The sequence below is a fragment of the Megasphaera indica genome, from assembly GCF_046614755.1.
Taxonomy (GTDB): Bacteria; Bacillota; Negativicutes; order Veillonellales; family Megasphaeraceae; genus Megasphaera; species Megasphaera intestinihominis.
The window spans coordinates 1-57,671 of record NZ_JBKKJR010000016.1; the positions used below are offsets into that span (position 1 = coordinate 1).

47 protein-coding genes and 1 rRNA gene are annotated in these 57,671 nt (G+C 55.8%); 34 read left to right on the top strand and 14 right to left on the bottom strand.

What is annotated here, in order from left to right; translation table 11 throughout:
- A 5S ribosomal RNA gene (rrf, locus tag ACFCTO_RS08560) occupies positions 1-102 on the top strand; the annotation flags it as partial.
- A 402-nt stretch (positions 103-504) separates the two neighbouring features.
- Here the strand turns inward: rrf and ACFCTO_RS08565 are convergent.
- Together ACFCTO_RS08565 and ACFCTO_RS08570 are read right to left on the bottom strand one after the other, a co-directional pair.
- Positions 505-900, bottom strand: coding sequence for a hypothetical protein (locus ACFCTO_RS08565; RefSeq protein WP_499876732.1), 396 nt, complete (start codon positions 898-900; stop codon positions 505-507).
- Between the two features lie 56 nt (positions 901-956).
- A complete protein-coding gene (locus ACFCTO_RS08570; protein ID WP_072983190.1) occupies positions 957-1,841 on the bottom strand; it encodes a DMT family transporter in 885 nt (294 codons plus the stop codon).
- A gap of 110 nt (positions 1,842-1,951) precedes the next feature.
- On the opposite strand from ACFCTO_RS08570, the gene ACFCTO_RS08575 reads away from it, so the two are divergent.
- A complete protein-coding gene (locus ACFCTO_RS08575) occupies positions 1,952-2,842 on the top strand; it encodes a LysR family transcriptional regulator (protein WP_492001196.1) in 891 nt (296 codons plus the stop codon).
- Here ACFCTO_RS08575 and ACFCTO_RS08580 read toward each other — a convergent pair.
- The 6 genes from ACFCTO_RS08580 to ACFCTO_RS08605 all read right to left on the bottom strand — a co-directional run bounded on the left by ACFCTO_RS08580 (position 2,808) and on the right by ACFCTO_RS08605 (position 10,037).
- A complete protein-coding gene (locus tag ACFCTO_RS08580; RefSeq protein ID WP_444320970.1) occupies positions 2,808-4,178 on the bottom strand; it encodes a uracil-xanthine permease family protein in 1,371 nt (456 codons plus the stop codon). The genes ACFCTO_RS08575 and ACFCTO_RS08580 overlap by 35 nt on opposite strands.
- Positions 4,179-4,193: 15 nt before the next feature.
- Positions 4,194-5,144: a carbamate kinase gene (gene arcC, locus ACFCTO_RS08585; RefSeq protein WP_499876733.1), complete on the bottom strand. Its 951-nt coding sequence runs from the start codon at positions 5,142-5,144 to the stop codon at positions 4,194-4,196.
- Between the two features lie 109 nt (positions 5,145-5,253).
- A complete protein-coding gene (gene ygeW / locus ACFCTO_RS08590) occupies positions 5,254-6,447 on the bottom strand; it encodes a knotted carbamoyltransferase YgeW (protein WP_492001194.1) in 1,194 nt (397 codons plus the stop codon).
- Positions 6,448-6,481: 34 nt separating this feature from the next.
- Entirely contained in the window at positions 6,482-7,801 is a 1,320-nt protein-coding gene (locus tag ACFCTO_RS08595; RefSeq protein WP_492001193.1) for a YgeY family selenium metabolism-linked hydrolase, read from the bottom strand.
- 30 nt (positions 7,802-7,831) lie between these two features.
- Positions 7,832-9,040 carry a diaminopropionate ammonia-lyase gene (gene dpaL, locus ACFCTO_RS08600; RefSeq protein ID WP_492001192.1) on the bottom strand — a complete coding sequence of 403 codons (1,209 nt, stop codon included), beginning with the start codon at positions 9,038-9,040 and terminating at the stop codon, positions 7,832-7,834.
- A 358-nt stretch (positions 9,041-9,398) separates the two neighbouring features.
- Positions 9,399-10,037 (bottom strand): helix-turn-helix transcriptional regulator, encoded by a 639-nt coding sequence (locus tag ACFCTO_RS08605; RefSeq protein ID WP_499876734.1) that lies wholly within the window; start codon positions 10,035-10,037, stop codon positions 9,399-9,401.
- Positions 10,038-10,347: 310 nt separating this feature from the next.
- Here ACFCTO_RS08605 and ssnA point away from each other — a divergent pair, with 310 nt between their 5' ends.
- From ssnA to ACFCTO_RS08635, 6 genes are all read left to right on the top strand, one after another.
- Entirely contained in the window at positions 10,348-11,685 is a 1,338-nt protein-coding gene (gene ssnA, locus ACFCTO_RS08610) for a putative aminohydrolase SsnA (protein WP_492000754.1), read from the top strand.
- A gap of 13 nt (positions 11,686-11,698) precedes the next feature.
- Positions 11,699-14,209 carry a putative selenate reductase subunit YgfK gene (gene ygfK, locus ACFCTO_RS08615; RefSeq protein ID WP_499876735.1) on the top strand — a complete coding sequence of 837 codons (2,511 nt, stop codon included), beginning with the start codon at positions 11,699-11,701 and terminating at the stop codon, positions 14,207-14,209.
- A gap of 17 nt (positions 14,210-14,226) precedes the next feature.
- Entirely contained in the window at positions 14,227-15,606 is a 1,380-nt protein-coding gene (hydA, locus tag ACFCTO_RS08620) for a dihydropyrimidinase (protein ID WP_481325470.1), read from the top strand.
- A gap of 24 nt (positions 15,607-15,630) precedes the next feature.
- On the top strand, positions 15,631-18,324 hold the full coding sequence (xdh, locus tag ACFCTO_RS08625; RefSeq protein WP_499876736.1) for a selenium-dependent xanthine dehydrogenase: 2,694 nt from the start codon (positions 15,631-15,633) through the stop codon (positions 18,322-18,324).
- Positions 18,325-18,475: 151 nt separating this feature from the next.
- On the top strand, positions 18,476-19,324 hold the full coding sequence (gene yqeB / locus ACFCTO_RS08630) for a selenium-dependent molybdenum cofactor biosynthesis protein YqeB (protein ID WP_292299990.1): 849 nt from the start codon (positions 18,476-18,478) through the stop codon (positions 19,322-19,324).
- Between the two features lie 2 nt (positions 19,325-19,326).
- The gene (locus tag ACFCTO_RS08635) at positions 19,327-20,037 is read left to right on the top strand and encodes a formate dehydrogenase accessory sulfurtransferase FdhD (protein ID WP_499876747.1); all 711 of its coding nucleotides are present in this window, start codon (positions 19,327-19,329) and stop codon (positions 20,035-20,037) included.
- 202 nt (positions 20,038-20,239) lie between these two features.
- On the opposite strand, the gene ACFCTO_RS08640 is transcribed toward ACFCTO_RS08635, so the two are convergent.
- From ACFCTO_RS08640 to ACFCTO_RS08655, 4 genes are all read right to left on the bottom strand, one after another.
- Positions 20,240-21,451 (bottom strand): molybdopterin molybdotransferase MoeA, encoded by a 1,212-nt coding sequence (locus ACFCTO_RS08640; protein WP_292299992.1) that lies wholly within the window; start codon positions 21,449-21,451, stop codon positions 20,240-20,242.
- Positions 21,452-21,453: 2 nt separating this feature from the next.
- The gene (locus ACFCTO_RS08645; protein WP_204904834.1) at positions 21,454-22,014 is read right to left on the bottom strand and encodes a 4Fe-4S dicluster domain-containing protein; all 561 of its coding nucleotides are present in this window, start codon (positions 22,012-22,014) and stop codon (positions 21,454-21,456) included.
- A gap of 3 nt (positions 22,015-22,017) precedes the next feature.
- Positions 22,018-24,210 carry a formate dehydrogenase subunit alpha gene (gene fdhF / locus ACFCTO_RS08650; RefSeq protein WP_499876737.1) on the bottom strand — a complete coding sequence of 731 codons (2,193 nt, stop codon included), beginning with the start codon at positions 24,208-24,210 and terminating at the stop codon, positions 22,018-22,020.
- A 120-nt stretch (positions 24,211-24,330) separates the two neighbouring features.
- Positions 24,331-25,359, bottom strand: coding sequence for a molybdopterin-guanine dinucleotide biosynthesis protein MobB (locus ACFCTO_RS08655; protein ID WP_492000750.1), 1,029 nt, complete (start codon positions 25,357-25,359; stop codon positions 24,331-24,333).
- 173 nt (positions 25,360-25,532) lie between these two features.
- Here ACFCTO_RS08655 and ACFCTO_RS08660 point away from each other — a divergent pair, with 173 nt between their 5' ends.
- The 16 genes from ACFCTO_RS08660 to pyk all read left to right on the top strand — a co-directional run bounded on the left by ACFCTO_RS08660 (position 25,533) and on the right by pyk (position 42,349).
- Positions 25,533-25,910, top strand: a complete 378-nt coding sequence (locus ACFCTO_RS08660) for a winged helix-turn-helix domain-containing protein (protein ID WP_302485385.1) — start codon at positions 25,533-25,535, stop codon at positions 25,908-25,910.
- 6 nt (positions 25,911-25,916) lie between these two features.
- Positions 25,917-26,936: a molybdopterin-binding protein gene (locus ACFCTO_RS08665; RefSeq protein WP_418519618.1), complete on the top strand. Its 1,020-nt coding sequence runs from the start codon at positions 25,917-25,919 to the stop codon at positions 26,934-26,936.
- A 9-nt stretch (positions 26,937-26,945) separates the two neighbouring features.
- On the top strand, positions 26,946-27,443 hold the full coding sequence (moaC, locus tag ACFCTO_RS08670) for a cyclic pyranopterin monophosphate synthase MoaC (protein ID WP_302485383.1): 498 nt from the start codon (positions 26,946-26,948) through the stop codon (positions 27,441-27,443).
- Positions 27,433-28,410, top strand: coding sequence for a GTP 3',8-cyclase MoaA (gene moaA / locus ACFCTO_RS08675; protein WP_492000749.1), 978 nt, complete (start codon positions 27,433-27,435; stop codon positions 28,408-28,410). The genes moaC and moaA overlap by 11 nt, the downstream gene beginning before the upstream one ends.
- 3 nt (positions 28,411-28,413) lie before the next feature.
- The gene (locus ACFCTO_RS08680; RefSeq protein WP_499876738.1) at positions 28,414-29,349 is read left to right on the top strand and encodes a molybdopterin-binding protein; all 936 of its coding nucleotides are present in this window, start codon (positions 28,414-28,416) and stop codon (positions 29,347-29,349) included.
- Between the two features lie 39 nt (positions 29,350-29,388).
- Positions 29,389-30,234, top strand: coding sequence for a molybdate ABC transporter substrate-binding protein (modA, locus tag ACFCTO_RS08685; RefSeq protein WP_499876748.1), 846 nt, complete (start codon positions 29,389-29,391; stop codon positions 30,232-30,234).
- Between the two features lie 12 nt (positions 30,235-30,246).
- Positions 30,247-30,918, top strand: coding sequence for a molybdate ABC transporter permease subunit (gene modB / locus ACFCTO_RS08690; protein ID WP_020311293.1), 672 nt, complete (start codon positions 30,247-30,249; stop codon positions 30,916-30,918).
- A complete protein-coding gene (locus tag ACFCTO_RS08695) occupies positions 30,915-31,955 on the top strand; it encodes a sulfate/molybdate ABC transporter ATP-binding protein (RefSeq protein WP_303149621.1) in 1,041 nt (346 codons plus the stop codon). Before modB ends, ACFCTO_RS08695 begins: the two co-directional genes overlap by 4 nt.
- A 4-nt stretch (positions 31,956-31,959) precedes the next feature.
- The gene (locus ACFCTO_RS08700; protein ID WP_499876739.1) at positions 31,960-33,015 is read left to right on the top strand and encodes an XdhC family protein; all 1,056 of its coding nucleotides are present in this window, start codon (positions 31,960-31,962) and stop codon (positions 33,013-33,015) included.
- On the top strand, positions 33,012-33,671 hold the full coding sequence (gene yqeC / locus ACFCTO_RS08705) for a selenium cofactor biosynthesis protein YqeC (protein ID WP_499876740.1): 660 nt from the start codon (positions 33,012-33,014) through the stop codon (positions 33,669-33,671). Before ACFCTO_RS08700 ends, yqeC begins: the two co-directional genes overlap by 4 nt.
- The gene (locus ACFCTO_RS08710; RefSeq protein ID WP_499876741.1) at positions 33,668-34,285 is read left to right on the top strand and encodes a nucleotidyltransferase family protein; all 618 of its coding nucleotides are present in this window, start codon (positions 33,668-33,670) and stop codon (positions 34,283-34,285) included. The genes yqeC and ACFCTO_RS08710 overlap by 4 nt, the downstream gene beginning before the upstream one ends.
- Positions 34,286-34,492: 207 nt before the next feature.
- On the top strand, positions 34,493-35,971 hold the full coding sequence (locus ACFCTO_RS08715) for an amino acid permease (protein WP_481325479.1): 1,479 nt from the start codon (positions 34,493-34,495) through the stop codon (positions 35,969-35,971).
- A 543-nt stretch (positions 35,972-36,514) separates the two neighbouring features.
- Complete coding sequence (locus ACFCTO_RS08720; RefSeq protein ID WP_499876742.1) at positions 36,515-36,841, top strand: transposase; 327 nt, start codon at positions 36,515-36,517, stop codon at positions 36,839-36,841.
- A gap of 819 nt (positions 36,842-37,660) precedes the next feature.
- On the top strand, positions 37,661-38,344 hold the full coding sequence (gene queC, locus ACFCTO_RS08725) for a 7-cyano-7-deazaguanine synthase QueC (RefSeq protein ID WP_499876743.1): 684 nt from the start codon (positions 37,661-37,663) through the stop codon (positions 38,342-38,344).
- A gap of 28 nt (positions 38,345-38,372) precedes the next feature.
- Positions 38,373-40,358 carry a M13 family metallopeptidase gene (locus tag ACFCTO_RS08730; protein WP_499876744.1) on the top strand — a complete coding sequence of 662 codons (1,986 nt, stop codon included), beginning with the start codon at positions 38,373-38,375 and terminating at the stop codon, positions 40,356-40,358.
- 242 nt (positions 40,359-40,600) lie between these two features.
- Positions 40,601-42,349, top strand: coding sequence for a pyruvate kinase (gene pyk, locus ACFCTO_RS08735; protein ID WP_294025499.1), 1,749 nt, complete (start codon positions 40,601-40,603; stop codon positions 42,347-42,349).
- A gap of 114 nt (positions 42,350-42,463) precedes the next feature.
- Here pyk and ACFCTO_RS08740 read toward each other — a convergent pair whose 3' ends face one another.
- Entirely contained in the window at positions 42,464-43,567 is a 1,104-nt protein-coding gene (locus ACFCTO_RS08740; RefSeq protein WP_499876745.1) for a M20/M25/M40 family metallo-hydrolase, read from the bottom strand.
- A gap of 1,350 nt (positions 43,568-44,917) precedes the next feature.
- On the opposite strand from ACFCTO_RS08740, the gene hcp reads away from it, so the two are divergent.
- The 5 genes from hcp to ACFCTO_RS08765 all read left to right on the top strand — a co-directional run bounded on the left by hcp (position 44,918) and on the right by ACFCTO_RS08765 (position 50,314).
- Complete coding sequence (gene hcp / locus ACFCTO_RS08745) at positions 44,918-46,489, top strand: hydroxylamine reductase (RefSeq protein ID WP_499876746.1); 1,572 nt, start codon at positions 44,918-44,920, stop codon at positions 46,487-46,489.
- Positions 46,490-46,941: 452 nt separating this feature from the next.
- On the top strand, positions 46,942-47,424 hold the full coding sequence (locus ACFCTO_RS08750; protein ID WP_020311621.1) for a peptidylprolyl isomerase: 483 nt from the start codon (positions 46,942-46,944) through the stop codon (positions 47,422-47,424).
- Positions 47,425-47,431: 7 nt separating this feature from the next.
- A complete protein-coding gene (locus ACFCTO_RS08755; RefSeq protein ID WP_020311622.1) occupies positions 47,432-47,701 on the top strand; it encodes a GIY-YIG nuclease family protein in 270 nt (89 codons plus the stop codon).
- Positions 47,702-47,706: 5 nt separating this feature from the next.
- Positions 47,707-48,909, top strand: a complete 1,203-nt coding sequence (locus tag ACFCTO_RS08760; protein WP_292300693.1) for a M48 family metallopeptidase — start codon at positions 47,707-47,709, stop codon at positions 48,907-48,909.
- Positions 48,902-50,314: an SGNH/GDSL hydrolase family protein gene (locus ACFCTO_RS08765; protein WP_301877531.1), complete on the top strand. Its 1,413-nt coding sequence runs from the start codon at positions 48,902-48,904 to the stop codon at positions 50,312-50,314. Before ACFCTO_RS08760 ends, ACFCTO_RS08765 begins: the two co-directional genes overlap by 8 nt.
- Before the next feature lie 215 nt (positions 50,315-50,529).
- Here ACFCTO_RS08765 and deoR read toward each other — a convergent pair whose 3' ends face one another.
- Positions 50,530-51,471 carry a DNA-binding transcriptional repressor DeoR gene (gene deoR / locus ACFCTO_RS08770; RefSeq protein ID WP_302485371.1) on the bottom strand — a complete coding sequence of 314 codons (942 nt, stop codon included), beginning with the start codon at positions 51,469-51,471 and terminating at the stop codon, positions 50,530-50,532.
- Between the two features lie 331 nt (positions 51,472-51,802).
- Between deoR and glpK the strand changes: the two genes are divergently transcribed.
- The 5 genes from glpK to ACFCTO_RS08795 all read left to right on the top strand — a co-directional run bounded on the left by glpK (position 51,803) and on the right by ACFCTO_RS08795 (position 57,415).
- On the top strand, positions 51,803-53,308 hold the full coding sequence (glpK, locus tag ACFCTO_RS08775; RefSeq protein ID WP_292300962.1) for a glycerol kinase GlpK: 1,506 nt from the start codon (positions 51,803-51,805) through the stop codon (positions 53,306-53,308).
- 18 nt (positions 53,309-53,326) lie between these two features.
- Positions 53,327-54,058, top strand: a complete 732-nt coding sequence (locus tag ACFCTO_RS08780) for an MIP/aquaporin family protein (protein WP_292300959.1) — start codon at positions 53,327-53,329, stop codon at positions 54,056-54,058.
- Positions 54,059-54,313: 255 nt separating this feature from the next.
- On the top strand, positions 54,314-55,774 hold the full coding sequence (locus ACFCTO_RS08785; protein WP_292262466.1) for an NAD(P)/FAD-dependent oxidoreductase: 1,461 nt from the start codon (positions 54,314-54,316) through the stop codon (positions 55,772-55,774).
- Positions 55,774-57,042, top strand: a complete 1,269-nt coding sequence (locus ACFCTO_RS08790) for an NAD(P)/FAD-dependent oxidoreductase (RefSeq protein ID WP_292262464.1) — start codon at positions 55,774-55,776, stop codon at positions 57,040-57,042. The genes ACFCTO_RS08785 and ACFCTO_RS08790 overlap by 1 nt, the downstream gene beginning before the upstream one ends.
- A gap of 1 nt (position 57,043) precedes the next feature.
- The gene (locus ACFCTO_RS08795; RefSeq protein WP_020311410.1) at positions 57,044-57,415 is read left to right on the top strand and encodes a DUF1667 domain-containing protein; all 372 of its coding nucleotides are present in this window, start codon (positions 57,044-57,046) and stop codon (positions 57,413-57,415) included.
- The last annotated feature ends 256 nt before the right edge of the window (positions 57,416-57,671 follow it).

Below are 57,671 nucleotides of genomic sequence, written 5' to 3' on the forward strand. Positions count from 1 at the left end.
TGCGGGGATCCACCTGTTCCCATGCCGAACACAGCAGTTAAGCCCGCAAACGCCGAAAGTACTTGGGGGGAGGCCCCCTGGGAGGATAGGAAGCCGCTGATTAAGAAAAAAAGCACTAGCTTAGGCTAGTGCTTTTTTTGTTGTTCGTTGTTAGTGGCTCGTGGCTCGTTTTTGCGACCTTATGGCCGCAGCGTAGGGGCCGACTTGTTAAGGCGGCCCGCTGCGAATAAATGGTGATATACATAACAGGTCCATGAGGCATGGTTTTGCGAACTGCGGCCTGCGGCCTGCGAATGGCGTTTTCTCCGAACAGCATTTCGCGGGATTCTCACAACGGGACGCCTAGCCACAGCTGTCCGTTTTGGCAGCCGTCCTGCGCCTCCTGCTGGTCGGCACCTGACGGGCCAAAAAGGCTTAGAGGATGTCCCCTACGAATGCGGCCCGGTGGACCGTCTGCTAACTGCGACCGGCGGCCTGCGAATAATGTTTTCTTTAAACGCCGTTCTACAGCAATTCGTATTTTTGGTTTTTTTGATAGCTTATCATGAATACCCGGCCCTTTTCGTCGAACATGATGGTCAGGTAATAGTCCGGGTAGACGACGTCGGACAGGAGGTATTCGTTACCGATGGCCTTGAGTTCATACATGAATTTGAAGGCTGGACGCAGCTTTTTCAGGGCGTCGCTTTTTTTGTCGCCAATCTGCAGGCCGTAGAAAGAATGAGGGACTTTGTCATCAGCACTGATGATGAGGTCTTTTTTTCCTTGGCGACTGTAATACAGGTCCTGCCATACCGTTGCTGGCTTGGCTTGTTGTACGCCTTCTTCCTGGCCCAGTGCCAGGCCGGGAAGCCACAATAGGCCTAAGAGTCCGGCTGCGATAAGACGATTTTTTTTCATAAAGACACCTCCGCATTCAGCATAGGCCGGGCGGAGGTGTTTTGTCAAGGCAGGTGTCATCCATTTTGACAGCTATGCGTTTTGCAGCGATATTTTTCGGGAAGCTGGACGATGATGATGCCCAGGAGGATACAGATGGCTCCGGCTAATTGGACGGGCGTAAAGGTTTCGCCCAGAAAAATGACGCCCAGGACGGCGGCGATGAGCGGGTTCAGTGCTGTAAACAGGCCGGCTTTTTCGGCGCTGGTATACTTTTGGGCGACGGGCTGGAAGGTGAAGCCAAAGACGGAACAGATGAAGACCAGGGCCAGGATGGCACCCCACGTCGTCGTATCGGCAGGAACGGCCGGGCTTTCAAATAAGACCATGCCTACTGTACTGTACACGGCGAGGAATCCCATTTGCAAGATCCCCAGCAGCAATGGGTCGTACTGCCGGGCCAGGCGGGCGGTCAGGCAGATCCAAATGGCGTAGAAGACGGAACCGGTCAGGCAGATGATTTCTCCCGGTGCCAGATGGAAGACGGCGCCTTGCAGGGTAAGACAGGCGATGCCGATAAGGAGCAGGCTCGTAGCCGTCAGGACTTGCTTTCCCGGCCAATGGTGGCTGACGACGGCCATTAGGATCAGGACCCAGACGGCGGATGTATTTTCCAGGAAGGCCGCTGTCGACGAGGGAATTGTCGTCAGGCTGATGAGTTCACAGGCCATGCAGGCGAAGAGGAAGGTCCCTAAGAGGCCGGCAGCCTTCCATAGCTGGCGCGTCAACAGCGGGAGGCGGCGGTGAAAGAGCAGCAGCAGGATAAGTGTCGTCAGGGCGAAGCGGATTGCCAGTAATTCTAAAGGCGGTATCCCGTTCAGTCCGATTTTCGACAGGAGATAGGAAATGCTGCGCGAAGCGATGACGATAATGAGCAGTATTTCTGCATTTCTTTGTTTCATGAAAAAGTCCCTCCTTACTTTTTTCTTGCTTTTATGATACGATAAAAGTAGTATGGAGAGAATAGCAAAATAATATATATAGTTTTGATAAAAAGGCAAAGGTGATAGACATGAATACGGAAAAATGCAGGCTCTTGCTGCAAGTCATCCAGGCGGGCAGTTTTTCTTCAGCTGCCGAACGATTGGGATATACCCCGTCTGGCGTCATGCGGTCCATTGCATCGCTGGAAAAAGAAATCGGCTTTCCCCTGCTGGGGCGGACGGCACAAGGCATTTATCTGACCCGTGAAGGGCAGGCAGTGCTCCCTTATCTGCGCCGCCTCATCCGCGATGAAGATGCTTTGTTGCAGTACAGTGCCCAGATCCGGGGATTGACGGCCGGGGATATTTACATTGGCTCTTATTTCAGTGTAGCCGCCAACTGGCTGCCGCAGATCATACAGGCTTTCCAGCAGGCCTATCCGGCAGTCCACGTCCACATCGAGGAATGCGCCAATAAAGTGATGTGCGATGGATTGGAAGAAGGGCGCTTCGATTGTTGTATCACGACGTGGCGCCCTTTTTCCGGAGACTGGATCCCCTTATGTGAAGATGAAATGGTCATGTGGCTTCCGGAAAATCATCCCTTGGCACGAGCCGAGGTATACCCGTTGAAGCAGTTGTGTCATGAATCTTTTATTGAACCACTGCCGCAGCAGGATACGGATGTCGTCCGGATCCTCAAGGAAGAACATATTTCTTATGAAACGCGATATACAGCCATCGATAACTATACGACCTATCGCATGGTCGAAGCCGGCCTGGGCGTCAGTATGAACAATCGCCTCATGACGGCACAGTGGCAGGGCCGCGTGGCTATCCTTCCCATGGATCCGCCCCATACGATTACCATTGGCATTGCCATTCCCAGCCGGGATGGGGCATCACCGGCAGTCAAGAAATTCATCCATTACGTGCAACAGGGAATCAGTCAGATCCTTGAGCCGAAGGATTCTCACTAGGCCTTCCATGGCGTTTGGGCAGGATGAGGTTCAGGCTGATGGCGATGATCGAAGCGATGACGACAGGGGCTTTGCCGAAAATCGTCGTCACCCAGGCCGGGAAGAGATAGAGCGATTCAGGCGCAGCCGACAGGCCCATACCCATGGCGACGGCCAGGCCGATGATGGACATGTTGCGCGGTGTCGCTCCATCGGATAGAGCCAGGCGGATACCGGTCATGGCGATGGAGGCGAAAACAGAAACGGTAGCTCCGCCGAGGACGGCGTAGGGAATGGTCGTCAAGAGGCCGGAAAATTTAGGCACGATACCGGCGATGAGGATGATAATGGCCGCCAGGGCCAGCGTAGCCCGGTTGATGACTTTCGTCGTCGTGACGATGCCGACATTCTGGCCGAAGGTCGACGTCGGCAGGAAGCCAAAGAAGGCGCCGAGGATATTCGTCGCCCCCAGTCCCAGAAGGGCGCCGTGCAGTTCATCTGATGTCGGGGGCCTGTTCATGGCGCCCGATGTCGTCGCCGAGAAGTCGCCAATGGCTTGGACGGAGTTGATGATGAAGAGCACGGAAATGGCGATACAGGCGGGAATGTCGAATTCCAGGCCGAAGTGCAGGACTTGGGGGACCTGGAGATAACCGGCATTAGCGACGTTGTCGAATTGAACCATACCCATGGTCAGTGCCAGGATATAACCGGCCAGGATGCCGACGAGAATGGAAGCCAGGCGCAGCAGGCCTTTACCAAAGTTTGTGAAAAATATCACAACAACCAGTGTGAACAAGGCGACGACCCAGTTCTTCCAGCTGCCGTAGGTCGGGCTGCCGACGCCGCCGGCCATATAGTTGATAGCAATGGGATAGAGAGACAGGCCAATGGTAAAGACGACGGTCCCGGCTACGAGAGGCGGGAAAAAATGGCGGATACGGCGGATAGCCAGGCCAACTAAGATAGCGCAGCTTCCGCCAAATATCTGGGCCCCTAAAATGGCGGCTACGCCGTATTCGCTGGCCAGGGACTGCATGGTTGGCACATAGGCAAAGCTGACGCCAAAGATGACTGGCAGACCGGCTCCGAAATGAAGCCCTGTCCGGCGGCCGATAGGATAGAGCTGCAAGCAGGTACCGATAGCCGCGGCAATCAGGGAGGCCTGGATGAGCAGGACCCGGTCGGGCTGGGGCAGGCCGGCGGCCCCAGCGACGATGATAGCTGGCGTGACGCAGCCGACAATCATGGCGACGACGTGCTGCAGGGCCAGGGGCAGGGCTTCAAAGAAATGAGGGATGCCATCCATGGAAAAGAGCGAGGCGCTCCGGCTGTTTGAAATAGGCAGTTTTTCCACAATGATGCGCCTCCTTTAGGCCCGGTAAATGCGGGTCCCCGTCTTTCCGAGGATGCCTTCTTTGGCTTTTTGGAGCAGTGTGATCAAGGCTGTCCGGCCGGGACGGGATTCGGCGAATTTGACGGCGGCCTGGACTTTGGGCAGCATCGAACCAGGGGCAAATTCATTTTGAGCCATATATTGCCGGGCTTGGTCTGTAGTCATTTCCGACAGCCACTGTTCGTCCGCCTGGCCAAAATGGATGGCGACTTTTTCCACGGCTGTCAGGATGATGAGGTAGTCGGCATGGAGGTCTTCGGCCAGGCGTTCGCTGGCGAAATCCTTGTCGATGACGGTGCTGGCCCCTTTGAGGTGGTTGCCATGGCGCATGACGGGGATGCCGCCGCCACCGCAGGCGATGACCAGCTGGCCGGAATCGACGAGGGTCTGGATGGCGCCGATTTCAATGATTTCCTGGGGCAGCGGCGAGGCGACGACGCGGCGCCAGCCCCGGCCGGCATCTTCCTTGACGATGTAGCCGTATTCTTTGGCAGCGTATTCCGCCTGTTCCCTGGTCATGAAATGGCCGATGGGCTTCGACGGGTTCTTGAATGCCGGGTCTTCCGGGTCGACGCGGACCTGAGTGACCATGGTGGCGACGGGGATGTCGAAGATGTCGCGGTTGTACATTTCTTCGCGCAGGGCATTCTGCAGGTCATAGCCGATGTAAGCCTGGCTCATGGCGACACAGACCGACAGCGGCGTGTTGGGCTGGTTCGGGTCTTCCCGGCTCAGGGCGGCCATGGCGTGGTTGATCATGCCGACCTGCGGGCCGTTGCCGTGGGCGACGATGACTTCACAGCCTTCCTGGATGAGGTCGACGATGGCTTTGGCTGTCGTCTTGACGGCCAGCATCTGTTCGTGCAGTGTATTTCCCAGGGCGTTGCCGCCGAGGGCGATGACGATACGTTTCTTTTTCTCGGTCATGATAAATCTCCTTTTATGTGTGCAAAAGTTTTATAAATAATGAGTAAAACGCATGACAGGGGGATGAAAAAGGCACCGGTCCGGAGGACCGGCACTTTTGGCGGTCAAATTATTTCATTTTGCGCAGAATGCCGCGTTCTTCTAAGGCTTTCAGGGTCTGAGCCGGATCCTGGCATTTGGCCAGCATGATCATGGCGGCGATGACATAGGGTTTGTAGCTGGCTTCTTTATAGAGGGAATCGCGATAGCGGTCAAAGACAGAGGCTTCGACTTCGCCGTCTTCACAGCTGACGCCGTTGATGTCGGCCGGCAGGCAGTGGAGATACATAGCTTTGCCGTCTTTCGTGGTCTTCATCAATTCTTCTGTACAGCACCAGTCTTTATGTTGCGCGTTCTGGGCTAAGAGTTCCTGTTCCAGGGCGTCGATACCGGCCTGGTCGCCAGCGGCATAGAGGTTGGTCCGCTTTTTCATGGCTGCAAAGGGAGCCCAGCTCTTGGGATAGACGATGTCGGCGTCTTTGAAGGCGTCGGCCATGTCATGGGTGATGCGGAAGGAACTGCCCGATTTTTCAGCGTTCTTTTTGGCGACGTCGACGACATCCGGCATGACTTCATAGCCTTCGGGATGAGCCAGAACGACGTCCATGCCCAGACGGGTCATGAGGCCGATGACGCCCTGCGGGACCGAGAGGGGTTTGCCATAGGACGGGGAGTAAGCCCAGGTCATGGCGATTTTTTTGCCCTTCAGGTTTTCCAGGCCGCCCATTTCGTGGATGATGTGGGCCGCGTCGGCCATACACTGAGTCGGATGGTCGATGTCGCACTGGAGGTTGACCAGCGTCGGTTTCTGTTCGAGGATGCCGTCTTTATAGCCCTGCGTGACGGAATCGACGACTTCTTTCTGGTAGGCATGACCTTTGCCGATGTACATGTCGTCGCGGATGCCGATGACGTCGGCCATGAAGGAGATCATGTTGGCCGTTTCCCGGACCGTTTCGCCGTGGGCAATCTGGCTCTTCTTTTCGTCCAGGTCCTGGACCTGCAGGCCTAAGAGATTGCAGGCCGAGGCGAAGGAAAAACGGGTCCGCGTCGAATTATCGCGGAAGATGGAAATGCCTAAGCCGCTTTCAAAAATCTTTGTGGAAATATTGTGTTCCCGCATGAAGCGGAGGGCGTCGGCCAGGACCCAGATGGCTTCCAGTTCGTCATCGGTCTTGTCCCAGGTGAGGAAAAAGTCGTTTTCATACATGTCTTTGAAATTGAGGGCATTTAATTTATCGATGTAGTCCTGTAAGGTTTTCATAGGGCAGTCTCCTTTTAATCGTTATGGGATGTGATTATTTATCGGTGTATACAGAAGGTAATGCGGCATAGACGGCGGCACAGGTGACGAGGTCCTGTTTCCATGTCTTTTCGTTCGGTGCATGGGCCTGGGCTTCTGCGCCGGGGCCAAAGCCGATGACGGGGATGCCGTTGCGGCCCATGATGGAAACGCCATTAGTCGAGAAGGTCCATTTATCCGTCAGGGGGCGGGCTTTACGCATGGCTTCCGTTTCGGCAGTGCCGATGCGGCTGTCGCCGAAGAGGGAGGTATAGGCTTCTTCCAGGGCTTTGGTGACTTTGTGGTCTTTCGGGATGACCCATGTCGGGAAGTAACATTCGATGGGATAGGTCAGGCCGGTGTAGCTCGGGCGGGCGTATTCATACATGCTGACTTTGACATCGTCGCCGTACTTCTGGACGCTCGGCAGAGCCCGGATTTCATCGAGGCAGCTCTGCCACGTTTCGCCGGCCGTCATGCGGCGGTCCAGGGAGACGGCACAGGAATCGGCGACGGCGCAGCGGCTCGGCGAGGTATAGAAAATCTGGGAGCACGTGACTGTACCGCGGCCGAGGAAGTTGGCTTCTTCCCATTCGGGATTGTATTTCTTGTCGAGCATCTTGACCAGGCCTTTGATTTCCGTCGTGTCGGCTGCGTCATTTTCGTTGAGGGCCCGCACGTCCTGGAGGATATCGGCCATCTTGTAAATGGCGTTATCACCGCGTTCGGGCGCGCTGCCGTGGCAGGATACACCCTGGACGTCGATGCGGATTTCCATACGGCCGCGCTGGCCGCGGTAGATGCCGCCGTCTGTCGGTTCCGTAGAGACGACGAATTCCGGACGGACTTTGTCTTCGTTGATGATGTACTGCCAGCAGAGGCCGTCGCAGTCTTCTTCCTGGACCGTACCGGTGACCAGGACGGTGTACTTGTCGGACAGGAGGCCCAGGTCCTTCATGATGCGGGCGCCGTAGACGGCAGGAACGATGCCGCCAAGCTGATCCGACGTGCCGCGGCCGCCGATTTCCGTTTCCGATTCAAAGCCTTCGTAGGGATCGAAATCCCAGTTGGCCTTGTTGCCGATGCCGACGGTGTCGATGTGGGCGTCGAAGCCGATGAGGGTCTTGCCGGTGCCCATGTAGCCCAGGACGTTGCCCATGGGGTCGATTTCCACTTTATCGAAATCGAGTTTGCGCATTTCTTCGGCAATGCGGTCGATATGTTCCTTTTCGCCGCAGCTTTCACCGGGGAATTTAACGATGTCCCGCAGGAAACGGGTCATATCCTGTTCATAGCCTTTGGCGGCTTCTTTGATTTTTTCGTACGGTACTGTCATGAAAATCACTCCTATATCTTATATAATGTTTTACTTATTCAAACCGCGCCAGACGATATTCTTATAGCGTTCCGGGTCCGTGTCGCCTTCTGTCGAGAAGACCAGGACCTGTGAATGGTCGTCGAGGCCGAGTTCAGCGCGCAGGTCTTTACATTCGTCGGATAACATGATCGTAGCCAGGGTGCCGAAGGGGACGGCACCGGATTCACCGGATACGATGGGCGCATCTCCTTTAAGGGGCGCTGCCAGCATACGCATACCGCGGACCGTGATGGGGTCATCGGCTGCGATGAAGGTCGTCACATGGTTCTTGAGGATGTCCCAGGAAATGGTGTTCGGTTCGCCGCAGGCCAGGCCGGCCATGATGGTATCCAGGTCACCGCCGACCATGCGGGGCTTGCCGTCACCGGCTGCGGCACCTTTATACAGACAGGCTGCGGCCGATGCTTCGACGACGATGAATTTCGGCGGATTGTCTTTATAGAGGTTGGCGAAGTAACCGACGACGGCACCGGCCAGGGAACCGACACCGGCCTGGACGAAGATGTGCGTCGGCCGTTCGACGCTCTGGGCCTTCAGCTGTTCGCCAGCTTCCATGGCCATCGTGCCGTAGCCCTGCATGATCCACGACGGGATTTCTTCATAGCCGTCCCAGGCCGTGTCCTGGACCATGACGCCGTGCGGCGTAGCGGCGGCTTCTTTGGCTGCCTGGCGGACGCAATCGTCGTAATTGAGGTCGAGGATGTCGACGTCGGCGCCGAGTTTCTTGATGTTTTCCAGCCGCGTCTGGGTCGTGCCTTTCGGCATGTGGACGACGGCTTTCTGGCCCAGCTTCTGGGCGGCCCAGGCGACGCCGCGGCCGTGGTTGCCATCGGTTGCCGTGAAGAAGGTTGCCTGGCCGAATTCCTGGCGGAGCTCATCTGACGTCAGGACGTCATAAGGCATGTCCGATACATCGCGGTGCGTTTCCTTGGCGATGTACTTGGCCATGGAATAGGAACCGCCCAGGACTTTGAAGGCATTGAGGCCGAAGCGGTACGATTCATCTTTGACGAAAATCGAACCGACGCCCAGGTAGCGGGCCATCTGTGTGAGCCGGGTCAGCGGCGTTTCCCTGTATTGCGGGAAACTCTGGTGGAATGTCCGGGCCTTGGCGACTTCGCTGAGGGACATGATCGGCAAATTTTTATCATCTGATTTGGGCAGATGGTTCATAGCCCATTTCATATCTTTCTTCATATCCGTACCTCCTAAAGATAAACTGAAAAAATATTTTAGCAAATCTAAAAGTTTTTTGTATACCTAGAGTATAACATGACCTTACAGATTTGCAATAGAAAAGAGCTAAAAATTTGTTAGGTATCTACACTTTTTTTGCAATGACAGAAAGAGAACTGTTACATTTGGGCATAGAAAAAGGGCTTGTCGCATGTGCAACAAGTCCTTTTTTGAGTATTAAGTTTGCAGTTTGTAGTTTTTAGTGAAGGCTTTTAAATTTAAAGCCAGCTTCTACAAACTACAAACTCCGTACTATAAACGATAAAGAGAAAGGAATCTTGCATGATGATAGAAGCCTTCGTGCGACAGCCCTTTAATCTCACTCTTCTCCGCTGTCGATGTAGCTGTACAGGGTGTATTTGGAGATGCCGAAGTGTTTGGAGATTTTGTCACCGGCCTTGGTGATCAGCAGGGCCCCGCGGTCGTTGAGGAATTTGATGGCTTTGATCTTGTCTTCCCGTGTCATGAGGGGGACAGGTTTGCCGACCTGTCGCGTCGATTCGTCGATGAGTTCATCTAGGAGGTCCGTGACGTTCTGCGGGATGCGGCTGACATTATCTTCCTTGGACGTGACCGAGATGAGCGGCTTGATGGCATTTTCGACCATCATCAGTTCGGTAATGTCATAGTTGATGGAGAAGATGCCGATGACTTTTTGCTGTTCATTGCGGATGTAAATGGTCGTCGACTTGAGGATGCGGCCGTCTTTGGTCTTGGTCAGGTAACTCGTATGGTCCTGGAGCTTGTCGGGATCGCTGCGCAGGGCGTCGAGGACGGCCATGGACGGGCCATCGCCGACTTTGCGGTTGGTGACGTGGCCATTTTCGATGGCGACGATGGAATTTTCCTTGTAATTATCGCTCAAGTCGTGGATGACGATTTCACAGTTCGGGCCGAATTGGTCTGCCAGGCCTTTGGCTAAGTGACGCAAGAAGTTGAGGACGACGTCGTCTAACATAGGGGGCACCTCTTTCTCATATCAAAAACAGATTATTAGCTTATCTGCTAAAAATTTTTTAGGTACTGTTACTATAGCATATTTTCGGGATAAATCAACGCCCTTGGTGAAAAAAGGTATGTCGAAAAAACATCTTTCCATTACAGGCTATAACAAAAAGATAATAAAAAATTTTTAGACTAAAAAAAAATTGACAGGTAAGGCGGAACGGGTTACTATTAAGATAGATACGAGAATGACATAAATAACATACATTAACTGCAAGAAACCTTATGATTTATGATTTGTATAGCATAGAGGAGGTATACTTATGTTAATCGTCGGAAATGGTCACGTCGTTACCCGCGACGCGAAGAATCAATATTTCCCTGATGGCGCCGTAGCCATAGACGGCACGACAATCTGCAGCGTCGGCCAGACAGCTGAAATCCGCAAGGCTTTTCCCGATGCGGACTTCATCGATGCTAAAGGCGGTGTCATCATGCCGGCTTTCATCAACGTTCACGAGCATATTTACAGCGCCATGGCCAGGGGTATGAATATCGACGGCTATGCGCCCAAGGGCTTCCTGGACATCCTCGACGGCCTGTGGTGGAACATCGACCGTCACTTGACCAATGACCTGATCTATATGAGCGCCATGGAAACGTATGTCGAATGTATCAAGAACGGCGTGACGACGGTTTTCGACCATCACGCCAGCTTTGGTGAAATCAAGGACAGCCTCTTTGCCATCGGTCAGGCGGCGCAGGAACTGGGCGTCCGCTCGTGCCTGTGCTACGAAGTCTCCGACCGCGACGGCCAGGAAAAAGCCCGCCAGGCAGTCCTGGAGAATGAAGCCTGGATCCGCCACGCTCAGGCCGACACGACGGACATGATTGCCGGCATGATGGGTATGCATGCCCAATTTACCATCAGCGATGAAACGATGGCCCTGGCTGCCGAACATAAACCGGACGGCGTGGGCTATCACATCCACGTCGCCGAAGGCATCGAAGACTTGCAGGATTGCCTGAAGAAACACGGTAAACGCATTATCGACCGCCTTTATGACTGGAATATCTTAGGGTCCAAGACCCTGCTTGGCCACTGCATCCACGTCAATCCCCACGAAATGGACCTCATCAAGGCGACAGATACCATGGTCGTCCACAATCCGGAATCGAACATGGGCAATGCCTGTGGCTGCCCGCCGACGATGGACATGGTCCACCGCGGCATCCTGACCGGCTTGGGGACCGATGGCTATACGCACGATATGATTGAGTCCTATAAAGTCGCCAATATCCTGCACAAACACCATCTCTGTGACGCTACAGCCGCCTGGGCTGAAGTACCGCAGATGCTGTTCTATAATAACGCAGCCATGGCCAACCGCTATTTCAGGAAGCCCTTAGGCGTACTGGCAGAAGGGGCTGCAGCCGACGTCATCGTCATGGATTACATTGCCCCGACGCCGATGAATGAAGAAAACATCAACAGTCACATCTTATTCGGCATGAGCGGCCACGATGTCGTCACGACCATTGCCAATGGCAAAGTCCTCATGGAAAACCGCCGGCTCACCGGTGTCGATGAAGAAGCCCTGATGGCTAAGATCCGCGAAGGCGCAGCGACCCTGGCCGGACGCATTAATGGATATTTATAAGGAGGAATCTATCATGAGTGATCGCATGACATCCATTCCCTTTGGAAAATTGATGAACTGGGTCCTGACCGAAGCGCCGTCAGGGACGATCTTTGGCGTCCACCATCGCCTACAGGCCGACCCGAATCGGACATATACTATCTTTGACAGACCGCTGGAAATGCCCTTTGGCCCGGCTGCCGGTCCCCATACCCAGCTGGCCCAGAATATCGCTGCCGGCTATGCGGCGGGAGCGCGCTTCTTTGAACTGAAGACGGTCCAGAAAATCGACGGCGAAGACCTGCCCGTTCCCAAACCCTGCATCAAGGCCAACGATGAATGTTACAATGTCGAATGGTCGACGGAACTGACCGTCCCTAAGGCCCTGGAAGAATACGTCAAGGCCTGGTTCCTGGTCCACGTCATGGCCGTCGAATACGGCTTAGGAAGTCCGGACGGGATGCAGTTCAACATGTCCGTCGGCTACGACCTGGCAGGGATACAGACGGCAAAAATCGATTCGTTCATCGAAAATCTGAAAGACGCATCCCATACGGCTATCTTTGCCGAGTGCAAAGCCTGGCTCCTGGCCCATCTGGACCGGTTCCAGAAACTCCGTCGGGAAGACGTCGAAGCCATTCCGGCAGAAATCTGCAACTCTGTCACGGTCTCGACCATGCACGGTTGTCCGCCCGATGAAATCGAACGGATTGCCCGCTATTTACTGAAAGAAAAACACCTCAATACCTTCGTCAAATGCAACCCGACCTTACTGGGCTATGACTTCGTCCGGAAATGCATGGATGACCTGGGCTATGGCCATATGGTCTTCGATGACAGCCATTTCAAGGCGGATTTACAGTACCGTGATGCCGTACCCATGCTCAAGGGGCTGCAGGAAGCGGGTAAAGAGGAAGGCCTGTTGTTCGGCGTCAAACTGACCAATACCTTCCCCGTCGACATTACGCGCCATGAATTGCCGGGGACGGAAATGTATATGTCCGGCAAGCCCCTCTTTTTCCTGTCCATGAATGTGGCCAAGAAGCTGAGTGAAGCCTTTGACGGCAGCCTGCGTATTTCTTACAGCGGCGGTGCCGATGCCCACAACATCAAGAATATCGTCCGGGCCGGCATCTGGCCGGTCACGGTGGCGACGACGCTGCTCAAGCCCGGTGGCTATGAACGCTTTGCCCAGCTGGCACAGTGTTTTGAAGGTCAGCGTGGACAGGCGTTTACTCGTGTAAACGTCAAGGCCCTGGATGACTTGCTGGCTAAGGCTCAGGATGATGCCCACTATGCCCGTCTGGACCCGAAGGCCCAGCAGCGCAAGAACGACCAGGCACTGCCCTTGATGGACTGCTTCATGGCACCGTGCAGCCAGACTTGCCCCATCCATCAGGATATCCCGGCCTATATGGACCTCGTCGCCGCCGGGAAATATGACCAGGCCCTGCAGATTATTCTGGAAAAGAATCCCCTGCCCTTTACGACGGGGACCGTCTGCTACCATACCTGTATGAACAGCTGTACGCGCAATTTCTGCGATGCCCCTGTTGAAATCCGGCGCAATAAGCTGATAGCTGCTGAAAAAGGCTATGCCAGCGTCATGACGACTTTGCAGGCTGCGCCGTCCAATGGGAGAAAAGCGGCTGTCATCGGCGCCGGTCCGGCCGGACTGTCGGCGGCTTATTTCCTGGCCCGCGGCGGCCTGGATGTGACCGTCTTCGATAAGAACGACGAACCTGGCGGCCTGGTGCGGACCTTCTTGTGTGAAAAGAAAGGACAGATTTCACCAGAAGCCATCGACAAGGATGTAGCCCTCATCGAAAAGATGGGTGTCCATCTCGTCGTCGGCAGGGCCATCGCCTCGCTCGACGAATTGCAGGGCTATGACATCATCCTGGCGGCCTGCGGCGTCAAAGGGAAAATCGGTGACACCCTGGCCGGCGCCATCGAAGGCCTGACCGTCATCGGCGATGGCCATTACGGCAAGACGACATCCGTCGTCGAATGTATTGTCGACGGCAAGCGGGCGGCGGAAGGCATTTTAGGCCAGATGGCCAGTGTCGATACCCTGATTCCAGCTGATATAAACGACGTTTACTTGAAGCGGGGTATCCTGGAAGCAGCACCGGAAACAGGCTGTGACGGCCGCTGCCTCCATTGTGACAGCGTCTGCGAAGTCTGTACGGAAGTCTGCCCCAATCGGGCCAATGCAGCCATCCAGGTACCGGGCCATATGCAGGCTCAGATCCTGCATATCGACTACATGTGTAACGAATGTGGCAACTGCCGGACCTTCTGTCCCTGGGGCGGTGCGCCGTATGTAGATAAATTTACACTCTTCGCTAATGAAGACGATTTAGACCACAGCGATAATTCGGGCTTTGCCGTCCTCGACAAGGCCAGCGGCTTCTGTAAAGTCCGCCTGGATGGAGAAATCCGGACGACGACTTTAGGGACGGCTGATGAAGCAATCCCGGAAGACCTGCGGACCTTCATGGAAACGGTCTGCCGCGATTACGATTACCTGCTGATTGAATAGAGAAAGAAGGGAAAGCCATGGATTACGTCATCAAAAACGGGACGGTCTGCCTGGAAGGGGAGCATTTCCGGGCCGACGTTACTGTCCGGGAGGGAAAAATCCAGGCCCTAGGAAAGGCTGTCCACGATGGTCATGAAACGGTCATCGACGCCGACGGCCTCTATGTCTGCCCTGGCGGCATCGATGCCCACACCCATATGGACCTGCAGCAGTCGCCGCAGTACTGCGCGTGCGATGACTTTTACAGCGGTGGCGTGGCAGCGGCCTGCGGCGGCACGACGACCATCCTGGACCATATGGCCTTTGGCCCGGCCGGCTGTTCCCTGCGCTATCCCTTTGAACGGTACCGGAAACTGGCCGTGCCCTGCCCGGTCGACTACAGCTTCCATGGCGTCATCCAGCACGTCGACGACCAGGTCCTGCAGGAATTGGGCCAGCTCATCGACGAAGGTTTTCCCAGTTTCAAAGCCTATACGACGTATGGCTATCCCGTCGGCGAGAAGGAACTGATGCAGCTCCTGCCGGTCATCAAGAAGCATGGCGGCCTGCTTACGGTCCATGCCGAAAGCGACGGCATTACCAAGGCCCTGCGGGACGCCCTGGGACCGCAGGACCTGCAGCCCATCGGCCAGGCGAAGACGCGGCCCAACGTGGCCGAAGCCGCAGCCGTGAACCGTGTCCTGGCGGCAGCCCGGGCTTGTGGCGATGCGCCGGCCTATATCGTCCACACGTCGGCCCATGAGAGCCTGGATCAGCTGCGCCTGGCCCGGCGCCAAGGCCAGCATCATATTTACAGTGAAACGTGTCCGCAATACTTATTGCTGACAGAAGAGAAGTTCCGTCACGGCGGCCCTATGGAAGGCATTAAATACATGTTGGCGCCGCCGCTGCGGAAAGCCGAAGACAACCAGGCCCTGTGGCAGGCCCTGGCTGACGGGACGGTCCAGACCGTAGCGACGGACCACTGCCCCTTTACGATAGCTGAAAAACAGGAGAATGTCAGCGATTTTCGGAACTGTCCCGGCGGCGTATCCGGCGTCGAAGAACGGATGCCCCTGCTGTTCAGTGAAGGTGTCCTGAAAGGCCGGCTGACCCTGGAGCGCTTCGTCCAGGTGACCAGTGCCAATGTGGCCAAAATCTTTGGCCTCTATCCGCGCAAAGGGACGCTGCTGCCCGGCAGCGATGCCGACATCATCCTCATCGACCCGCAGGGCAAACGGACCTTTGCCAGGGAGAACCTGCACACGACCTGCGGCTATTCGCCCTATGAAGGCATGACGGTCCAGGCGACGATCCGCCTGACCATGCTCCGCGGCGAAATCATCGCCAAAGACAACCAATTCTGTGGAAAACGCGGCTATGGAACCTTGTTGTATCGATTCCGCGATAAAAGATAATCTTGATTATAGGAAGGTGGCATTATGAGTGAATTATGTAAACTATGGGTAAACGGCCGTGAAATAGAAGACGATGGAGAACGCAAGCTCATCGACGTCCTGCGCAATGACCTGCGCCTGAAATCCGTCAAGGATGGCTGCAGTGAAGGGGCCTGCGGAACCTGTACGGTCGTCATCGACGGCAAGGCGACCAAGACATGTGTCCAAAAGGTCAGCCGCATGGCCGGTAAACACGTGTTGACCGTCGAAGGGCTGTCCAAGCGGGAAAAAGACGTCTTCGTCTACGCCTTTGGCGAAGCCGGCGCCGTCCAGTGCGGCTTCTGCATCCCCGGCATGGTCATGTGCGGCAAGGCCCTCATCGACGCCAACCCGGCGCCGTCGCGGCTGGAAATCGCCGCGGCCATCCGCAATAATATCTGCCGTTGTACGGGTTATAAGAAAATCATCGACGCCATCGCTATGGCAGCGGATTTGCTGCGCACGGACCAGCCTCTTCCCGTCCGCGGCGGCTACCGCGGCGTCGGCGATCCCTGCCAGCGCGTCAACGTCAAGGCCAAAGTCCTGGGCGTTGGCAGATATACAGATGATTTGGACGCCGTCGACCTGCCCGGCATGTGTTACGGCAGTGCCATCCGCAGCGCTTATCCGCGGGCTGTCGTCAAGGCTATCCATACGGAAAAGGCCAAGGCCCTGCCCGGTGTCGTCTGCGTCCTGACGGCAGACGATATCCCCGGTTCCGTCAAAGTCGGCCATTTGAAGACCGATTGGGATACGCTCATCCCCGTCGGCTCGACGACGCACTTCCTGGGCGACGCCATCGCCCTGGTGGCTGCGGAAACGCCGGAAATCCTGGAACAGGCTAAGAAGCTCGTCGATATCGAATATGAAGAACTGCCGCCCCTGACCTGTGCAGCCGACGCCCTGAAAGAAGGGGCGCCACTGGTACACCCGTCGGCTGGTACGAACGTCCTGGCCCATGAACACCTGGTCCGCGGCGACGCCGATGCCGTCATTGCCGCCTCGAAGTATAAGGTGACGCACCACTTTGAAACGCCATGGACGGAACACGCCTTCCTGGAACCGGAATGTGCCGTCGCCATGCCCTTTGATGACGGCGTCTTCGTTTATTCGTCGGACCAGGGCATTTATGATACGCGCCGGGAAACGGCACTCATGCTGGGCCTGCCGGAAGAAAAAGTCATCGTCGAGAACTGCTTCGTCGGCGGCGGCTTTGGCGGCCGGGAAGACGTGACGGTCCAGCATTTGGCTGCCCTCGTCGCTTATGTATGTAAACGGATATGTAAAGTGAAGTTGACACGCCAGGAAAGCATCCTCATCCATCCCAAGCGCCATCAGTTCAGCATGGACATGACGACGGCCTGCGATGAAACTGGGAAACTGACGGCTATGAAGCTCGTCGCCGTCACCGACAACGGGGCCTATGCCTCCCTGGGCGGACCCGTTCTCCAGCGCGCCTGTACCCATGCGGCAGGGCCTTATAACTACCAGACCATCGACATCGACGGGACAGCCGTTTACACTAACAATCCACCAGCCGGAGCCTTCCGCGGATTTGGCGTCACTCAGACCATTTTTGCCACGGAATTAAACTTAAATAAACTGGCTGAACTGGTCGGCATCGACCCGTGGGAAATCCGATATCGCAATGCCATCCGGCCTGGTGACATCCTGCCCAATGGCCAGATTGCCGACCCGTCGACGGGCTTGGCCGAAACGCTGGATGCCGTCAAAGAGGCGTACTATCACAGCGGGCCTTATGTCGGCATCGCCTGTGCCCTGAAGAACTCCGGCGTCGGCGTCGGCCTGCCCGACTATGGCCGCTGCCGTCTGGTCGTCAAAGACGACAGGGTACACATTTACTCGTCGGCATCCTGCATCGGCCAGGGCGTCGGCACGGTCCTGGTCCAGATGGTATCCCAGGCAGCGGGCCTCCCCATTGAAGATATTAAATGGCACATGCCCAATACGGCGACCTCACCCGATGCCGGTACGACGTCGGGTTCGCGGCAGACGACGTTGACCGGGGAAGCCGCCCGGCGGGCCGCCGTCCAGCTGCGGCGCAACCTCTTTGCCGCCAAGGGCCTGCCTTATGAAGAAACGAGCCATGCCAGCAACTACCTGGAAGGCGTAACGGTAGAAAAAGAATCGCCCGCTACGGCCGCCGTCCGCTTCAACCGCAGCGACTTAGATGTCCTCAACGGTCGGGAATACATCGGCGAATACCTGGGCAAGACCGACAAGATGGGCGCTGACGTCCCCCATCCCGTATCGCATGTCGCCTATGGCTATGCCACTCACGTCTGCATCCTTAACGACGACGGTACTATCCGCAAAATGGTCGCCGCCCACGACGTCGGCCGCGTCGTCAACCGCAAGAGCCTGGAAGGCCAGATCGAAGGCGGCACCGTCATGGGCTGCGGTTATGCTCTGACGGAACAATATCCGTTGGACCACTGTAAACCGACGGCCAAATTCGGGACCCTGGGCCTGTTCCGGGCCGATAAAGCCCCTGACGTCGAAGCGATTCCCATAGAAAAAGAAGGCGTCGACGTAGCCTATGGAGCCATCGGCGTCGGCGAAATCACATCCATCCCGACGGCACCTGCCGTAGCCGGAGCCTACTATAAATGGAACGGCCAGTTCCAGACAACATTGCCCTTAGAAGGGACGCCGTATAGCCGGAAGAAAAAGAAATAAAAGTTTGTAGTACAGAGTTTGTAGTTTGTAGAAGAGGGCCTTAAATTTAAAGCCGTCTGCTAGCCACTAACAACTAAAGAGTGCTTGACGTCTTGCGACAAGCACTCTTATAATAGGGATGTTTGATGTTTCGATGTGGAAAGGTGGTCTTATGAGAGAGAAACTGGTCATTATCCGCGGGGGTGGGGACCTGGCGACGGGCGTGGCCCAGTCTTTGTATGAGGCTGGGTTCCGCCTGCTGCTGCTGGAAGTGGAGAAGCCGTCGGCTATCCGGCGTCAGGTGGCCCTCTGTGAAGCCGTCTACGATGGGACGGCTGCCGTCGAGAACCTGACTTGCTGCCGCTGTCAGTCTTTGGCCGAGGTCCGGAAGGCCTGGGAAGGCGAGGCCATTCCCTTGCTGGTGGACCCGGAAGGGGTGTCGATTGCGGCGCTGAAGCCCTGGGCCGTCGTCGATGCCATCCTGGCCAAGAAGAACTTGGGGACGAATCGGCGTATGGCGCGTCATACCGTGGCCTTGGGACCGGGATTTACGGCCGGTGTCGATGTCGATGCCGTCATTGAAACCAAGCGGGGCCACCAGCTGGGGCGTATCATTTGGCAGGGCACGGCCATTGCCAATACGGGGATTCCCGGATTGATTGCCGGCTACGGCAGGGAGCGCGTCATCCACAGTCAGCAGGCCGGGTTCGTATACGGATTGGTCCACATCGGCGATAAAGTAAAAAAAGGACAGCCCATGGCTGTCCTGACAGAAGAGCCCATCCCTTCTGGAATGGCTGTGACGGAATGTATGGGGACGCCGATTCTGGCGTCGCTGACGGGATTCGTCCGGGGACTGATCCGTGACGGCTATCAGGTGCCGCAAGGCTTCAAGATAGCCGACATCGACCCGCGGGATGATGAACGGGAGAATTGCTTTACGATTTCCGACAAGGCCCGCAGCCTCGGCGGCGCTGTCCTGACGGCCCTGCTCTGGATGGGGAAGGGGGAATTTTCGTGAAGATGAATCAGAATGACTTACATTTTTCGTCGTGCCGGGAGCTGCCCTATATCGACTATTACCAAGGCGCAGCAGCTAAGAAGCAGTCCATTGCCGTCGAAGTGATGACGCCGCTCTATCTCGATGGGCGGTGTATCAGTACCCTCATTTCTTCGCCGGAAGATATCGATGTCCTGGCTGTGGGTTACTGCCTGGCCGAAGAGAAAATACCGGCTGGCCGCAAGCTGGCCGGTGTCTGCCTGCATGATGGGGCGGCCTGGGTCACGACGGAAGCTGGGACGGCACGGGCAGTAGAAAAGCCGCCTTTTGCGCCGATTACGGCAGAGAAGCTCTGTTCCTATGGAGGTCTCTTGGACAGCTTATCGACGGCACATCACGCCTCGCACGGCGTCCACGAAGGGGCCTTGGTCCAAGGCGATGAAGTCCTCGTCTATACGGAAGATATCGGCCGTCACAATGTCCTCGACCGCCTGCGGGGCTTCGTCGAATTACAACACATCGACGTCAGTCAGGCCGTCCTGGTCTTCAGCGGCCGTGTTCCCCAATCGGTCATCGAAAAGGTCCATGGCCTGGGCGTGCGCTTCCTGGCATCGCGGGCCTTGCCGACGAGTCTGGGCGTGTCCCTGGCGGAGCAGTACCAGATTACCCTGGCCTGCGGCTTGCGGCCTGACTCTTTCAAAATATTTGCTCATCCAGAACGGGTTTTATTATAATATAAAAAAAGTGTCACATGAAGGCATTTTGGCTTCGTGTGACAGCTTTTTTATGTAGGGGCTCGCACGTGGCGAGCCCGCTTCGGGATATGTACGATTTCCCGAAGTGGTTGCTAAAAAATCGTCCCAATTTCTAACGGGTCGCCCACGTGGCGACCCCTACAGTGCAAACAAGGGCTTGTCGCCGTGCGACAAGCCCTTGTTATAGGAATATTACTTCAATGGGAGCGCCCTTTGGCAACGGGGGCGTTCCTTTTTTTATATACGCCAGAGCGTTGGTGTGGGCAAGGCCCAGCAGGGCACTGGACGTCAGTGTCGTATTGGGTGTGAATATGGGCTGGCCCTGTTCGTAGGTCAGGCGGCCCTGGACGAAGCGGTCGACAGGATTTTTCTTATGGATTGCGTCGCCTAAATGGCAGGTGACGACGGGAAATTCGCTGTTTCTTTCGCCGTTGAGGCGGCGCAGGATGGGGACGGCCAGCAAGTGAAAGGCGTTGAACGACGCCGAAGGATTGCCGGACAGGCCGAGGATGAGCGTCCGGCGGCCGTCTGTTTCAATGACGCCGCCATAGGAAGCTGAACCGGGCCGCATAGTGATGCGGTCGTAAAGTTGGACGGCGCCGAGGGATTGGTAAATCTGGGGCATCGTGTCATAGAGGCCGACGGAGACGCCGCCCGTGCTGACGATGAGGTCCTTGTCCCGGGCCAGGCGGCGGACGGATGCCATTTCATCGGCCAGCTGGTCCGGCCTGTCCGATACGTGGTAGAAGGTGACTTCTGCGCCGTACTGTTCCAATAAGGGCTGGAAGAGATAGGCGTTGGAGTTGTAAATCTGGCCATGGTGCCGCACTTCTCCGGGCAGGACCAGTTCCCGTCCTGACGTCAGGAAGAGGACCTTCGTTTTGGCGTAAACGGGAAGGCGTTCATTTCCCAGGCCGACGGCGACGGACAGGGCACCGGCTGTGAGCTTCGTCCCGGCCGGGATGATGACGGCGCCGGAACGGCACTCTTCGCCTTTAGGGATGATGTTGCTGCCCGGCGGGATGCTTTCCGTTACTCGTATATGGTTTCCCTGACGTTCGACGTATTCCTGGGGGACGACGGTATCGCAATCATCCGGGACGGCGCAGCCCGTCATGAGGCGTACGGCCTGGCCGGCTGCAACAGGGCCGTCATAGACGATACCGGCGCCGATGGTCGCCACGACTTCATAGGCATTTCCGCCATGGCTATGGATGGCATAGCCGTCGAAGGGCGATTTACGGTACGGCGGATAGTCGCAGGCTGCCGTAATGTCCCGGGCTGTGATGCGGCCCAGGGCCTGGTTTGGTGTGACATATTCTATTTTCGCTTCATAGGAAGACAAGGCGCCGTCGAGACGGCGCCTTGCTTCGGTAATCGTGACGATTTCCATAGTTATGGCTTTCCTTTTTTCAATGCTTTTTCATAAGCGGACTGTGTTTTGGCCGCTTCTTTTTGGGCTTTCAGTTTAGCCCGCTGGGCGGCGACGACGGCCGGGTCGAAGAGGCTCAGGGCTTCCGTTGGGCAGGCCGGGATACAGGCTGGTTCCCCCGTTTCCGTATTGGCACAGAGGTCGCATTTGTAGGCGACGATGCGGAAGGGCCGGCCTTTGGTATCGCCATGGTAGATCTTGGTCATGTTGATGGCCTGGAAAGGACAGGCGCGGGAACATTTCCCGCAGCCCCGGCAGGCCTCTTCATCGATGACGACTGAGTCGGGCCCCAGGGAAATGCAGTGGAACGGACAGGCTTCCATACAGCGCGGCTTCGGGCACTGCTGGCATTGGACGGCCTTGGTGACTTTCGACGTGTAAACGACGTGGACCCGCGGCGTGAAATCGAAGCTCTTGGGCTTGAGGGCGAACAGGGCCTTGCCTGTATGGCTGGCCACACAGGCGGCCATGCAGGTCTTGCAGCCGATGCACAGTTCCGGGTCCGTCTTGACGTGTTTAAACATCGTTTACACCTCCTTTACTTCGATGCCCATGCGGCTGCGGATAGCGGCGTATTGGGCTTTTACATCGTGTTCGGCCTGTTTCTGGTCGTCGATTTTTTCGACGCGGCAGGCACAGTATTTGAATTCCGGCGTATGGCTCTTCGGGTCCAGAGCGGCCGACGTCAATTCGTTGCAGGCGCCGATCCACCACTGATAGGTCATATACGTCGCCCCTTTGGATACGCGGTCTGTTTCCTGGCAGCGGGTAATCGTGTGCCCCCGTTTGGAAACGACGCGGACCAGGTCGCCATTGGCAATGCCTAGTTCCCGGCAGTCTTCGGGATTCATCTGGATATAGCCCGGTTCATCGGCCAGGTCGGCCAGGAGGCGGCAGTTGCCGGTCATAGTACGGACGGAGTAGTGGCCGACTTCGCGGACTGTAGACAGGGACAGGGGATATTCGGGACTTTCCAGTTCTTTGGCCGGCGTCCAGGGATAGTAGTAGAAATGGCCTTTGCCGTCGGCCGTAGCGAAATGGGCACCTTTGTGGAGATATTGTGTCCCCGTATCATCCGGGCTGTCTTCCGTGCAGGGCCATTGGACGCCGTGGTTCTCGACCATCTTTTCATAGCTGGCACCAGCGAATTTCGGGCACAGGGAACGCATTTCATCCCAAATCTGCTCGGTATTGTCGTAATGCATGGGATAGCCCATGGCCGTTGCCATGAGGCAGAGGATTTCCCAGTCCGTCTTGCAGCCCGGCTGGGGTTCGATGAGCTTGCGGACGCGCTGGAAGCGGCGGTCGCAGGAGGTATATACGGCATTGTGTTCGCCCCAGGCCGTAGCCGGGAAGATGACATCGGCATATTCGCAGGTCTTGTTGAAGAAGATGTCCTGGACGATGACCAGGTCGATAGCCGACAGGGTGCGGCGGATTTCCGGCAGGTCCGGATCGGACTGGGCCGGGTCTTCGCCGATGATGTAATAGGCGTGGATCCGCTTCTTCGGGTCCGGTTCGCGCAGGACTTTGTCCGGTACATAGGTCAGGGGCAGACCGACGTGGGATGGCAGGGAAACGCCCCAGGCCTTTTCAAATTTATGGCGGATTTCATCGTCCGTGACGTCCTGATAGCCAGGATACTGGTTGGGCAGGACGCCCATGTCACAGGTCCCCTGGACGTTGTTCTGGCCGCGGACCGGGCCGACGCCGGTGGCGTAATGGCCGTAGTTGCCGGTCATGAGACTCAGGTTGGAGCAGGCGATGACGCATTCGACGCCCTGTGAGAACTGGGTGATGCCCATGCCCCAGAGGGTCATGGTATGTTTTGATGAAGCGAACAGGCGAGCTGCCCGGCGGATATCGTCGGGATCGAGGTGGGTCGCTGCGGCGACGGCTTCGGGCGCGTATTTATCCTGGGCCACTTCTTTGGCATAGTTGGCAAAGCCTGTCGTATGCTTTTCGATGAAATCGTGGTCGACCAGGTCCTCTGTGACCATGACGTGGGCCATGGCATTGAGGAAGAGCATGTTCGTGCCGCCCTTGATAGGCAGGTAAATGGTGGCGATGCGGCCCGTTTCTGTCAGGCGCGGATCGACACAGATGATCTTGCAGCCCTTCTTCTTGGCCCGGACGATATGGCGGGCGACGAGGGGATGCGAGACCGGCGCGTTATAACCGATATCGAAGATGACTTCTGCGTCTTCGAGTTCGGGAACGCTGAAAGACATGGCACCTTCACCGACGGACTCACCGAGTCCGGTAACCGATGGAGCGTGTCAAATGCGGGCGCAGTGGTCGACGTTGTTCGTGCCGACGACGGCGCGCATGAATTTTTGCGTAATGTAAGCGGCCTCATTGCCGGGACCGCGGGCCGAACCGGCGCCCATGACGGCATCCGGGCCGTATTCCTTGATGATGGCTTTGAGGCGGGCCGCTGCGTATTCGATGGCTTCCTGCCACGATACTTCGACGAGGGGCGTGCCCTTGCCGTTTTTGCGGATCATCGGCTGGCGGATACGCTTGGTCAGGATCTGAGGGTCATTCAGATAGTCCCAGCCGTACAGCCCTTTCAGACAGAGCCGGCCTTCATTGTTGACACCGCGCGGCGAGCCCTTGGCTTCGATGACCTGGTTTTTTTCCGTGTCGACCGTGCAGGTGATGACGCAGCCTGTGCCACAGTAGGGACAGACCGTGTCGATTTTCTTATAGGCACACATAGTAACACCTCACTTTTACATAAACTGGAGATTTTTAGTATACCACGGACGGGGTACGCTTTACTAGTCTCAGTGTAGGACTTATTTTAGCAGGGTGCAAGACAGAAAAGAACAAACTGCTTATATCACCGACGAGCGGTAGCCAGTGAGGAATAAGATATTGTTGACCAGCTGGTTGTCATCGGCCTGGGTCACGTCGATTTGTGGAAAGGGACCGTGACTGCGGCTTTCGACGAGGACCAGGTCGGCCAGCTGCTGCTGGGACAGGGCCAGAATATAATCTTCTTTCCGCGTTCCCATGGGATAATCTGCCGGACCGCAGAGACAGACGGAAACGGCACCGGCTTTGCGGGCCCGGTCCGTATCGGAGCCGGTCTTGCGGCGGGCGACGGTGTGATGGCTGCTCTTGATATAGGCGACCTGATAGCCGCGGTGCGTCAGTTCCGTAATGGCTGACGCAGCGGCTGTCGTCTTGCCATCGCCTGATTTCGGTGCCGTCAGGGTGACGACGGGTACCTGGCGGCGGCTGTTGGTGTCGCGGCCTTTGGCAGCCTCATAGGCTTCAGGCGTATTGATATTGAAATATAAGGCCGAACGGAAGGTTTCATCGACATAGGCTGCCGGCACGTCTTGATACAGATGGCGCAGGCGGTAATTGCCCTTTTGCAGATGGTCCGTAATGGCTGGAAGGAGCTGACGGCTGTATAAGGAGGCCAGGGGCTGGTCCTGGCCGTTTTTCGTCCTGGGTATGATGGCCTGCAGGTTGGGCTGGCGCCGGAGTAATTTGACCAAATCCGGGACGGGGGCAAAATCATAGAAGGGAAGGTCGACAGATAAGACCAGATAGAAGTCGCACTGGCCGCTGTACAGGGCGGCCTCCATCCCGCCTAAGGGGCCGCAGTCAGGATAATTGTCTATGACCAGGCGGACTGTGCGGGCTAATTTGGCGGGTAAATGGGACGATTCATAAGGACGGTTGATGGAAAGCAAGCGCTCTGTAAAGGGATAAGCCTGGCTGCGCAGGAGCAGATCTGTCAGTAAATCCGTGTCGTGCCAGGGAAGGGCTGTTTTATCGCGGCCCATGCGGGTACTGCGGCCGCCGGCCAGGATAATGAGTCCCAACGATAAAGAACGAAGTGTTTTTGTCATCTTATCACATCCTTTTGTATATTATGAGGGTATTATATCACAACTTGTAGAGGTGATGATGATTTCAATGTGGGATACAAAAAAAGTATGGCCAGCTAACAGATTTTCATGTATAATGAGCTTAGTAGGTTCGTTATTTGTAAGCGCGAATAACGCTTGAAGGAGGTGGATCCATGGCAGAAGGGAAGTTACATTGCAAAGTGACACTGTGCCTCATGGGCGATAAACGGGCTTTCGGGCCCGGTGTGGCCGAACTGCTGGAAGGTGTCCGCCGCCACGGTTCCCTGCAGGGCGCAGCCCGGGATATGGCCATGTCGTACTCCAAAGCCTGGACGGTCATGCGCAACGCTGAAGAAATCTGGGGATTTCCCCTCATCCGCCGCTATGTCGGCGGCAAAGACGGTGGCCGGTCGGTCCTGACCAAGCAGGCCGACATCATCCTGGCCCGTTACGAAGAGATAAACGAAGCCCTGCACGACGTAGCAGACCGCCAGTTCCGGCAATGGTTCAATGATGAGGAACTGCAGAAATTACAAAAAATGGAAGGATAGATGAGTATGAAAATGATGAAAACTGAAGACGCTGTCGGCCATGTCCTCTGCCATGATATTACGCAGATCATCCGCGGCGTCACCAAAGGCCCGGTCTTCCGCAAGGGCCATGTCATTACCCAAGAAGATATTCCGGTCCTTTTGTCGGTCGGCAAGGACCACGTCTATATTTGGGAAAAAGATGACACCCTGTTCCATGAAGATGAAGCCGCTGCCATCCTGCGCGACATCTGCATGGGAGCCCATATGCACGGCAGTGCGCCGAAAGAAGGGAAAATCGAACTCATCGCCGACTGCGACGGCGTCCTGACTATCCGCCGGGATGGCTTGAAAGCCGTCAATTCCCTGGGCGAAATGATGATCGCCACCCGCCATGGCGGCTTCCCGGTCCGCAAGGGCGATAAACTGGCCGGTACGCGCATCATTCCCTTGGTCATCAAGAAGGATAAGATGGCAGCTGCCCAGGAAGCAGCCGGTCCGGCACCGCTCCTCGACGTTCATCCCTTCGGCCAGAAGAAAGCCGGCGTCGTCACGACAGGGAATGAAGTCTTCCATGGCCGTATCGAAGATACATTTACGCCGGTCATCGAAAGCAAGCTGGCTGAATACGGCGCCGTCATGGCCATGCATACGACCCTGGCCGATGACCCGGCTGCCATTACGGCGGCTATCCAGGATATGCTGGATAAGGGCATGGATATGGTTTTCTGTACGGGTGGCATGAGTGTCGACCCCGATGACCAGACGCCGCTGGCCATCAAGAATACGGGAGCCCGCATCGTATCGTATGGTGCTCCGGTCCTGCCAGGGGCCATGTTCCTTCTGGCTTATAGCGGGGACAATCGCCCCATCGTCGGTCTGCCGGGCTGTGTCATGTATGCCAAGCGGACGATCTTTGACCTCGTCCTGCCGTCGCTCATGGCCGATGTCCCCGTGACGGCCGATGACCTGGCCGGTCTCGGCGAAGGCGGCTTATGCCTGGGCTGTCCTGTCTGTACCTTCCCGAACTGTGGCTTTGGAAAGTAGGTGATCCTGGTGAACCCGTTTACACACATTGATAACAACGGTGACGCCGTCATGGTCGACGTCAGCGGCAAAGCCGTGACGGCCCGGACAGCTGTGGCCTGCGGCCGTATTTCCATGAGCCGCGAGTGCTATGAAGCCGTCAGGGCCGGTGCCGTGAAAAAAGGCGATGTCCTCGGCGTGGCCCGCATTGCCGGCATCATGGGAGCCAAGCGGACGAGCGACCTCATCCCGCTCTGCCATATCCTCAATTTGACCAAATGCGGCGTCGAATTCATCTTCCACGACGATACTTGTGAACTCGAAGGCCGCTGTACTGTCAAGTGCGACAGCAAGACCGGCGTCGAAATGGAAGCCCTGACGGGCGTATCCGTGGCTTTGCTGACGGTCTACGATATGTGCAAGGCCGTCGATAAGCGCATGTGTCTCAAGGATATCCACCTCGTCGAAAAAATCGGCGGCAAGAGCGGCCATTTCCAATATGACGGAGGGGAGCACCATGAAGGATAAATGGGGACGGACCATCGACTACCTGCGCCTGTCCTTGACGGACCGCTGCAACCTGCGCTGCCGCTACTGTATGCCTGAAGCCCTGACCAGCGTCGGCCACGAAGCCGTCCTGCGTTATGAAGAAATGCAGCTCATCTGCCGGGCTGCTCTGGCCCTGGGCATCGACCGCTTCAAGATTACCGGCGGCGAGCCGTTGGTGCGCAAAGGGGCCGTGGCCTTCATGGAATCCCTCAAAGCCATGAAAGGCGTCCGTTCTGTGACCTTGACGACGAACGGCCTGCTGTTGTCTGACGCCCTGCCGGACTTGGTCCGTATGGGCATCAACGGTATCAACATCAGCCTGGACAGCCTCGATGCCGGGCAGTATGCCGGGCTGACCGGAGGCGGCCAGCTGTCCGTCGTCCTGGAAGCCTTGGAACGGGCCGCGGCTGCTCGGGTAAACGTCAAAGTAAACGCCGTATTACTGGAAGAAACGCAGGACCAGATCCTGCCGCTGGCCCGCTTGGCCGGACGGTTTCCCGTCGATGTGCGCTTCATCGAACTCATGCCCATCGGCTACGGGACGACGCTGAAAGGCCTTACGGAAGAAGCGGCCCTGGCCGTCCTGCGCCGGGCCTATCCGGATTTGGCTGCCACAGAAGAACGGCGGGGAAACGGACCGGCTTCGTATTACCGGAGCGGCCGGCTGCAAGGCCGTATTGGCTTCATCGCTGCCAATACCCATGGCTTCTGCTCGGCCTGTAACCGCCTGCGCCTGACGAGTACGGGCTTTTTGAAGCCCTGTCTCTGCTATGACGACGGCGTCGATTTGCGGGCCATCGTCCGCAGCGGCCAAGGGGAAGAAACTATCTGTCAGGAGCTGCAGCGCGCCATGGCCAGGGCGGTTTATGATAAGCCGGCCAAGCATTGCTTCGCCGAACAGAACCATATCAGTGAACATAAGACGATGAATCAGATTGGAGGATAAAAAATGGGGAAAGTACATGCTGTTTGCATCAGCACTATCCGGGGGATTGCCAAGCAGGCCGTGCCGGAAGGTAAATTCGTAGTAAACTGGGGCATCGAAGGCGACGCTCATGCCGAACACTGGCACCGACAGGTCAGCCTGCTGGGCCTGGAAAGCATCGAGGCGTTCCGCCGCCGCGGTGGCCAGGTGGAATTCGGCGCTTTCGGCGAAAATCTCGTCGTCGACAGCTTCAATTTCTCGGCCCTGCCTGTAGGGACGCTGCTGCGCTGTAGCGATGTCCTGCTGGAAATGACCCAGATCGGCAAGGAATGTCACAACCATTGTGCCGTCTATGAAGCCGTCGGCGATTGCATCATGCCCAGGGAAGGCGTATTTGCCCGCGTCCTCGAAGGCGGCGTCATCCGCCCGGGCGATGTCATGACCGAAGTCCCGCGGCAAGGGAAACGGCCATATCAGGCTGCGGTCATCACTTTGTCGGATAAGGGCAGTAAAGGCCTGCGCAAAGATACCAGCGGACCCGTCATTGCCCAGCGGCTGGAACAGGCTGGTTTTGAAGTCATGGAACAGCTGCTTCTGCCCGATGGCAAGGGTCCCTTGGAACAACAGCTCTGCCGGCTGGCCGACCAGCGCCAGGCTGACCTCATCTTGACGACAGGCGGTACCGGGTTTGGCCCTCGCGACGTCACGCCCGAAGCGACCCTGGTCGTTGCCGACCGTCAGGCGCCGGGCATTGCCGAAGCCATCCGGGCCGCTTCCATGCAGATTACGCCGCGGGCCATGCTGTCCCGGGCGGTCAGCGTCATCCGCAAGAAAACACTGATCATCAACCTGCCCGGCAGCCCCAAGGCCTGCCAGGAATGTATGGACGTCTTCCTGGATACGATACCCCATGGTTTAGATTTGCTGCGCGGCGAAACTCAGGATTGTGGCCGCAAGTAAATGCATATAAACTGATTTACAAAAAGGAGATGTACGGTGATGACGTGGAAAAAAGTAGTCGCATCGGTCTTGGCGGCGACGCTGGCTTTTGCCCTGGCCGGCTGCGGGTCGGACAAGAAAGAGGACAAAGCCGCCGGGGACGGCGATAAAGTCCACCTGACCGTCTTTGCTGCGGCCAGCATGACGGAAACGATGAACCAGATTGCCGCCCAGTATCAGAAAGAACATCCGGACGTGGAAATTTCCTTTAACTTCGATTCGTCGGGCACGCTGAAGACGCAGATCCAGAACGGTGCCGACTGTGACCTCTTCATTTCGGCAGCCCAGAAGCAGATGAACCAGCTCGACGCCTCAAAAGACGCCAAAGCCAATCCGGATAAGCTGGACTTCGTCAAGAGCGGCAGCCGCATAGACCTGTTGGAAAACAAGGTTGTCCTGGTCACGCCGGAAGGAAACCCCAAGGGCGTCCAGAATTTCAATGACATGGCGGCGAAACTGAAGGACGGCTCCATCCGCCTGGTCATGGGCAACAGCGACGTTCCTGTCGGCCAGTATACACAGAAAATCCTGAAATTCTACAACCTCGATGAACAGGCCATCGCCCAGGCCGGCCACATTACCTATGGCTCGAACGTCAAAGAAGTGACGACCCAGGTCCGCGAGGGCAGTGCCGACTGCGGCGTCATCTATGCGACTGATGCCTTCAGTGCAAAAATGAATCCCGTCGACGAAGCGACGAAAGATATGTGCGGCCAGGTCATTTATCCGGCGGCTGTCATGAAGAACAGCAGGCACCCGCAGGAAGCGCAGGCTTTCCTCGATTACCTCAAGGGACAAGAAGCCATGAAGATTTTCCAGGGCGTCGGCTTCAGCCCTGTCGGCTAAGGACGGCTGGCTATGGACTGGTATCCGCTCTGGAACAGCCTGCGCATTGCCGCTATTTCCTGCGTCCTCGTCTTCTTTAGCGGCATTGCCCTGGCATATTACGTCGCCCGCCTGCCGCGGGTCCTCAAAGGGCTCCTCGATGTCGTCCTGACCCTGCCCCTGGTCCTGCCGCCGACGGTCTGCGGCTGGCTGCTGCTCCTGGTCTTTGGCTTGAAGCATCCTGTCGGCATCTTTCTCAACGACGTGGGCATCCGCTTCGTCATGACCTGGTATGGTGGCGTCCTGGCGTCGGCTGTCGTCGCCTTCCCGCTCATGTACCGCACGGCCCGCGGGGCCTTTGAGAGTTTCGACGAAACCCTGGCCTGGAGTGGCAAGACCCTGGGCCTGTCGGATACGTTCATCTTCTGGCATATCCGCATGCCTTACTGCAAGCAGGGCATCATCGCCGGGACGGTCCTGGCCTTTGCCCGTGCCCTGGGCGAATACGGGGCGACGAGTATGCTCATCGGTTATATCCCCAAGAATACGGCGACCATTTCGACGACGGTCTACCAGCTGTGGCGGACCAATGACGAATACAGCGCCTTCATCTGGGTCCTGGTCAACATCGCCATCAGCGCCGTCGTCCTGCTGACAGTCAATCTCTTTGAAAAGCGCAGCCGCGAAAGGAGGCGCCTGGCATGATCGATATCGATGTCCATAAGGACTGGGGCTCTTTTACGCTGGATGTGAAGCTCCATCATGAGGGCGGCATCCTCGGCCTGCTCGGCGCTTCGGGCTGCGGCAAGAGCAAGACCCTGCAGTGCATTGCCGGTATTGAAAAGCCTGATGCCGGCAAAGTCGTCGTCGGGGCGCGGACCTTGTTCGACAGCGGGCGCCATATCAATATCCCCGTCCCGCAGCGGCGCGTAGGCTATCTGTTCCAGCACTATGCCCTGTTCCCCAACATGACCGTCGAAGACAACATCCGCTGCGGCGTCCGCTCGGCTTCGTCCAAGGCCGACGCCCGCCGGCAGGTCCGTTCCATGATGGAACGCCTGAATTTGACAGGCCTGGAGAAACAGAAACCGGCTGAATTGTCCGGCGGTCAGCAGCAGCGCGTGGCCCTGGCCCGCATCCTGGTCAATGAGCCGGACATCCTGCTCCTGGACGAACCTTTCAGCGCCCTCGACAGTTATTTAAAAGAAAAGGTCATGACAGAACTCAAGGACTTGCTGCGTCAATTCCCGAAAGACGTCGTCCTGGTGACACACAGCCGCGACGAAGCCTATCAACTCTGTCAGTCCATCGCCGTCCTTGACGACGGCCGCGTGTCGGCCTGTGCGCCGACAAAGGAACTCTTTGCCGATCCCCAGTCCCGGGCGGCAGCGGTCCTGACGGGCTGCAAGAATATCGTAGCGGCCCGCAAGGCAGGACCGACAGCCGTCTTCATCCCGTCGTGGCAGATTACGCTGCAGACAGGACGGCCTGTCGGCGACGACCTCTGTGCCATCGGCATCCGCGGCCACGCCTTTTGCGGTGGCGACGGCGAAAATGCCAGGCCCATCGTCGTGACCGAGGAAATCGAGCAGCCCTTTGAATGGATTGTCAAGTTCCGCTATGCCCATCAGGAAGGCGGGACGCCGGATATCTGGTGGCGTTTCGCCAAGCCCGACCGGCCGGCTGTCCTGCCGGATTGCCTCACTGTCGATGGGCAGGCTATTTTACTCTTATATAGGTGATATCATGGAAGCTTTCTATACCCGATTATATGAAACTTTGCAGGCTGGCCAGCCGGCTGTCCTCTTGACCGTCGTCGCCAGCCAGGGCTCGACGCCCCGCGGCATCGGCAGCCATCAGGCCGTCTTTGCCGATGGGACGACGGCCGGTACTGTCGGTGGCGGTTATCAGGAATATCTGGCCATCCAGGCCGGCCGGCAATGCCTGGAGAGCCGCCAGTCGGCTTTTCGCCGGCTCATCCTCCATCCTAATGACGAAGAAGATATCAACGCTGCCTGTGGCGGGGAATTGACCGTCTTCTGCCAATACCTCGACCCGGCCCTGCCGGGCCTGCTGGATGTACTGGCGGCTATCATCCAGGCCCTGCGCCAGAAGACGGCGTCGTGGCTGGCCCTGGATGTCAGTGATGAAGCCCATTGGGGCATGGCCCTGGTCCGGGAAGGCCAGGTACAGGGATGCGGCCAGATGGCGGCTTTGCAGGCCGTCGATGCGGCCTGGTGCCGTCAGAATGTAGCCGGCCTGTCGTCTGCGGGCCAGCGGCGCTGGTACAGCGAACCCCTGACTTATCCGGGACGGGTCTTCGTCTTTGGCGGCGGCCACGTGTCTCAGGCCCTGGTCCCGGTCCTGGCCAGTATCGGTTTTTCCTGCATCGTCGTCGATGACCGGGCGGAATTTGCCGATCCGGCTCTGTTCCCCCAGGCCGATGCCGTCTATAAAGCTGATTATGAAGCCCTTCCGGCGGACCTCGGCGTAACGCAGGATGACTATGTCTGCATTATGACCCGCGGCCACGTCGGCGACTACGATGTCCAGCGCCAGATGCTGGTCATCAAACCGTATTACCTCGGCGTCATCGGCAGCCGCCGCAAATTGGCCTTTGTCAAAGAGAAACTTCTGGCCGACGGTTTTTCAGCTGCCGAAATCGATGCCTGCCACGCGCCCATCGGCCTGGCCATTTCGGCCGTGACGCCGGCGGAAATCGCCATCAGCATTGCCGCCGAACTCATTGCCGTCCGGGCCAAGCGGGAAGGGCGGGAAAAGAGCCGCTACCGTAAACCATGACGGCCGAGGTATACACCTATATCGGTGCCGGCGGCAAGACGACCAGTATCTTTGCCCGGGCCCGGCAGGAACGGGCTGCCGGGCGCCGCGTGGCCGTCGTGACGACGACCCATATGAAGCACCCCAGCCGATGGTTCGTACCGGCCGCTTTGCCGGCAGGCTGGCAGGGCCAATGGCGGCGCGACGGCATCATCGTCGTCGGCCAGGAAGGGCTGAACGGGAAAATCACCTGGCCCGGCGAGGATGTTTACCTGCGTTTATGTGCGGCTGCCGACGTCGTCCTCGTCGAAGGCGATGGCTCACGGCGCCTGCCCTTGAAGGTCATGGGCCCCCATGAACCGGTCATCCCGGCCAACAGCCGTGATGTATACTGCCTGGCCGGCCTGTCGGCCGTGGGACGGATCGTGAAGGACGTCTGTTTCCGCTGGGAGTTATTGCATCTCGATCCGGAAGCCGTCGTGACCGAACGCCTCCTGGACTATATCGTAGAAGCCGGCTGCCTGGCCCGTATCGGGTCCTGGAAAGACAGGACGACCGTCGTCCTCAACCAAGCCGACGATGAACGGCGGCAGCAGGCGGGGAAGCGGATTTTGAGCGGCCTGTCCCGGCCAGGAATAGTGACGACGTATCCAGTGGAAATGAGGGAAGCGAAATGAAAATACAGTTAGTCTTGATGGCGTCCGGCTTCGGCCGCCGTTTTGGCAGCCATAAATTGGAAGTGCTCGTTCATGGACGCCCTTTATATACGTATGGAATGAAAAGCCTGTGCCAGGCGGCACGGGCTTTTTTGCCACCTTCCGGTATCGACTGCCAGGTGACGGTCGTGACGGCTCATGATGCCATTGCCTCAGCCTGCCAGGCTCAGGGCATTGACATCATATGGAACGGTCAGGCGGGAGAAGGTATGGCTGCATCTTTGCGCTGCGCCGTCCAGACTCATAGTGAAGCCGACGCCTGGGCTTTTTTCCCGGCAGACCAGCCCTTGCTGACGGCAGAAACGATTGCCGACTTCCTGCGGCAGTTCCTGGCCTCTGGCGCAGCTATAGGCTGTATGCATAATGGCGAGCGGCGCTGCAGCCCTGCCGTTTTCCGCCGCCCTTATGGACCGGGACTCCTGACCCTGCGCGGCGATACGGGAGGCCGGCAGTTTCTGAAGAGTCCTCAGACCTGGGTCTATTATCCCAAAAGAAAAGGTGAATTGTTTGACATAGATTACCAGGACGATTTAAAGTTTTTAAATAAAACACTGGATAAATGGATTATGATTTAAGCGTATTAATATTATAGTTTACCTCAACTTTTTGATTGAATATATTTTTGTTATTTTTAATTTTAAATATAAAAATATAATTAATTCAGGATAAAACCTTTACAAATTAAAATGTACGAGTATAATAAAAGGCAGTTGAACGATTGACTATCCGGTCAATCCATAGGGGAGTCAACGATACTTTACAATCATAAGGGGAGAGGTTCTATGACGAAACACATCTTTAGAACCAAAAGTATCAGTGAATTTATTTCGGAAACGAAACAAGACGGCGGCATGAACCGCGTCCTCGGTACTTTTGGCCTGACCATGCTCGGTATCGGCGCTATCGTCGGTACAGGTATCTTTGTTCTGACCGGCGTTGCCGCTGCCAATTATTCCGGTCCTGCACTTATCATTTCTTTCATCATCGCAGCTTTGGCTTGCGGCTGTGCTGCCCTGTGTTATGCTGAATTCGCCGCCATGGTTCCCGTTGCCGGCAGTGCCTATACTTACGGCTACGTCGCCCTCGGTGAATTTTGGGCCTGGGTCATCGGCTGGGACTTGATACTAGAGTACGCCTTTGCCGTATCGGCCGTCGCTATTGGCTGGTCCGGGTACTTCAATAATATCCTCACCAACTTGGGCCTCGTCCTGCCGAAAGCCTTGACACTGGCTCCATATGACGGCGGCATCGTCAATCTGCCGGCCGTCCTCATCCTCTGCGTCATCGCCTTCATCAACATCCACGGCGTCCGTCAGAGTGCAACTGTCAACAACATCATCGTCGGCATCAAATTGGCCGTCGTCGCCTTGTTCCTGGCTTTAGGCTTTAGCCACGTCGATGCTGCCAACTGGGTTCCCTTCATGCCCTATGGCTGGTCGGGTGTCTTCGCCGGCGCGTCCATCATCTTCTTCGCTTATATCGGCTTCGATGCCGTTTCCACAGCAGCTGAAGAAGTCAAGAATCCGCAGAAAGATCTGCCCCGCGGTATTATCTTATCGCTCATCATCTGTACGGTCCTGTACATCGCCGTATCGGCCGTCCTCACCGGCATGGTTCCGTACCTCGAATTCAAGACGACAGCAGCTCCGGTTGCCTTTGCCCTCCAGGCCGTCGGCTATCACTGGGGTGCTGCGGCTATCTCCGTCGGCGCTATCTGCGGCCTGACTTCGGTCCTCCTGGTCATGAGCTTTGGCCAGAGCCGTGTACTCTTCGTCATGTCCCGCGATGGCCTGCTGCCGAAATTCTTCGGCCACGTCCATCCAAAATATAAGACTCCGGCCCGCAGCTCCATGCTGGTCTGCGTGGTTACGGCTATTACGGCAGGCTTCCTGCCCATCAACATCGTCGCTGAAATGACCAATATCGGTACACTCTGTGCCTTCATCATTGTTTCGGCTGCTGTCATCGTCCTTCGCAAGAAGAACCCGAACCAGGAACGCGCCTTCAAATGCCCGCTCGTTCCCCTGGTTCCGCTCCTGGCTATCGCTTTCTGCGGTGTCCTCATCTACATGCTGCCCCTGGTTACACAGCTCCGCTTCGTCGCATGGCTTCTGTTAGGCCTGGCCATCTATTTCGGCTATGGCTACAACCACAGCATCATCTCCCAGGCACGCCGTGGACAACTCGGTGCCGCTCCCATTCCGGGTGCTGCTGCACCGGCTGAACAAGGCGTCCACGAAGGCCATCCGGCTAACCATTAATTCGCTTTCCAATCCAATACCAATACAGAAAAAGGCTATCACTCTGTGACAGCCTTTTTCTATGTTAAAAATGCCCCGACTGGGGCTACGTAGGGGACGCCCCAAGGGCGTCCCGCCGCGAACAGTCAGCCAATATATGTAACTGGTCCATGAGGCATGGTTTTGCGAACTGCGACCGGCGGCCGGCGTTTTCTTGGATTCAGATGCGGCTTCGCCGCGACAGACTCAAACTGACAACGACGCTTCGGGAAGCCCTCAGCGCGTAGCGGTACGCCTTAGCAGGACGTCCCCTACGAAATCGCATACAGGCGATGTGGATTTTCTCATCATTTTCTCATTATTTTTCATGATGAGATGTCCGTTTTTCATCATTATTTCATATTCTTGTTTTATGATAAAACTAAAAAAGGATGTGATGTAATGCAGCCGAAGCGCAAACCTTTACGATTACCCACTTACGATTACATAAACAATGGCTTGTATTTTGTCACCATTTGTACCAAAGGCAAAGCCCATATATTGGGGCATTTGGAAAACCAAACAATGAATTTCACCTTGGCAGGTCATATCGTCGACCACACACTATGCGACATGAAGAATCAATATGATGACGTTTCCATCATTCAATATGTCATCATGCCGAATCATGTACACCTCATCGTCGCCATCCAGGAAAATAAAAATCACAGTGATATGAGTTTGTCGCAATTCATCAACTTATTGAAAGGTCGCATGTCCAGGAAATATGGTTCCTCTTTATGGCAGCGTGGATTTTATGAACACGTAGTCCGCAACGAAGCCGATTTGTTCCGCATAATGGAATACATTGAAAATAATCCCTTAAAATGGGAATTGGACGAAGAACGATGAAAGGGCGGCCGCCGTTCGCTCAGACGCAGATGCGGCTTCGCCGCAACAAACTCAAACCGACAACGACGCTTCGGGAAGCCCTCAGCGCGTAGCGGTACGCCTTGACAGGACGTCCCCCACGGAATTGTAACCAGGCGATGAAAAATTACGCGGCTATATGCCGCGGTCGTAGGGGCCGTCCCAACGGGCGTCCCGCTGTGAGATTTGGATTCAAACCCCATTCTGGTATAATGGCAGGCTTTTGCGAACGACGGCCTTTCCTCAGACGCAGATGCGGCTTCGCCGCGACAGACTCAAACTGACAACGACGCTTCGGGAAGCCCTCAGCGTGTAGCGGTACGCCTTGACAGGACGTCCCCTACGGAATCGCAACCAGGCGATGAAAAATTACGCGGCTATATGCCGCGGTCGTAGGGGACGCCCAAAGGGCGTCCCGCTGTGAGATTGGGGTTGAACTCCCATTCTGGTATAATGGCAGGCTTTTGCGAACGACGGCCTTTCCTCGGACGCAGATGCGGCTTCGCCGCAACAAACTCAAACCGACAACGACGCTTCGGGAAGCCCTCAGCGCGTAGCGGGACGCCTTGACAGGACGTCCCCTACGGAATCGCAACCAGGCGATGAAAAATTACGCGGCCATATGCCGCGGTCGTAGGGGCCGTCCTGGAAGGCGGCCCGCTGTGAGATTTGGACATACCCTTATTCTGGTATAATGGCAGGTTTTTACGAACTACGAACTACGAGCCACGAACCACGAGCCACTGATTCTGTGTTATACTATAGTGTATATGGTTTATCATGAATAAAGGGGGGCTCCTCATGAAGTGTGTTGTTTTGCTCAGTGGCGGCGTCGATTCTACGACGTGTCTGGCCATGGCTTTGACGAAATATAAAAAGGAAGACGTCTTGGCGTTGACGGCTTATTATGGTCAGAAACATGCCAAGGAATTGGAAGCGGCCCGCAAGGTGGCGGCTTACTACGGGGTGCAGCAGCAGGAGGTCAATTTGTTTCAGGCTTTTTCTTTGAGTGATTGTTCGCTCCTGCAGGGCAGCCATAAGGCGATTGCCCATGAATCGTATGCGGATCAGCTGGCCAAGAAGGGCGGCGAAGGGACGGTTGATACGTATGTGCCTTTCCGCAACGGTCTGTTCTTGTCGTTTGCCGCAGCCGTCGCCGTCAGCGTCGGCGCGGAAGTCATTTATTACGGTGCCCATGCCGATGATGCCGCTGGCCGGGCGTATCCGGACTGCACGCCGGAATTTGAAACGGCCATGAACACGGCCATTTATGAAGGTTCTGGCCGGACCTGCCACTTGGAAGCGCCTTTGTTATCGTGGAACAAAGCGGGCGTCGTCAAGGAAGGCCTGCGCCTGGGCGCGCCTTATGAATTGACCTGGAGCTGCTATGAAGGCGGCGACAAGCCCTGTGGTGTCTGCGGGACCTGCCGCGACCGGGCGGCTGCCTTTGCTGCCAATGGGGTCAAGGACCCGGCATTGTCATAAAACAGGAAGTCAGGGAGGAGACATATATATGGAATATAAGGTAAAGACGCGGCTGACGACGATGGTACTGTTGGCGCTCATGGCCTTTGGGTCCGTCCAGGCCAGCGACGCTGTGTCCGAAAAAGATAATTTTTATCAGGCTGTCAATGGCAAGACGTTAGCAGCGCAGCAAATCCGGCCGACGGAAGCTTCATGGTCCTGGTTTTCTGAACGGTCTTTAGAAAATAAGAAAGCCCTGGGCAAGGAACTGGAAACGGTCGCCGCCAAGCAGGGAACTTATGCCAAGGGGACGCCGGAACAGAAAATCGCCGACCTCTACGCCTGCGCCATCGACAATAAACAGCGCAACGCCACGGCCCGCGCCCATCTGCAGGAACTGACCGGTCCCATTGAAAAAGCCCAGACCCTGCCGGAATTGACGGTGGCCTTGCAGGCTGTCAGTGCCAAGACCGGGACGGATATCTTCGTAGGCTACACCGTCGACCGCCTGCCGACGGGCCTGCGTTATGTGCCGCGCATCTTGACGGTGACGCCGTCCTTTACAAAGGATGAATTGGAAAAAGAACCCCAGCCCGGGGCCTGGAAGGCTTATCGGGAATACGTCGCCCATATCCTTGAAGAAGCCGGAGAAACACCGGACCAGGCTGCGGCTCACAGCGAAGCCATCTTCGCCATGGAAAAGGGCCTGGGGCCACACTTGCTGACGAGCGAACAGCGCAATGACGTGACCGTCCAGAACCGCCTGATGTCGCGGGGGAATCTGGAAAAACTCATGCCCAATATGGGCGGCAAGACGGTCTTGACCAACCTGGGCCTGAATAAAGAAAAACAGTTCTTCTTATCGAATCCGGAGTATTTACAGCAGTTCGATGCCCTCTATGTGCCTAAGAATCTCGACCTGCTCAAGAGCTATGCTGTCTATCAGGTCTATAGCGGCTTTGCGCCCAGTGCGGATATCAAATTGCGGGATCTGCAGCGCAATTATGCCCTCCAGCGCTTCGGCATCGCCCAGGCGCGGGATGACAAGGAAACGGCGAGCCGCATGGTCCAGAACATGCTGTCTTACGAATTCGGCCAGATTTATATGAAGAATCACTGTACGGCGGCCATCATCAACGATGTGAAGGCCATGATCAATGAAATCCGCGACGTCTATCAGCAGCGGCTGGAAGCCAATGACTGGCTCAGTCCGGCGACGCGGGTCAAAGCCGTCGACAAGCTCAGCCACCTGCGCGTCTTTGTCGGCGGTCCGGCTGAAGATGACAAACCTATCATCGAAAGTATGCCTGACGTCATTGCCCCACAGGATGGCGGCGATTTGCTGGCCAATGTCATGCACAACGGTGTCCTGGAAAAACAGCAGGTCCATGCGCTATTGGGAACGAATTTTAATCCCGATAAATGGTATGCTTTTGACCCGCAAGATGTCAATGCCGCTTATATCCCGGAAAATAACAGCATCACCATCCCGGCCGGTATCCTGCAGCCGCCGTTCTACGATGCCAAAGCTTCGCGCGGTGCCAATCTGGGCGGCATCGGCGTCGTCATTGGCCATGAGATTTCCCATGCCTTTGACCCGAACGGCAGCAAGTACGACAGCGAAGGCCGCTTGAAGAACTGGTGGAAGGCAAAAGACTATGAAGCTTTCCAGAAATTATCGGCTGCTTTCGGCCCGTATTACGATCGCTATACCCTCGGCAAGGGGCTCCATGAAAATGGCAAGCTCGTCAGCAACGAAGCCATTGCCGACTGCGGCGGCCTGTCGGTTGCGACGGAACTGGCCCATGGCGACCAAGGGATGCTGCGCGATTTATACCGCACCTTTGCCACGGTCTTTGCGACTAAGATGACTGACCAGCTGCTGCTCTACCTGGTCCAGAATGATCCCCATCCGACTGGCGAAGCCCGCGTCAACGGTGCCTTGTCGTCGACGAATGGCTTCTATACGGCCTATGGCATCCAGCCCGGCGACGGCATGTATGTCGAACCGCAGAAGTGCGTCCATTTGTGGTAAAATCTTCGTGGCTAGTGGCTAGTGGCTAGTGGCTAGTGGTTCGTAAGGCCGTCCTGCTGCGGCGGCCTGCGGCCTGCGTCCTCATAAAGTATTTACACAACTAATCCTTGCATTATCGTGGGGAATACGGTACAATCGCAGTGAGCAATAGCCGTATATTGCACTGGTGGGACAAAAAACGTACCACTAGGAACAGAAACGTCAATTGTTACGTGTACGTGAGTAGAAAAGGAGAAATCTGTATGCTGAAAAAAACAAAGATCGTCTGCACCTTAGGCCCCAGTTCCAATACCCCGGAAATTATCGAAAAGATGATTAAAGCCGGCATGAACGTTGCCCGCTTTAATTTCTCCCATGGTTCTCATGAAGAACATAAACAGCGCATCGACATGGTTCGCGCTGCCTCCCAGAAACTGGGTATCCCGGTGGCACTGCTCCTCGACACGAAAGGCCCGGAAATCCGTTTGGGCAAATTTAAAAATGGTTCGATCATGATGGAAGCCGGCAAAGACTTTACCTTGACGGCCCGTGACGTAGAAGGCGATGAAACTATTGCCTCCATGAACTATAAAGAATTACCGCAGGACGTCAAAGCCGGCGACCACATCCTCTTGTCGGACGGCCTGGTCAACTTGGAAGTTGTCAGCGTCGAAGGCGAAGACATCCATACGAAAATCCTCAACAGCGGCAAGATGAGCGACCGCAAACGCGTTGCCGTACCGGGCATTGCCATCAACCTGCCGGCTGTTTCCGATACAGACGCCGACGATATCGAATTCGGCTGCCGCATGAACATGGACTGGATCGCCGCTTCCTTCATCCAGCGCGGCAAAGACGTCCTGACGATCCGCAAGATTTTGGAAAAACACGACAGCCATATGAAGATCATCTCCAAAATCGAATGTCAGGCAGCTGTCAACAACATCGACGACATCATCAAGATGAGCGACGGCATCATGGTCGCCCGCGGTGACCTCGGCGTCGAAGTCCCGGCAGAAGAAGTGCCGATGCTCCAGAAAGTCCTCATCCATAAATGCCAGGCCGCAGGCAAACCGGTCATTACGGCTACGCAGATGCTGGAATCTATGTGCAACAACCCGCGTCCGACCCGTGCCGAAACGAGCGACGTCGCCAACGCCATCCTCGACGGTACCGATGCCATCATGCTCAGCGGTGAAACGGCTGGCGGCCTCTATCCGGTAGAAGCTGTAGAAACCATGGCCCGCGTCGCAACCTTTACGGAAAGCAACTTTACGCCGAAGTCCTATGAAGACGTCGACGCTGAATCGGCTACGACGACGGAATCCATCGGCAAAGCCGTTGTCAAGATCGCCAAAGACCTCCACGCTGCAGCCATCATCGCCTCGACTGAACGCGGCGGCACAGCTCAGATGATTTCTAAATTCCGTCCAGCCTGCCCAATTGTAGCCGTATCGCCGCATGAAGCCATCGTCCGCCGCCTGCAGCTCAACTGGGGCGTCCAGGCTGTCACCGGTAAAGAAGCCAGCGACACCGATGCCGTCGTTGACAATGCTATCTTTGCAGCCCTCGACAACGACCTCATCAAAGCCGGCGACCTCGTCGTCCTCACGGCAGGTGTCCCCGTTGCCAAAGCCGGTTCGACCAATATGATCCGCGTCCAGGTCGTCGGTGACGTCCTCCTCCGCGGTACCGGTATCGGCCGGAATTCGGCTATCGGCAAAGTCTGCATCGCCGAATCGAAAGAAGACCTGGAAAAGAACTTCACCGACGGCTGCATCCTCGTAGTCCGTTCGGCCCGCGCTGATTTCGTCGACTACATGAAACGGGCTAGCGCCATCGTCTCTGAAGAAGCCGGCCTCACCAGCGAATCGGCTATCGTCGCCATCACCCTCGGCATCCCGACCGTCGTCGGCGCTGCCCATGCTGCCGATACCCTGGAAAACGGCGAAGTCGTCACCGTAGACGCCAGCCGTGGCACCATCTTCCGTGGCGAAGCCAACGCACGGTAGGCCTCGCTAAATTTTTTACCATTTGCTAACCACTAACAACTAGCCACAACGGGCCGCCCTTTGGGACGGCCCCTACGATAAAAGGGCTTGTCGCATATGCGACAAGCCCTTTTTTTATACTCCCATGAATTCCAGCATCTGGATCATGCCGGGAGCAAAGGTATCGACGTCCAGCGATTCCTGAAGGGTATGTTCACCGTGGCTGCGGCAGAAGCCAAAGGAAATGGCCGGGATACCCTGGCTCATGGGAACGTTGGCATCGGTGCTGCCGGCAATGCACGGTGTCGGCAGGCCGTGGCGCCGGCGGATGGCTGTGATGCGGTCTGCCAGGGGATTGGTGTCCAGACGGCTGCAGGGCCGTTCGCCGAGCAGCTGGGTTTTGATGTGGACTGTTTCCCCTTCAGCATGGGCCAGGAGGCTTTGAAAAGTTTGGCCCAGCTTGTCCAGTTCATCAGCATTTTCCGAGCGCAAGTCGACAGTGAACACGGCCTTTGCCGCAATGGAATTGACCGTCGTGCCGCCCGTGATGGTGCCGACATTGTACGTCGTCTTTGGCTGGGATGGCACGGACAGTGCATAGAGCTGGCTGATGATGCGGGCCGCTTCGGCAATGGCATTGGACTGGCCGAAATGCATCCAGCTGTGGCCGCCGGCGGCTTCGACGGTGACGGCGTAGCGGCGGGAGCCGACAGCTGTCGTCACAAAAGTATCGAAAGTACAATCGACGGCGACCACTTCGGCAATGCGGCCGTGCCAATCGGCCATGACCTGCCGCATCCCCTTGAGATTGCCCAAGCCTTCTTCGCCGACATCGAAGGCAAAGAGCAGACCCTGCGGCGGCGTGAGCTGTAAATCGTGGAACATTTTGATGATAAATAATAGACCGGCGATACTGGCGCTATTGTCGCTGCACGACGGCGCTGACAAAATGTGACCTGTCTGGCGGATGTGGATTTCCTGCAAATCCTGGAATACCGTATCTATATGAGCGGTGTAAAGGGCGACCTTTTCACCGCTTTTTACATGGCAGGGATAGACCACATTTCCCGCGGCATCACGATACGCCCCGGCGGCGCCCCATTGATGCAAAAGATTCAATATCCATTCGCCCTTGGCCTGTTCATCTCCGGTCGGTGAAGGAATAGAAATAATATCACAAAGCCATTCCATAAAATCACGGCCGTGATTCCGTACGTATTGCTCAATCTTTTCATTCATGATGATGACTCCTCTCTCAGCATGGTAACCTTATTATAGCATGAAGGAGAAAGCAGGTCGCAGTTCGCAGGCCGCCTCGGATTCAGATGCGGCTTCGCCGCGACAGACTCATGAAATGAATGCAGTTCGCAGTTCGCCGCGGTCCTGCGGACCGCAAAAAATACACGGCCAGCGGCCTTGTGCGTAGGGGCTATCCTTTAACCTCTCAGACCGCCTTTGGCGGCCAGCTCCCCTATAAAGGGAGCCTTGTGCAGCCCGTTGTGAGATTTGGACATACCTATTCTTGTATAATGGCAGGCTTTTGCGAGCCACGAATCACGAGCCACGAGCCACTATTTTTTCACGAGCCGAGGGTTACTCGAGGCGATGTCGTCATTCTGAGGCTGTCGCCGCGCAGCGGCCTCTGAGTCCGCGGGGGACGGCGGGCCGCCCGCCGTGAGTTGAGAATTGACAGGATTGGTTGATTTCATTATAATAAATGTAGAAGTTTTGAGTTTGTTCAATTGTAACACGAAAACCCCCAGAGGCGGAATCTCTGGGGGTTTTCTTTTTGTGGTGTTCGACAGGAACACTCTGGGGCTAGTTGCTCATAAGGGTAATAATGGTGTCTAACCACTTGCATAGGTAGTAAGAGACTACGCTAGCCATGACAGCCATCAAAAAGTTTTTGAGTTTGTTCAAGAGTAACACCCCCTTACCCGCTCAGTATAGGGGTGAGCAACGTTGATATTATACCATAAATTGGATTCAGATGCGGCTTCGCCGCGACAAATTCAAACTGACAACGACGCTTCGGGAAACCCTCAGCGCGTAGCGGGCCGCCCGCCGCTGCCATCTGTCCGGGTAACTGTCCTGCATCTGACGGGTCAGAAAGCTCTGGGTCGGCCCCTACGGAATCGCATACAGGCGATGGAAGTAAACGCAGTTTGCAGATTGCAAAAAAATGCACGGCCAACGGCCTTGTGCGTAGGGGCTGTCCTTTAACCTCTCAGACCGCCTTTGGCGGCCAACTCCCCTATAAAGGGAGCCTTGCCCGTTGTGAGATTTGGCCATACCTATTCTTGTATAATGGCAGGCTTTTACGAGCCACGAACCACTATTTTTTCACGAGCCGAGGGTTACTCGAGGCGATGTCGTCATTCTGAGGCTGTCGCCGCGCAGCGGCATTTGAGTCCAAGGCGGCCTGCGGGACGCCCTTTGGGCGTCTCCTACAAAATTTCCCTTTTGGTTGTAAATGCAACAGAAATGTTTCTTTCTTTTTGTTATACTTTAGGTGTACTCGATGAGAGCAGAGAATTACGAATCACCCATTCAATTTATTATATGTATGAAATACAGGAGGTTTTCCCTATGACAAAAGAAAAACAGATGTTTTGTTTCCAGTGTGAACAGACCGCTATGGGTACTGGCTGTACCGGTTGTGCCGGTGTTTGTGGCAAATCGGCTGTTGAAGCCGGCTTGCAGGATGTTTTGACCGGCGCCCTCGTTGGCTTGGCCCGCACCTGTCAGACTGCCGCTCCGACGGCTAAGACCTATCGCACTATCCTCGAAGGCATGTTCACGACCATTACCAACGTCAACTTCAACACGACGACGACCCAGGCTATGATCGATAAAGTTCACGCTGAAGCCGCTGCCCTTTCGTCCACTCCCACAGCTGACTACGATATGAACCAGATGTGGGACGCTGATGAAGATATCCGTTCCCTCAAATCGCTCATCCTCTTTGGTATGCGCGGCATGGCTGCTTATGCTTATCATGCTCTCATGCTCGGCAAATCGAGCGAAGAAGTCGATGCTTTCTTCGTCAAAGGCTTGTCGGCCATCGGCGAAGACTGGGGCATGGATGAACTCCTCCCGATTGTCATGGAAACAGGCAAAGTCAACTTGACCTGCATGGCTCTCCTCGATGAAGCTAATACGTCTACTTATGGTACTCCGGTTCCGACGACGGTTCCTTTGACGGTTGAAAAAGGCCCGTTCATCGTTGTCACCGGCCACGACCTGAAAGACTTGGAACTCCTCCTCAAACAGACTGAAGGCAAAGGCATCAATATCTATACACACGGCGAAATGCTCCCGGCTCACGCTTATCCGGAATTGAAGAAATACAAACACCTCAAAGGCAACTTCGGCACGGCTTGGCAGAACCAGCAGAAAGAATTCGACGGCGTTCCCGGCGCATTCCTGTTCACGACGAACTGCCTCATGCCGCCTCGTAAATCCTACATCGACCGCGTCTTCACGACGGAAGTCGTTTCCTTTGACGGCGTAACTCATATCGGCGAAGACAAAGACTTCACGCCGGTCATCGAAAAAGCCCTGGAACTCGGCGGCTATGCAGAAGACCAGCACTTCACCGGCATCAACGGCGGCAGCACCGTTACGACTGGCTTTGGTCATGGCACGGTCCTCTCCGTTGCTGACAAAGTCATCGACGCTGTCAAAGCCGGCGCTATCAAACACTTCTTCCTCGTCGGCGGTTGCGACGGCGCTCGTCCGGGCCGTAACTACTACACGGAATTCGTTAAACAGACCCCGGCTGATACGGTTGTCCTCACCCTGGCTTGCGGCAAATACCGCTTCAATGACCTCGACCTCGGCACTATCGGCGGCTTGCCGCGCATCATGGATATGGGCCAGTGCAACGACGCATACAGCGCTATCCAGGTAGCTGTCGCTTTGGCAAAAGCCTTCGACTGCGGCGTCAACGATCTGCCCTTGACCCTCGTCCTCTCGTGGTACGAACAGAAAGCTGTCTGCATCCTCTTGACCCTCCTCTCCTTGGGCATCAAGAATATTTACCTCGGCCCGACACTGCCGGCCTTCGTCTCCAAGAATGTCCTCAACTACTTGGTAGAAAACTTCAACATCACTCCGACCAGCACGCCGGAAGCTGACCTCAAAAAGATTTTGGGCTAAACTCAAAAAAGAGGCTGTCGCATGAAGACAGCCTCTTTTTTTTCGCCTGTATGCGATTTCGTAGGGGACATCCTGTCAAGGCGTCCCGCTGTGAATAGTGTGAATGGCCGGAATTTATGACGAGCGGCTAGTAATTTATAAAACCTGCCATCATGCCAGAGTTAGCTGTGGTGGAATCTCGCGGCGGGCCGCCTAGCAACAGCTGTCCGTTTTGGCAACCGTCTTGCGCCTTCCGTTGGTCGGCACCCGATGGGTCAAAAAGGCTTAGGACAGCCCCTACGGAGGCCCAGATTGGGGCGATTTTTACGAGCGAGGGTTACTCGAGGCGGCCTGCGAACGGCGAACTGCGGCCTGCGGGCGCTTTAGCGCCCTAACTACTTGCGGAATTGCCTATTCTACGGTAATATAAACGTATACAATACCTTATTATATATAAACAGGAGGCTGTTACTATGGCGGACAATAAAACATACGCTGTGTTCCAGACGAACCGCGGCGATTTTACGGTAGAACTTTTTGCAGACAAGGCACCGATTACGGTCGAAAATTTTGTGAATTTGGCAAAATCCGGTTTTTATGATGGCACAATTTTCCATCGCATCATTGCTGATTTCATGATTCAAGGCGGCGACCCGACGGGTACGGGATGCGGCGGCTCGAAACAGACGATTCCTGATGAATTCGGTCCGGGCCTCGATTTCAGCGAACCCGGTGTCCTGGCTATGGCCAATGCCGGCCCCAATACGGGCAGTTCCCAGTTCTTCGTGACGGTCGTCCCGACGCCGTGGCTCCAGAATCATCATTCCATTTTCGGCAAGGTCGTCAAGGATTATGACGTCGTCGAAGGCATCAGCAGAGTCAAGACCGATTTTGCCGATAAACCGCTGGAAGATGTTGTCCTGAATACGGTGAAAATCGTCACGGAAGAAGCCTAAGGGCTTCATGTTATATTATACGTATATGGTGCGCTGCGCCGACCAGTCTTTATATACAGGCTGGACGCTGGATGTGCCCCGGCGGGTCGCAGCGCATAATGACGGCAGAGGGGCTAAGTATACCCGTTCCCGTCGCCCTGTAACCCTGGCCTGGTGCCAGGGTTTTCCTACAAAACACGAGGCCATGCATTGGGAATGGCAAATCAAGCAGTGGACGAAAAAGAAGAAGGAGAAGCTCTGCCGGGAACAGCTTTCGCTAACGGATGAGGGAGGATGATAGGGATGAAATTATGGAAAAAATGGCTGACGACTCTCGTTGCCAGCCTGTCTCTCTGCGTGGCGCCTGTCGCCATCGCTTCGGCTGCGTCGACGGCGCAGATCCTGCTCTATGGGGCAGCGACTATGGCTCTGGCCAAACAGCAGCTGCTCCAGATGGACAACAACAATCAGAAGCAGATGTTGGCCAATACGCAGGCCAAGACTGGTGTCGTCGATAATGAAGCCTACAGCGACCGTCTGGAAAATATCCAGCGCAACCTCGTAGCGACGGGCCTCATCAAGCGCAATTACGATGTCTATGCCAACCCGTCGAAAGAGTTGAACGCCTTTGAAACGATTGGCGGCGTCATTTCCGTCAATAAGGGGATGCTCGATGCCCTCAACGACGATGAACTGGCCTTTACCATGTGCCATGAAATGCAGCACGGCGAAAAACGCCATGCCATCAACGGCGTCCTCAAGAGTATCGGTATTTCGACGCTCATCGACGTTTCCCTTGGCGGTAATGCCGACGTCCTCGACATTCTCCTGGGCAGTGTGGCCGTCAATTACATCGACAATGAATTCGTCACTATGGACCAGGAAAAACAGGCCGATGCGACGGGCTTCAATGTCTTCAAGAACACGGCCTACAATGTCGGCGGTGCGGCTTCGTCCATGCAGTACGTTTACGAACAGTACGGCGAACTGTGGCAGGAAGGCTTCAAGCGCGTCATCAGTCCGAATAATCATCCTCAGATGTCGAGCCGTATCGAAAAGCTGGCCGGCCGCATGACCTTGTGGTCGGGCAACCACGTCCAGGTCGGCGGCAACACGGTCTATGTCAATGCCAAACCCGTCGTCACACCGGCTACAGCCGGGACGTATTCGTCGCGGCGCCGGGCTTTCCTGGTAGCGGGCAATCTGGCCCGGGCTACGCATGATGTCTACGGCGAAGCGATGAAAGACGACAAGGTCGTTACGGAAGCGATGAACAAGAAGCAGCCGTCGTGGAACGTAGCGTCCCGCGGTAACGATGTCTATGTCAACGACTTGCGCATCATGACCTGTGCTGACGGTGATGATCAGCCGGCTATCGTCAAGAATATCCAGTCGGCCCTGAAAGCCAAGCCGGCCATGTTGAGCAAGAAGGAAATCCAGAAGCAGAATAAAGCCTGGACCCAGAAGTACGGTTATAAGAAAGATAAGAAGGAGAAGAATGCGTAAACAATTAGCTTTTATCACGGCTCTCATGGCCCTGACCCTGGGGGTCGGCATCTTTGCCGGCGCCCGTCAGTCGACGGACTCCCACGGTGTCGACGTGGCCCTGGAAGAAGCGCGGCAGCATGTAAAGGCCGATAGTGATGACATGCCGGCTTTGCGGGAAAAACCGCATGTCACCCTCCATTATCCGGCGACGGATCCGGCTGATGGCCATCCCATCCTGCGCTGGAGCCGTGTTGACGGGGCTGTCATGTATGATGTGCAGATCTTGAAGAAAGAGGAAGAAAAAGGCGATGACGGAAAGGTCAGTACGTCTTACGAGCCTTTCATGGATGACCAGAAGGCTTATACGACGGGACTGGAACTGGATTTGCCCGATACCTTCCTGGGACAGGTTTTTTACTGGCGCGTCCGCGGTCTCGATTTGAAGGGCCGTCCGGTCAGTGAATTTTCGGATATCGAAGAAGCGCATGTCGATATTTTCCAGCCTTTTACGGAGAAGCCGACGCCCTTGTCCTTTTTCAACCAGGGACCGGGCCAGACCCTGCTCTATCCGGTCTACGACTGGATAGCCGTACCGGGGGCAGCCAAGTATGAAGTAGAAATCCTCAACGATTTGCCGGAAGATCCGAATGGTACGGCGCCGTCGATTCATCGCATCGACAGTTACACACCGCAATATGCTCAGCAGTACGACCAGAAAGCCCGCATGGGCGATAAGCCCTTTTACTGGCGCGTCCTGGCTCTGGATGGGGCAGGCAATCCTATCGGCGGTTATTCCGATGCCCTGCCCTTTGAGCTGGACCCGGCAGCGGAACAGGGCGTCGTCGCTATCTTTGGCGACAGTATCAGCCACGGTGGCGGCAGTATTTCCTATTCGCCGACGGATTGGGACTTCAGTTACGCTTCGTATCTCATGTTCCCGACGATCAACCTGGCCCAGAGCGGCGATACGAGCGCCATGGGCGTCGAACGCTTCGACCGCGACGTCCTGCCCTTCAAGCCGTCGTATGTCATCATCCTCATCGGCTCCAACAGCCTCCGCGCCGGCGTACCGGCCGGTGAAGTCATCAGTGACTTACAGACGTTGAAGGAAAAATGCCTGAGCCATGGTATCAAGCCCGTTTTCCTGACCATTCCGCCGCTCAATCCGGAGAACATCAAGGCTGCCTTCGACCAGGATACGGCCGATGACTGGCGCGGCGCCATTGCCGAAGTCAACGACTACATCGACACGCAGGTCCATATCGACATCACGCCGGGCATGGCCGACAGCCGCGGCGAACTCAAGACCGAACTGGCCCTGGACGGACTCCATCTCGACCCGCCGGGCAAAAAAATGATGGCTGCCGCCATCAATAACGCCTGGGCCAGCATCACCGCCCTGCCCGATAGCGCCTGGGAGTAAGGGAAAGGGCTGATGCCCTTTCCAGTGGTTAGTGGTTCGTTGTTAATAAGCGGGCCGATATCCCAGGTTTGTAGGGGTCGCCGCGTGGGCGACCCGTTAGGATTTGGGGGATTTTTTTAGCAGACTGATTGGAAAATCGTACATATCCCGGAGCGGGCGCCCCACGTGGCGCCCCTACAGAAAAAGGTCCTGTCACTATGTGACAGGACCTTTTTTTACACCTTCTCCAGTAATCGTTTGGCTGTGAACTGGTCGGTGATGAGGACATTGGCGTAGCCTCCTTTTAGGGCCGCCCGGATACTGGCGATTTTGCCTTCGCCGCCGGACAGGAGGATGCTGTATTCTTTGTTGCGCAGGTCATCGAGGGCGATACCGACGGTGCGGTCGTTCAGCTCCTGGCTGGAGATATTTCCTTCTTTATCGAAGAAGCGGGAGCAGATATCGCCGACGGCGTGGCTCTTGAGATAGGCCTTTTCCTGGGCGTCGGCATAGCCCAGACGGAAGAACAAGGCATTGTCGCGGACGGTGCCGACGCTGAATATGGCAATGTTGGCGTTGCGGCCCAGTTCCAGGACGCGCTTGATGTGGCGGTCGCGGTAGACCATTTCCTTGACCTCTTTCGAGTCGAAGAGGACCGGCAGCGGCAGGTACTGGGCGATAGTTTCATAGTTCTTGGCGAATTTTTCCAATATTTCATTGGCAAATGTTTCGCTCGTCGACAAGGTGATGCCCCCTTCGAGCTGGACAATCTGGGCGCCCTTCAGGGGATGGGGGATGAGCTGGTGGGACAGGCTGTGCAGGGTCGTGCCCCAGCCGACGCCGATGATGTCCCCGTCCTGGATGATTTCATTGATATAGGCAGCGCCGCGCTGGCCTATGTATTTCTTGACCTCTTCTTCGTCTTCGATAGGGGCGTTGGCGATGCAGACATCGCGCAGGCCGTAAGCGGCGGCGACTTTTTGGGCCAGCTGGCCCTGGTCTTCGATGGGGTCGAAGATTTCGATGCGCACGAAGCCCATGTCCTTGGCGTACTGTAAAAGCCGCGATACCGACGGACGAGACAGCTGCAGCTCTTTGGCAATCTCGGCCTGGCTGAAGCCCGACTGGTAATACAATTTGGCAGCGCTGATGGCTAGTTTATTCTTATCATGTTGCATAGGAATCCATCCTTAATTATAGAATTATAAAATAGTGTAATCCTCTGACGAAAAAATAGTAGCGAATGCGAGTATATTCTCTTCCATTATCGCATTTTTGTTCATGTAAATGCAAGGTAAAATAGAAAACAAATTCAGAAATATGACCTTTTATGTATACTATATTTTGCATAAAAATTATAACCTGTTTTAAGGCTATACGCAAAGTGAAAATATGTAAATATTTGGTTGAAATAATGTGCTAGGTGATGTATGATGAAATCACAGAAAATCCTCTATGCAGGTAGCGAAAGAAGATACCAGTGTAATTGATGAAAGGAGCAATGTTATTATGCAAGACAAGCAATACGTCATGGCCCTTGATGCCGGCACCACGAGTAATCGCGCTATTATTTTCGACAATGAATCACACATCGTCAGCGTCAGCCAGAAAGAATTCACTCAGTATTTCCCCAAACCGGGCTGGGTAGAACACGACGCCAATGAAATCTTCCACAGCATGGTCGAAGTCATGCGCGAAGCTCTGGCACAGGCCAACATGACGGCTAGCGAAATTTCGGCTATCGGTATCACCAACCAGCGTGAAACGACGGTTGTCTGGGACAAGAATACGGGGGATCCCGTGTACAACGCCATCGTTTGGCAGTCCCGCCAGACCGCACCGATTTGCGAAGACCTCAAAGCCCGCGGCTTAGTCGATGAATTCCGTGACAAGACGGGGTTGGTCATCGATGCCTACTTCTCGGGCACGAAGGTCAAATGGATTTTGGACAACGTCGAAGGCGCCCGGGAAAAAGCCGAAAAAGGCGATCTCCTCTTCGGGACCATCGATTGCTGGCTGGTCTGGAAACTGACTGGCGGTCAAGTCCATATCACCGACTATTCCAACGCATCCCGTACACTTATGTTCAACATCAAAGAACTGAAATGGGATGACCAACTCCTTGAATATTTAACCGTACCGAAATGCATGCTCCCGGAAGTCCGCCCGTCCAGTGAAGTCTATGGCTGCACGGATCCGGCTATCCTCGGCGGTCCGGTCAACATCGCCGGTATCGCTGGTGACCAGCAGGCAGCCCTCTTCGGTCAGACCTGTTATGAACCGGGCATGGCCAAGAACACCTATGGTACAGGCTGCTTCATGCTGATGAACACGGGCACGACTCCGATTCCTTCCAAGAACGGCCTGGTTACGACCATTGCCTGGGGCCTCGACGGCAAAGTCGAATACGCCCTGGAAGGTTCTATCTTCGTCGCCGGCTCGGCTATCCAGTGGCTCCGCGACGGCCTGCGCCTCATCGATACGGCACCGGATTCGGAATGGGTCGCCAAACGCGTTCCCGATTCGGATGGCGTCTATGTCGTACCGGCTTTCGTCGGCCTCGGTGCTCCTTACTGGGATATGGATGCCCGCGGCTTGATTATCGGCATCACGCGCGGCACTAAGAAATCTCACATCGTCCGGGCAACTCTCGATTCCATGGCTTATCAGACGAAAGATGTCCTCGGCGCCATGGAAGCAGACTCTGGCATCAAACTGGCTGCCCTCAAAGTCGACGGCGGAGCTGTTGCCAACAACATGCTCATGCAGTTCCAGGCCGATATCCTCGGCGTTCCTGTCGATCGTCCGCAGGTCATCGAAACGACGGCTCTCGGCGCCGCTTATCTGGCTGGCCTGGCTGTCGGCGTATGGGATTCCAAAGAAGAACTCGTATCGAGCTGGAAACTCCAGAATCGTTTCGAACCGACCATGGATCCTGAAAAAGCAGCAGGGTATTATAAAGGCTGGCGCAAAGCCGTCAAACATGCAATGCACTGGCTTAGTGATGAAGACTAAGAGAGAGGTGCTAGCATCATGATGTTTGACAACTTATTAGGAGAATTTCTTGGGACGATGGTCCTCATCGTCTTCGGGGCCGGCGTCTGCGCCTGCAATACGCTGACTAAATCGAAGGGCCAGAACGGCGGCTGGATTTGTATAACCGCAGCATGGGGGTTCGCCGTAACCCTCGGCGTTTACACGGCAACGACCCTCGGTGCTCCGCAGGGCGACCTGAACCCGGCTGTCACCTTGGGCAAGACGATGATTGGGATTTACAGTGTTCCCCAGTTCTTCGCCACGTCCATCGCTCAGATCCTGGGCGGTATCCTCGGCGCTGCTATCGTCTGGCTGGCTTACCTGCCCCATTGGGCTGAAACAGAAGATAAATCGGCGAAGCTCGGTATCTTCTGCACGGCTCCGGCTATCCGCAACTATCCGGCCAACTTCCTGTGCGAATTCATTGCCACGTTCTTCCTGATGTTCGTTATCTGGATGATCTTCTCCAATAAAGTCGGAGCTATGCCGGCAGGCCTTGGGCCGTACATCGTCGGTATCCTCATCTGGGCTCTGGGCATGAGCCTTGGCGGTCCTACGGGGTACGCCATGAACCCGGCTCGAGACTTAGGTCCGCGCATTGCACATGCTATCCTGCCGATTGCCGGTAAAGGCGGTTCGGACTGGGCTTATGCCTGGGTTCCTGTTTTCGGCCCGCTGGCTGGTGCCTTTGCTGCCTACGTCGTAGCCATGGCTTTACATGTCTTCTAATTTATTTAATATATGGTTTTGGGAAAGGGCTTGTCATTCATCGGCAAGCCCTTTCCTTTACTTAAGTTTATAAATTTTGAACATAATTTCATAGTTAATTGAAGGTAATATTTCTACATTTTCCCATGAAAAAATTGTATAAGTCAAGAAAGTGAAAATATGTAAAAATACTCTTGCAATTATTTTCACAAGCTTATATAATAAGGGCATCAAAGATAGTGATACTTGGTATTTACAGAGAAAGAGGTTGTGAACATGACAAAACAAGCAGATGTCGTCGTAATTGGCGGCGGTATTACCGGCACAGCCATTTTGCACGAATTGGCAAAGTACAATCTTCGTGCAGTCCTGGTTGAACAGGAACCGGAACTGGCTGCCGGCACGACAAAGGCCAACAGTGCCATCCTTCACGCAGGTTTCGATGCGCCTACGGGTAGTATGAAAGCCCGCATGAATGTCGCAGGCAATGCGATGTATCATGAATTGAAAGACGAATTGGATCTGGACATCCGCTGGTCCGGCTCGTATGTAGCCGCCCTCGACGACGAACAGATGGACGTCCTCAAGGAACTCCTCGAACGGGGCAATGCCAATGGCGTTCCCGGACTGAAAATCGTCAGCGGCGATGAAATGCGCAAAGAAGAACCGAATGTCAGCAAGGACATCAAAGGCGCACTCTGGGCTCCGACTGCCGGTATCTGCTGGCCTTTCGGCCTGGCGCTGGCTTTTGCTGAAAATGCCGTCATCAACGGCGCTGAAGTCATCCGTGAATGTCAGGTCACGGGCATTACCGTAGAAGACGGTGCCGTCAAAGCCGTCGAAACGGACAAGGGTACTATCGAAACGAAATACGTCATCAATGCCGCCGGTGTCCATGCCGACGAAATCAGCCGCCTTGCCGGGGACGATACCTTTAAGATCCATCCGCGCCGCGGCGAATACATCCTCTTTGATAAAACGGCTCAGAAAGACCTCGTTTACTCGCCGATTTTCCCGACACCGACGAAAATGGGCAAAGGCATCCTGGTCTGCGCGACGACACATGGCAACGTCTTCGTCGGCCCGAACGCCCAGGATATGCCAGATGAAGAAAAAGACGACACGGCCGTTACCATTCCGGGCATGGACGACATCCTGGACAAAGCCCGCCGTCTGGTCCCGAATATCCCTGTAGGCGCTACGATTACGGAATTTGCCGGTGTCCGCGCCGTATCCAGCACGGGCGACTTCATCCTCGGCCCGTCGGAAAAGACGAAAGGCCTCATCCAGGCTGCCGGCATCCAGTCTCCGGGCCTGACTTCGGCTCCGGCTATCGCCAAATACCTCGTCGACGGCATCGTCGCTGAAACCGGTGCGACAGCCAAGACGGACTATAAGAAAGGCCGTCCGGCTCAGCCCTGCTTCCGCATGATGGCTGAAGCTGACCAGAAAGCCCTCATCGCCAAGGATCCCCGTTATGGCCGCGTCATCTGTCGCTGCGAAACGATTACGGAAGGGGAAATCGTCGATGCCATCCATCGCCCCGTCGGTGCCCGCACCGTCGACGGTGTCAAACGCCGCACGCGTGCCGGCATGGGCCGCTGCCAGGGTGGCTTCTGCGGACCTCGTGTTACACAGATTTTGTCCCGTGAATTGAACATCCCCGTTACGGAAGTACGGAAAGAAATGCGTAATTCTTACATGTTCTACAACAAAGAAAGCGGAGGTAAGGCATAATGGGTGAACAACTTTATGATATTATCATCGTTGGCGGCGGCCCGGCAGGCTTATCCGCTGCCTACAGCGCTTGGCAGAACGGCGCTAAAAAAATTCTCGTCCTCGAGCGTGACCGCGAAGCTGGCGGCATCCTCCAGCAGTGCATCCACAATGGTTTCGGCCTCCATCACTTCAAAGAAGAACTGACCGGCCCGGGCTACGCCCAGCGCTGCTATGACCTGGTCAAGGATAAACCGGAAATCGAAATCCTCGTCGACACCATGGTCCTAAGCGTCAATCCCGACAAGACGGTTACGGCTGTCAGCCCGGCTCACGGCCTGATGAAAGTACAGGGCAAGACGATCATCCTCACCATGGGCTGCCGCGAACGTACACGCGGTGCCATCCGTATCCCCGGTTATCGTCCGGCTGGCGTCTTTACGGCCGGTGCAGCGCAGCGCATGGTCAACATGGAAGGCTATCTGCCCGGTAAGAAAATCGTCATCCTCGGCAGTGGCGACATCGGCCTCATCATGGCCCGCCGCATGACCCTGGAAGGCTGTAAAGTCCAGGCTGTCCTGGAAATCTGCCCCTTCTCGAACGGCTTGACACGTAATATGGTACAATGTCTGTATGACTATGATATTCCTTTGTATCTGTCTCATACCATTACGGCCATCCACGGCAAAGACCGGGTCAACGGCATTACGGCAGCCAAAGTCGACGACCATATGAAACCCATTCCGGGCACGGAATTCGACATCGACTGCGATACGCTGCTCCTGTCCGTCGGCCTGATCCCGGAAAATGAATTGTCCCGCGGCTTGGGGCTGGCTATGCATCCGCTCACCAATGGTCCTATCGTCGACCAGCATCGTGAAACGAGCATCCCCGGCATCTTTGCAGCCGGCAACGTCGTCCACGTCCATGACCTGGTAGACTTCGTATCGGAAGAAGCTGAAATCGCCGGTAAATACGCTGCCCTCAAGGCACAGGAACAGCTGCCGGAAGACGTAGCCGATGTCAAAGTCGAAGCCATCGACGAAGTCCGCACCTGCGTTCCCCAGCACGTCCGCGCTACGGCAGAAGGCGAAACGATCCGCTTGTTCATGCGTGTCCGCAAACCCATGAAGAAAGTCCGCCTCACTGTCAAGAGCGGTGACGATACGCTGCTGACGAAAGTCCTCCCCGTCGCTAAACCGAGTGAAATGATCGCCGTCAACGTACCGGCTGAAAAAGCCAAGGGCCATCATGCGGATTGGACCGTTTCCGTAAAGGAGGAAGCATAACATGAGTGTAGAAACGAAACAACTGAACTGCATCAACTGCCCGCTGGGCTGCCTGCTTACTGTTACCCTGGAAGACGGTAAGATTACCAAGGTCACAGGCAATACGTGCCCGCGCGGTGAAAAATATGCCCATCAGGAATTGACCGACCCGCAGCGCATGCTGACCTCGACGGTCCGCATCGAAGGCGGCGAACTGCCGCTCCTGCCGGTCGTATCCAAGACGACGTTGCCGAAAGGCAAAATCCTCGACTGTGCAGCAGCCCTGCGCAGCGTCGAAGTCAAAGCCCCGGTCCATACAGGCGACGTCATTGTCAAAGATATCCTGGGCCTCGGCGTAGATATCGTGGCCAGCCGCGATATGGGCAAAGAATAAACATCGGTACCAATATTCCCTCTTACATATACCGAAAAGGAGGCTGCCACAAGGCTGCCTCCTTTTCGAGTTTGTAGTATAAAGTTTGCAGTACGAAGTAGTATTTACTTGATTCATTATCGCCTGGTTGCGATTGCGTAGGGGACGTCCTGTCAAGGCGTCCCGCGTGAATCCTGTGTATAGCCGGGATTTATGACAAATGTCACATGGTTGTAAAAGCATGCCATCATAATCGGATGGGCTATGGTGAAATCTC

Excerpts from the sequence above, each read along its gene's own strand:
- ACFCTO_RS08565 (WP_499876732.1), bottom strand. The coding sequence starts at position 900 with ATGAAAAAAAATCGTCTTATCGCAGCCGGACTCTTAGGCCTATTGTGG.
- ACFCTO_RS08570 (WP_072983190.1), bottom strand. The coding sequence starts at position 1,841 with ATGAAACAAAGAAATGCAGAAATACTGCTCATTATCGTCATCGCTTCG.
- ACFCTO_RS08575 (WP_492001196.1), top strand. The coding sequence starts at position 1,952 with ATGAATACGGAAAAATGCAGGCTCTTGCTGCAAGTCATCCAGGCGGGC.
- arcC (WP_499876733.1), bottom strand. The coding sequence starts at position 5,144 with ATGACCGAGAAAAAGAAACGTATCGTCATCGCCCTCGGCGGCAACGCC.
- ygeW (WP_492001194.1), bottom strand. The coding sequence starts at position 6,447 with ATGAAAACCTTACAGGACTACATCGATAAATTAAATGCCCTCAATTTC.
- ACFCTO_RS08595 (WP_492001193.1), bottom strand. The coding sequence starts at position 7,801 with ATGACAGTACCGTACGAAAAAATCAAAGAAGCCGCCAAAGGCTATGAA.
- dpaL (WP_492001192.1), bottom strand. The coding sequence starts at position 9,040 with ATGAAGAAAGATATGAAATGGGCTATGAACCATCTGCCCAAATCAGAT.
- ACFCTO_RS08605 (WP_499876734.1), bottom strand. The coding sequence starts at position 10,037 with ATGTTAGACGACGTCGTCCTCAACTTCTTGCGTCACTTAGCCAAAGGC.
- ssnA (WP_492000754.1), top strand. The coding sequence starts at position 10,348 with ATGTTAATCGTCGGAAATGGTCACGTCGTTACCCGCGACGCGAAGAAT.
- ygfK (WP_499876735.1), top strand. The coding sequence starts at position 11,699 with ATGAGTGATCGCATGACATCCATTCCCTTTGGAAAATTGATGAACTGG.
- hydA (WP_481325470.1), top strand. The coding sequence starts at position 14,227 with ATGGATTACGTCATCAAAAACGGGACGGTCTGCCTGGAAGGGGAGCAT.
- xdh (WP_499876736.1), top strand. The coding sequence starts at position 15,631 with ATGAGTGAATTATGTAAACTATGGGTAAACGGCCGTGAAATAGAAGAC.
- yqeB (WP_292299990.1), top strand. The coding sequence starts at position 18,476 with ATGAGAGAGAAACTGGTCATTATCCGCGGGGGTGGGGACCTGGCGACG.
- ACFCTO_RS08635 (WP_499876747.1), top strand. The coding sequence starts at position 19,327 with ATGAATCAGAATGACTTACATTTTTCGTCGTGCCGGGAGCTGCCCTAT.
- ACFCTO_RS08640 (WP_292299992.1), bottom strand. The coding sequence starts at position 21,451 with ATGGAAATCGTCACGATTACCGAAGCAAGGCGCCGTCTCGACGGCGCC.
- ACFCTO_RS08645 (WP_204904834.1), bottom strand. The coding sequence starts at position 22,014 with ATGTTTAAACACGTCAAGACGGACCCGGAACTGTGCATCGGCTGCAAG.
- ACFCTO_RS08655 (WP_492000750.1), bottom strand. The coding sequence starts at position 25,359 with ATGACAAAAACACTTCGTTCTTTATCGTTGGGACTCATTATCCTGGCC.
- ACFCTO_RS08660 (WP_302485385.1), top strand. The coding sequence starts at position 25,533 with ATGGCAGAAGGGAAGTTACATTGCAAAGTGACACTGTGCCTCATGGGC.
- ACFCTO_RS08665 (WP_418519618.1), top strand. The coding sequence starts at position 25,917 with ATGAAAATGATGAAAACTGAAGACGCTGTCGGCCATGTCCTCTGCCAT.
- moaA (WP_492000749.1), top strand. The coding sequence starts at position 27,433 with ATGAAGGATAAATGGGGACGGACCATCGACTACCTGCGCCTGTCCTTG.
- ACFCTO_RS08680 (WP_499876738.1), top strand. The coding sequence starts at position 28,414 with ATGGGGAAAGTACATGCTGTTTGCATCAGCACTATCCGGGGGATTGCC.
- modA (WP_499876748.1), top strand. The coding sequence starts at position 29,389 with ATGACGTGGAAAAAAGTAGTCGCATCGGTCTTGGCGGCGACGCTGGCT.
- modB (WP_020311293.1), top strand. The coding sequence starts at position 30,247 with ATGGACTGGTATCCGCTCTGGAACAGCCTGCGCATTGCCGCTATTTCC.
- ACFCTO_RS08695 (WP_303149621.1), top strand. The coding sequence starts at position 30,915 with ATGATCGATATCGATGTCCATAAGGACTGGGGCTCTTTTACGCTGGAT.
- ACFCTO_RS08700 (WP_499876739.1), top strand. The coding sequence starts at position 31,960 with ATGGAAGCTTTCTATACCCGATTATATGAAACTTTGCAGGCTGGCCAG.
- yqeC (WP_499876740.1), top strand. The coding sequence starts at position 33,012 with ATGACGGCCGAGGTATACACCTATATCGGTGCCGGCGGCAAGACGACC.
- ACFCTO_RS08710 (WP_499876741.1), top strand. The coding sequence starts at position 33,668 with ATGAAAATACAGTTAGTCTTGATGGCGTCCGGCTTCGGCCGCCGTTTT.
- ACFCTO_RS08715 (WP_481325479.1), top strand. The coding sequence starts at position 34,493 with ATGACGAAACACATCTTTAGAACCAAAAGTATCAGTGAATTTATTTCG.
- ACFCTO_RS08720 (WP_499876742.1), top strand. The coding sequence starts at position 36,515 with ATGAATTTCACCTTGGCAGGTCATATCGTCGACCACACACTATGCGAC.
- queC (WP_499876743.1), top strand. The coding sequence starts at position 37,661 with ATGAAGTGTGTTGTTTTGCTCAGTGGCGGCGTCGATTCTACGACGTGT.
- ACFCTO_RS08730 (WP_499876744.1), top strand. The coding sequence starts at position 38,373 with ATGGAATATAAGGTAAAGACGCGGCTGACGACGATGGTACTGTTGGCG.
- pyk (WP_294025499.1), top strand. The coding sequence starts at position 40,601 with ATGCTGAAAAAAACAAAGATCGTCTGCACCTTAGGCCCCAGTTCCAAT.
- ACFCTO_RS08740 (WP_499876745.1), bottom strand. The coding sequence starts at position 43,567 with ATGAATGAAAAGATTGAGCAATACGTACGGAATCACGGCCGTGATTTT.
- hcp (WP_499876746.1), top strand. The coding sequence starts at position 44,918 with ATGACAAAAGAAAAACAGATGTTTTGTTTCCAGTGTGAACAGACCGCT.
- ACFCTO_RS08750 (WP_020311621.1), top strand. The coding sequence starts at position 46,942 with ATGGCGGACAATAAAACATACGCTGTGTTCCAGACGAACCGCGGCGAT.
- ACFCTO_RS08755 (WP_020311622.1), top strand. The coding sequence starts at position 47,432 with ATGTTATATTATACGTATATGGTGCGCTGCGCCGACCAGTCTTTATAT.
- ACFCTO_RS08760 (WP_292300693.1), top strand. The coding sequence starts at position 47,707 with ATGAAATTATGGAAAAAATGGCTGACGACTCTCGTTGCCAGCCTGTCT.
- ACFCTO_RS08765 (WP_301877531.1), top strand. The coding sequence starts at position 48,902 with ATGCGTAAACAATTAGCTTTTATCACGGCTCTCATGGCCCTGACCCTG.
- deoR (WP_302485371.1), bottom strand. The coding sequence starts at position 51,471 with ATGCAACATGATAAGAATAAACTAGCCATCAGCGCTGCCAAATTGTAT.
- glpK (WP_292300962.1), top strand. The coding sequence starts at position 51,803 with ATGCAAGACAAGCAATACGTCATGGCCCTTGATGCCGGCACCACGAGT.
- ACFCTO_RS08780 (WP_292300959.1), top strand. The coding sequence starts at position 53,327 with ATGATGTTTGACAACTTATTAGGAGAATTTCTTGGGACGATGGTCCTC.
- ACFCTO_RS08785 (WP_292262466.1), top strand. The coding sequence starts at position 54,314 with ATGACAAAACAAGCAGATGTCGTCGTAATTGGCGGCGGTATTACCGGC.
- ACFCTO_RS08790 (WP_292262464.1), top strand. The coding sequence starts at position 55,774 with ATGGGTGAACAACTTTATGATATTATCATCGTTGGCGGCGGCCCGGCA.
- ACFCTO_RS08795 (WP_020311410.1), top strand. The coding sequence starts at position 57,044 with ATGAGTGTAGAAACGAAACAACTGAACTGCATCAACTGCCCGCTGGGC.